This is a genomic window from Pseudomonas sp. JY-Q (genome assembly GCF_001655295.1).
In the GTDB taxonomy this organism is placed as follows: domain Bacteria; phylum Pseudomonadota; class Gammaproteobacteria; order Pseudomonadales; family Pseudomonadaceae; genus Aquipseudomonas; species Aquipseudomonas alloputida.
In genome coordinates this window covers 4908398-4966068 of sequence record NZ_CP011525.1, presented here as the reverse complement: position 1 = coordinate 4966068, position 57671 = coordinate 4908398, and the positions used below count along the sequence as shown (strand labels likewise).

Below are 57671 nucleotides of genomic sequence, written 5' to 3'. Positions count from 1 at the left end.
ACGCCCCGGATGCTGCGCGGCCAGGCGGGCGTCCAGGCGTGCCAGGCGTTCGCGGCGCTGGTTGAGGTTGAGCATGAACGCGCGACGCAGGCGCATGTCCAGGTCGTCCAGGCGTTGAGCCTGCTGGCGCAAACGCTCGCCTGGATGACGCAGGCGGCGGGTGAGTGACTCCAGGCGCAGGCGGTCGTGGGTCAGGCGGTTCTGCATGCGCAGCAGCAGGCGCCGTTGCAGGCCATCCAGGCGTTGCCGAAGGCCGCTGTTGTCAGGGGCCAGCAGCTCGGCGGCAGCCGACGGGGTGGGTGCGCGCACGTCAGCCACGAAGTCGCTGATCGACACGTCGGTTTCATGGCCCACGGCGCTGACAATTGGCGTGACGCAGGCGGCCACGGCACGCGCCACGGCTTCCTCGTTGAAACACCACAGGTCTTCCAGCGAACCACCACCACGCGCCAGAATCAGCGCATCGAAGCCGAGGCTGTCGGCCAGGCGGATGGCGCGTACGATCTGCGCGATGGCTTCGCGGCCCTGTACCGCCGTAGGGATCAGGTTCAGCTCCACCTGCGGGGCACGGCGGCCGAACACACTGATGATGTCGCGGATCACCGCGCCAGTGGGCGAGGTGATGATGCCGATGCGCTGCGGGTGAGCCGGCAGTGGCTTCTTTCGTTCGGTGCTGAACAGTCCCTCGGCACCGAGCTTTTCCTTCAGGGCCTCAAAAGCCAGGCGCAGCGCGCCATCACCGGCGGGTTCGACGGTGTCGAGAATCAGCTGGTAGTCGCCACGTCCCTCGAACAGCGAAACCTTGCCGCGCACCCGCACCGCCAGGCCGTCTCGCAGTGCCTGGCGTACCCGCGTGGCGTTCTGCCGGAACAACGCGCAACGCACCTGGGCGCCGCTGTCCTTGAGGGTGAAGTACATGTGGCCGGACGCCGGGCGGGCGAGGTTGGAGATTTCGCCTTCCACCCACACGCTGCGGAAAACGTCTTCCAGCAGCACGCGGGCGCGGCCGTTGAGTTGGCTGACGGTAAGGACCTCGCGGTCCAGCCCGAGTCGTTCGAAAGGGTCTTTGATCATGGCAGGCATCATAAATGACATCGGCCCCGGTTGTCTGTCTTGCCCCTACTGTCAGCCTTGACCCAATCCTTGTGGGAGCGGCCTTGCGTCGCGAAAGGGCCGCAACGCGGCCCCGGCACTTCATGCGGCGAAGCTGAAAACCTGGGGCCGCATCGCAGCCCTTTCGCGACGCAAGGCCGCTCCCACAAGACCGCAACCGGTGCCTTCAGCCCTGCATCGTCGCCACGAACTGCCGCACCAGTTGCCCCGCATCACGGCGACAGGCCAGTGCCACTGTGCTCTGGCAATCACCCTCCAGCGCTACGAAGCTGACTGAAGCCGGGGCAATCTCGCACATGCACCGCGGCAACAACGCCACCCCAAACCCCGCCTGTATCAGCTGCAACTGCGTAGTCTTGCGCGACAGTACCTGCGCCGCCTGCGGGAAGAACCCTGCCCCCATGCACAACGAGGCAGACAGGTAGCTCAAGCCACCGCGATCCCGGTGCGGGATGGAAATGAAGCGTTCTTCCTTCAATTGCTCCAGTTGCACGTGCCGAGTACCCGCCAAGGGGTGCCCAGCGGCGACCGCCAGCAACAAGGGTTCGTCGAACAGTTCATGCAGCACCACGCCTTCATGCTGGCGCAGCACCGGCAAGCGCAACAGGCCGATATCCAGCCGTCCGGCAGCAATGTCTTCCAGTTGTGCCTCCGACGACTGCTGCGCAATCTCCAGCGAAACCCCTGGGTTGTGCTTCAGGTAGTTCCCCAGGCGAGCCAGAAGCCCGCCGGTCAGCGGCATGGTGCTGGAATGGTTCAGGCGCAAGCTGCCTTGCAACCCTTGGCCAATGTCACGGGTAACCCGCTCCGCCTGTGCCAGGTCAGCCAGCAAGCGTCGCGCCCGTTCAAGAAAGGCCTGACCGGCCAGCGTCAGGCGAGGCAGGCGCGCCGTGCGTTCGAACAGCGGCGTGCCCAGTTGCTGCTCCAGCTCCTTGATCTGCCGGCTAAGGGCCGACTGGGCAACGTACAGTCGCTCGGCTGCACTGCTGAAACTGCCACACTCGGCGATTTCCACGAAGTAACGCAACTGTCGGATCGACGTCATGTCATGCCTTTTTGAGATGGCTCTTGCGATAAAGGCATATTAGTCGGCATGGCTCATGGCTGGCTAACCTTTGCCTGTCTTCCCAGGAACTGCTGCCATGCTTGCCCAACTGTCGTTTTCCGGCCTTGACTGGCTGCCGATCCTGTTCGCCATCGCTGCGGCCTACATCGTCTTCGGCATCGCCGGCTTCGGTACTGCACTCGTGGCGGGGCCGGTGCTGATTCACTTCATGCCGTTGTCACGCATCATCCCGTTGCTGGTGCTGCTGGATTTCGTGGCCGCGTTCGGCAACCTGCTGCCGTCGCGCCGGGATGTGGTACGCAGTGAATTGCTGCGGCTGCTGCCCTTCATGGCCTTGGGTTGTACGTTGGGCGTGGTGTTCCTGCTGCAACTGAAGTCCGACCTGTTGCTGCTGTTGATGGGGGTATTCGTGACTGCCTATGCACTTTACGGGCTGGCAGTGAAAGTGAGGCCAGCCAGCCTGTCCGGCTTCTGGGCGGTGCCGATGGGCACGGCAGGCGGATTGTTCGGGGCTTTGTTCGGCAGCGGCGGGTTTCTCTATGCCCTTTACCTGAGCGCACGGCTGGAGGTGAAGGAACAGGTACGCGCCACCCAGAGCGCGCTGATCAGCTGCAGTACGATAGTGCGTCTGTCGCTGTTCCTGATCGCCGGTGTCTATGCCGACCAAAGCCTGCTGCTGCTCGCCGCCTGCCTGCTGCCTGTCATGTTCATTGGCCTGTGGGTAGGGCGTCGGTTGACCCACCGGTTATCCCGTGAAGCGTTCGTACGGCTGGTCACCTGGCTGGTGCTGGCCAGTGGGCTGGCGTTGATTGGTCGCTACCTGAGCGCCTGAGCGGTAGAATTGCGTCATTACCGGCGTTTCTCAGGCTTGTCCCGTTCATGAACACCCAGAGCATCATCGTTCCAAAGCTGTCTACCGTCCCGGTGCATGAAGCCCGTGCCCGCGCCATCCTGCGCTGGCTGGTGCGCGAAAAGGTCGTCGAGGAGCAGCTGACCACCTGTGGCCGCACCGGTAACCGCATGGGCCATGCCCTGGCGGCAGGGGCGCGCAAAGTGGCCCTGCACCCGGAAAAACTGCCCTTCGGCGAACCGGTCAACGGCCTGGAAGTGATGCTCAAGCGCTGCATCTATACCCCCGCCGAAGGCTTCCTCGAAGAAGCCGGTTGCCCGGAGTGCCGGCGCGAGGTAGGCGAGCCGTTGTTCGAAAGCCTGGAAGAGTGGATGCCGGCAGTGAGCGACAACTTTACCTGCCCACTGTGCGGCTTCGAAGATGACATCAATGGCTTCATTTACCTGCAGCCATGTGCCTTTTCCAACCTGGGGTTCATCTTCAACAACTGGGGCGAGGCCGGGTTCACCCAGGCCTTTCTCGACAGCTTCGCCGACTGGCTCGACCAGCCGGTGGCCGTGGTGCAGGTAAAACTGCCACAAGCCTGACCGAAGGCCCTTATTTTGCATTGAGCGGCGCGCCATGCATGAGTATAATGGCGCGCTTCCATTTTTCCCGCCCGGGAGCCCCCGCGATGCTGCGTATCAGCCAAGAAGCCCTGACCTTCGACGATATCCTCCTTGTACCTGGCTATTCCGAGGTACTGCCCAATGAAGTCAGTCTCAAGACCCGTTTGACCCGTGGCATCGAGCTGAACATTCCGCTGGTTTCCGCTGCCATGGATACCGTGACCGAAGCGCGTCTGGCCATTGCCATGGCTCAGGAAGGCGGTATCGGCATCATCCACAAGAACATGACCATCGAACAACAGGCCGGCGAAGTGCGCAAGGTCAAGAAGTTCGAGGCTGGCGTGGTCAAGGACCCGATCACCATCGACGCCGATGCCACTGTGCGCGACCTGTTCGAGCTGACCCGCCTGAACAACATCTCTGGCGTGCCGGTACTGGCGAACGGCGACCTGGTCGGCATCGTCACCTCCCGTGACGTGCGCTTCGAAAATCGCCTGGACGCCAAGGTTCGCGACGTGATGACGCCGAAAGAGCGCCTGGTCACCGTCCGCGAAGGCGCCGATAAAAACGAAGTTCGCGAGCTGCTGCACAAGCATCGCCTGGAAAAAGTCCTGATCGTTGACGACAAGTTCAACCTCAAGGGCATGATGACCGTCAAGGACATCGAAAAAGCCAAGGCTTACCCGCTGGCCAGCAAGGACGACCAAGGTCGCCTGCGCGTCGGCGCCGCCGTCGGCACCGGCAAGGACACCGGCGAGCGCGTTGCTGCGCTGGTGGCAGCTGGCGTTGATGTCGTCGTCGTCGACACTGCCCACGGCCACTCCAAAGGTGTGATCGACCGCGTACGCTGGGTGAAAGAAACCTACCCGCAAGTGCAGGTGATCGGCGGCAACATCGCCACCGGCGCTGCCGCCAAGGCCCTGGCCGAAGCGGGTGCTGATGCGGTCAAGGTCGGTATCGGCCCTGGCTCTATCTGCACCACCCGTATCGTTGCCGGTGTCGGCGTGCCGCAAATCAGCGCCATCGCCAACGTCGCAGCAGCACTGGAAGGCACTGGCGTGCCACTGATCGCTGACGGCGGTATCCGCTTCTCCGGTGACCTGTCCAAGGCCATCGTTGCCGGTGCGTCCTGCGTGATGATGGGTTCGATGTTCGCCGGTACCGAAGAGGCCCCGGGTGAGGTCGAGCTGTTCCAGGGTCGTTCCTACAAGGCCTACCGCGGCATGGGCTCGCTGGGTGCCATGGCACAGGCGCAAGGCTCGTCCGACCGTTACTTCCAGGACTCCTCGGCCGGCGCCGAGAAGCTGGTACCGGAAGGCATCGAAGGCCGCGTTCCTTACAAAGGCGCCCTGGCCGCGATCATCCACCAGCTGATGGGCGGCCTGCGTTCGTCCATGGGCTATACCGGCAGCGCAACCATCGAAGAAATGCGCACCAAGCCGGAGTTCGTGCGTATCACCGGTGCCGGCATGGCCGAGTCCCACGTGCACGACGTGCAAATCACCAAAGAAGCCCCTAACTACCGCGTAGGCTGAGGCTTCCAGCTACAACATAAAGCGGGGCTGTCATGACAGCCCCGCGTCGTTTCCGATTTCCACTGACGAGATTGAGTCATGGCCCTCGACATTCACGCTCACCGCATCCTGATCCTCGATTTCGGTTCCCAGTACACCCAGCTGATCGCCCGCCGCGTGCGCGAAATCGGCGTGTACTGCGAACTGCACCCGTTCGACATGGACGATGAAGCGATCCGCGAATTCAACCCGCGCGGCATCATCCTTGCCGGCGGCCCCGAGTCGGTCCACGAAGCCAACAGCCCGCGCGCTCCGCAAGCCGTGTTTGACCTGAATGTGCCTGTGCTGGGTATTTGCTACGGCATGCAGACCATGGCCGAGCAGATGGGCGGCAAGGTAGAAGGTTCCGACCTGCGTGAGTTCGGTTATGCCCGCGTGGACGTTGTCGGCAAGAGCCGCCTGCTCGACGGCATCGAAGACCACGTTGACGACGACGGCGTGCTGGGCCTGGACGTGTGGATGAGCCACGGTGACAAGGTCACCCAGATGCCTGGCAACTTCAACATTCTGGCCAGCACCCCAAGCTGCCCGATCGCTGGCATGTACGACGACGTCCGCGGCTACTACGGCGTGCAGTTCCACCCTGAAGTGACCCACACCAAGCAAGGGGGTCGCATCCTGTCCCGCTTCGTGCAGGACATCTGCGGCTGTGAAGCCCTGTGGACGGCGTCCAACATCGTCGAAGACGCCATCGCCCAGGTGCGTGCGCAAGTCGGTTCGGCCAACGTCCTGCTGGGCCTGTCCGGCGGCGTTGACAGCTCGGTGGTTGCCGCGCTGCTGCACCGCGCCATCGGCGACCAGTTGACCTGCGTATTCGTCGACAACGGCCTGCTGCGCCTGCACGAAGGTGACCAGGTGATGGCCATGTTCAAAGAGAACATGGGCGTCAAGGTGATCCGCGCCGACGCTGAAAAGCAGTTCCTGGACAACCTGGCCGGCGAAGCCGACCCTGAGAAGAAGCGCAAGATCATCGGCCGCACCTTCATCGACGTGTTCGATGCCGAAGCCAGCAAGCTGGAGAACATCCAGTTCCTCGCCCAGGGCACCATCTACCCGGACGTGATCGAGTCGGCTGGCGCCAAGAGCGGCAAGGCTCACGTGATCAAGTCGCACCACAACGTTGGTGGCCTGCCGGAGGAGATGAACCTCAAGCTGGTCGAGCCGCTGCGTGAGCTGTTCAAGGACGAAGTGCGCAAGATCGGCCTGGAGCTGGGCCTGCCGTACGACATGGTCTACCGCCACCCGTTCCCGGGCCCGGGCCTGGGCGTGCGTATCCTTGGTGAAGTGAAGAAGGAATACGCCGACATCCTGCGTCGCGCCGACCACATCTTCATCGAAGAGCTGCGCAAGGCCGACTGGTACCACAAGACCAGCCAGGCATTCGTGGTGTTCCAGCCGGTCAAGTCGGTCGGCGTCGTTGGCGACGGCCGTCGCTACGCCTGGGTTGTGGCCCTGCGTGCCGTCGAGACCGTGGACTTCATGACCGCGCGTTGGGCACACCTGCCGTACGAGCTGCTGGAAACCGTCAGCGGTCGTATCATCAACGAAATCGACGGTATCTCGCGCGTTACCTACGACGTGTCGAGCAAGCCGCCTGCCACTATCGAGTGGGAATAAGCTGAACCCCAAGGGCGCCGCAAGGCGCCCTTGTCGTATCTGCGCCTTGCCTGGCTCAAGGGGCGATGTGATGCATGCCGCGTAATCTCAATTGGGCATGAAGCTCGCCCAGGTTTTGAAAGCGACGTTCATGGATGGTTGGCCAATCGGGGCGCTCCAGGTAGTAAAAGCGCCCATCGCGCTGGATCAGCGTGCGTCGCAAGGTCGAGTCCCGGCTGCGGTTGATCAGGTATTCCTCGCCCTGGGTGCGTTCGATCGCGTAATCGCCAGGCCTCACCAGCAGGCTGTCAAAGTCTGGTGATGGCGGGCGGGTGGTCAATACGGCGGCGCGTAGCCGCAGGTCACTTTGCACATGCCTTACGGTGCCACCTTCGTCCAAGGCATCCACACCAGGGTCTGCGCTGTAAGCGTCAGGTTCGCCGATCGGGCGGTCTTCGACACGCAGTCCAATCGCGCCTTCGGTTTCGGCCAGCCCGGTTACGCCATGGAAGGTGTTGGCGTGGGTACTGCCGACCAGCGCAATCCATTTTCCCGAGCCGCGCGCGGCCTGGTCTGCCTCGATGATCAAGTGTGCATGGAAGTTCATCATGCGCTGGCGTGCCACATCGGAAACGGGATTTGCCCACGCCTGGCGGTAACTGGCCATGCAGTCGATGGACTGTATGCGTACGCCGTTTTTCTGTGCGCTGACCAGTACCTGCCGAAATGTGTAGCGGCCCTCGGGGTCGGTGCGGTGGCCGACATCCTGGCTTTCCACGTAGCGATCCAGCTCCTGCGGCATCACGCCGGTGCGGTTGAAGGTATCCAGGTCTGCTTGCTGGAAGTCGGTGGTGAAGTGCTCCATGTACAGCGTCTTTACCTTCAGTTTGCGTAGCTGGCGCATGTTGTCGATCAGCAATCGCTTGCTGCCAAGGCCACTGTGCGCTTCGCCAATGACCAAGCCGTTACTGTTGTTGTAGAGACTTTTCAAAATGTATTTGGAAGAAGCGTTGGCGGGTAATTCTGGTATATGCGGCCGTGCCGGTGTTTGCACTGTGGTCATGAACGTTTGGGCATCGGCGGCCAGTTGATCACGTAGTTGGCGAAATCGGGCGATGGCGGCCTGTCGATCAGGGGCATCGAGGAACGCTCGCGCACCGGTAATCTCATCGTCAGAAACATCCTTCAGTGAGGCGCGCAAATCGGCTGGCACTGCGTAAGGTGTTTCAGCCAAGGGTGGCACGCTTGCTCTTGCTGACGGCCGGCCCCAGATTTTCAGGCTCGACAGCATGCCTCCGTTGAGGCCAAGGCGTTCCACTGGGTGCCACTGGCCTGCGCCATCCAGGCGGATGGGCAAGCTTTTGTAAAATGAGAAAGGGTTTTCAGGATCGACGATGGTCCAGGATTTCAGTTCGGGTACAAAACGTACTTGGTAAGGCATCTCATCGATCAATGCGTAAAACTGCCCATCTTGCAGATGGATACCTTCAAGAAACCCTGTACCAGGTTTGCCGCCAAGCACTACATTCGTTTCGAAAGGGCGCAGTGCAGCCCACCTTTCGCTTGGCTGGAAGGGCTGAGGTACCCAGGTTTCAATCGCCTCTGCCACCTCTGAAGCACTTTCATCAGTGGGTTCCCCGCTGTGTTCATGCGCTGATTCTTCCGCCGGTATCGGGGCTTCCCCTTCCTCAGTCGCAGCGCCTGCTTCAGCCACCTCTGCGAACTCGTCAAGGGGTTTGCCTGGTGCGCTGAGCAGAAAGGTCGCGTTGAACAGTGTCTCGATGGCGGCGAAAATGGCGCCGGTTGTACCTGCCTTGCGTTCACGCGTTGTGTGCCCGTGTACCGCCTGGTAGATGTTCAAACCCATTTCAGCAATGCCTGCCCCCACCAGCGCCAACGCTACCGGCCAACTCACTGCCGCCATGGGGCCGAACACCTGCAGGCCCGCCTTCAGATAACCGATCCACAATTGTCTGCGCAGGTCGGCGTTGGAGCGCAAAGAGAAATGCGCATCATCGATCATCCGCTTGCGAGCCTTGTTGCGCAGCCAGTCGAAGGCATCCTCTTCAATGGTCAGGTCGAGGGTATTGAGGCCGCTGTAATCATGGTTGCCCCAGCCGTGAAAGAGCAGATCGATCAGATGATTCAACCCGACTTTGCCGTCAGCCTCTTCACGATCGTCGAGGGAAAAATGTGCCAGAAAGCGGGTTCGGTTTTCGACATAGGTGCAGTTTGTGAGCACCCACCAGAACAGTGCCTGGTCGTTCTGGAAGTAATGTAAGCCGTCGACATCGCCCGGCATGTAAATCAGCTGGCTGCCATTGGCCAATTGCAGGCGAAGGATGTCCGTCGCCACATACCCGCCAATGTCCAACGCGCATACGCGCGTTGCGCCACCCGGCAAGACCCTTTGTTGCAGTGCTTCCAGCGACGGCGGCCAGGTCGTCTCGCCCACCAGGGCATGAGCGATATCCTGGCCGTGACGGGCTAGCGCGGAGGAGGGCTCTTGCGCGCAGGCTTCCAGTAATTTGCTCATGAAGTTGGCTTTGGCCAGCGTGCGGAAGTGCTCTGAATGTTTTGCCCAGAACGAGGTCATCCGCGTCTTGAAACCCGAGGCAAAATCAATGCGCCAGAAATACTCCAGCACGTCCTTGGGGTCGAGTCGAACTTCATTGCGCTCGTCATACACGTCTTTGCCTGGTCCATCGCTGTAAAAGCCAGCGAGGTAACTGAGCACGTCAGCGTTGTCCCGGGCTTGGGCATCGAAGCGGTGCATCACCAGTTGTGGCAGGGTCAGGGATTCAAAGGGCTGATCCAGGTGCTGCCAGCCGTTGAAGGTTCGAGGGCTGCTGACGGCGGTGTGGAAACGGTGCAGGTAGACATTGTCGGGCTCGAGTGCTTTCAGGTCATGACGCGCAAGGAGCTGTTGTGCGACTTCGCGCGCCATCTCGCGCATGTCAGGGCAGTCTTCAGTGAGTTGTCCGGCGAGGGTCATCAGCATTTGCTGGTCGCTGGGGAGGGTGTCGGCAAGCATCACGGTTGTCCAATAGAGGTGAAAGGCTGCCAGTTTTGAACGGTCGTGAGCCAGGGCGGTGGTGCTTATTGCTTGTCCGGTCGCTTCGTGACGCCGGGTTTTCACTTAATATTTCCCGTTTGCAGGTGTATCGTATTCGCCTTTATCGTCAGTCCTGCTGGCAGTTTGATTGCACCGAAGCGAGGTACCCGCACCGATGTCCTTCACCCGTCGACAAATGCTCAAAGGCCTCACTGGCCTGGTTGTAGTAGGCCTGGGGGCCGGAGGTGCGGCGCGATACTGGTTGGGCAAGGTCGAGGACGAGAACGCCGGGCACGACTACGAGCTGATTGCCGCCCCGCTGGAAGTGGAGCTGGTGCCGGGTTTCAAGACCGAGGCCTGGGCTTTTGGCCCTTCAGCGCCGGGGACGGAGTTGCGAGTACGCCAAGGCACCTGGTTGCGGGTGCGCTTCATCAATCACCTGCCGGTCGAAACCACTATCCATTGGCACGGCATTCGCCTGCCGCTGGAAATGGACGGCGTACCCTATGTGTCGCAGTTGCCGGTCAAGCCGGGTGAGTACTTCGATTACAAATTCCGCGTGCCGGACGCCGGCAGTTACTGGTACCACCCGCACGTCAGCAGCTCCGAGGAGCTAGGCCGCGGTCTGGTCGGGCCGCTGATCGTCGAGGAACGTGAACCCACCGGGTTCCAGCATGAGCGTACGCTGAGCCTGAAGAACTGGCATGTGGACGAGCAGGGCGCATGGCTGCCTTTCAGCATTCCGCGCGAGGCCGCGCGCAACGGCACTGCCGGGCGGTTGATCACCATCAACGGCCAGGCCGACTCGATCACCGAGCTGCCGGCCGGCCAGGTGGTGCGGGTGCGCGTGCTGAACCTGGACAATACCTGGACCTACCGCCTCAACCTCAAGGGCAACTGCGAGGCGAGAATCTATGCCCTCGACGGCAACCCGGTGACCCCGCGTGCGCTGGACGAATACTGGCTAGGCCCTGGCATGCGTATCTGCCTGGCCATCCGCATTCCTGAGGCGGGTGAGGAAATTTCCCTGCGCGACGGTTTCGTGCGCCTGGGCACCCTGCGTTCGGTGGCCAGCAACGACGCGCCGAGTGACTGGCCGCCCGCGCTGCCACCCAATCCGATCGCCGAGCCGGACCTGGAGAATGCCGAAAAGCTGAACTTCAATTTCGAGTGGGCGGCCGGCGTCTCTGTCACCGCTGATCCGGCCAAACCGTCGAGCATGTGGCAGATCAACGGCCAGGCCTGGGATATTACCGACAAGACCTGTGCCGACCGCCCCATCGCCACGTTGCAGAAGGGCAAGAGCTACATCTTCGAGCTTAAGAACATGACCCAGTACCAGCACCCGATCCACTTGCATGGCATGAGCTTCAAGGTGATCGCCTCCAACCGTCACGACATCAAGGAACCGTGGTTCACCGACACCTACTTGCTGGGCAAGAACGAGCGCGCCCAGGTAGCACTGGTGGCGGATAACCCAGGGACCTGGATGTTTCACTGCCACGTCATCGACCACATGGAAACCGGCCTGATGGCCGCGATTGCGGTGGTCTGATGCGCCCGCAGATCATCGATCGCAGTCGCGATCAGGAGTTCATGCGCCTGGCGCTGGCCTTGGCCGCCGAAGGCGCGGTGCTGGGCGAGGTGCCGGTGGGGGCGGTGCTGGTACAGCATGGGCAGGTGATCGGCCAGGGTTTCAATCGGCCGATCATCGACAGCGACCCCAGCGCGCATGCCGAGATGGTGGCGATCAGGGCGGCAGCCAGGTCGGCCAGCAACTACCGGCTACCCGGCAGCACCCTGTATGTGACCCTGGAACCGTGCAGCATGTGTGCGGGGCTGATCGTGCATTCGCGGGTGATGCGCGTGGTGTTTGGCGCGCTGGAGCCCAAGGCGGGGATCGTGCAGAGCCAGGGGCAGTTCTTTGGCCAAGGCTTTCTCAATCACCGGGTGATGGTGGAGGGCGGGGTGCTGGCGCAAGAGTGCGGGCAGATCCTCAGCGACTTCTTCAAGGCCCGCCGGGCCAAGGCTTGAGCTGCACCGGCCTCTTCGCGGGCAAGCCCGCCCCTACAGGTTCTGCGCAAATCTTGTAGGCGCGGGTTTGCCCGCGAAGAGGCCTACTGGCTTACATCGGCGACGACTTATCCGCTGGCTTGTCCTTGTTGACCCCGGGCACATGCAGGTTGCCCTCGGCCACCTGGCCTTCGAGCTGCGGCTGGGTCACCCAGGTGAGGATGTCGTAGTAACGACGGATGTTGGCCACGAAATGCACCGGTTCGCCCCCACGGGCATAGCCGTACTTGGTCTGCCGGTACCACTGCTTCTGAGCCAGCCGCGGCAGCATCTTCTTCACGTCCAGCCACTTGTTCGGGTTGAGCTTCTCGCGCTTGGCCAGGGTGCGGGCGTCTTCCAGGTGGCCGCTGCCGACGTTGTAGGCCGCCAGGGCAAACCAGGTGCGATCCGGTTCCTGAATGCTGTCGTCAAGCTCTTCCTTGATCTTCATGAAGTACTTGGCGCCGCCCTGGATGCTCTGCCTCGGGTCCAGGCGGTTGGACACGCCCATGGCCTGGGCGGTGCGCTGGGTCAGCATCATCAGGCCGCGCACGCCGGTCTTGGAGGTGACTTCCGGCTGCCACATCGATTCCTGGTAGCCGATGGCGGCCAGCAGGCGCCAGTCGACCTGCTCGACCTTGGCGTAGCTCTTGAAGTGCTTCTCGTACTTGGGCAGGCGCTGCTGCAGGTGCTGGGCGAAGGTGTAGGCGCCGACATAGCCAAGCACGTCGACATGGCCGTAGTAGCGGTCCTTCAAGCGTTGAAGGGTGCCGTTTTTCTGTGCCTTGTCGAGAAATTCGTTGATTTCGTTGAGCAGGCTGTTGTCTTCGCCTGCTGCCACTGCCCAGCGCTGGTCGCGGGTGTCGCCCAAATCGAAGGCGACCCGCACGTTGGGGAAATACACCTGGTTCATCGCCAGTTCGTTGGAGTCCACCAGGGTCAAGTCGATCTGACCTTCGTCCACCATGCGCAGCAGGTCGACCACTTCGACGGCGTCGGATTCCTCATATTGCAAGGCAGGGTACTGCTTTTTCAGCTCGGCCAACTGGTCAGCATGGCTGCTGCCCTTGAGCACCATGATCTTCTTGCCGACCAAACCCTGGGCGCCGGTGGGGCGCGGGCGGCCGTTGCGGTAGATGACCTGCGGGGTCACCTCCAGGTAGGGATGGGAGTATTTCACCTGGGTTTTGCGCCGTTCACTGCTGACCAGGCCGGCGGCAGCCAGTACCGGGCCGGAGGGCTTGCCGAGGGAGTCGTAGAGCTCGTCCAGGTTGTCGGCGGTCTCGATCTGCAGCTTTACGCCGAGATCGTCGGCGAAATGCTGGACCAGTTCGTACTCGAAGCCGGTTTCGCCGTTACGGTCCTGGAAGTAGGTTGCAGGGCTGTTGCGTGTGATCACGCGCAGCACGCCATCCTCCTTCACGCGCTCGAGGGTGCTGGGTTTTTCAACGCAGGCACCTAGCAGCAGAAAGAGTCCGGTTGCGAGAAGCCATTTGGCGCAACGCTGGCGCAAAGCAGTGTGGGCGAACATAGGTTGCAGTATACGCAAAGGACTGGCCCAACCATATCTCGACAACGGTTAGCTTGTCTGGTAGCGGGTTGTGTGGTTGGGGAGGGGGAGGGGAGGGGGAGGGGATTGCATCAAGGCTACCAGGTGCCCTTCTTGAGATATTCAGCGCCTATGAGATCGAGCGCCGCCCGCGCGGCGCTTCGCGGGTAAACCCGCTCCTACGTTTGTTTCGGGCCAGTCCATCCTGTGCCTGGCGCGCGCGACCGCCTTGTTGGTACGACGCGATATCGATATAGGCACCAAGGCGTTCGCGCGCAAATCCCACAGGCATAATTGGCCCGAAACAAACGTAGGAGCGGGTTTACCCGCGAAGCGCCGCGCGGGCGGCGCTCGATCTCACAGGCGCAGAATGTCTTAAGGCGGACACCTGCGGCGCTCGATCTCACAGGCGCAGAATGTCTTAAGGCGGACACCTGGCGGCGCTCGATCTCACAGGCGCAGAATGTGTCGAGGCGGACACCTGCGGCGCTCGATCTCCCAGGCGCTGAATGTCTCAAGCCGGACACCCGGCGGCGCTCGATCTCACAGGCGCAGAATGTCTTAAGGCGGACACCTGCGGCGCTCGATCTCCCAGGCGCAGAATGTCTTGAGGCGGACACCTGCGGCGCTCGATCTCACAGGCGCAGAATGTCTCAAACCGGACACCCGGCGCCGCTCGATCTCGTCTCAAGCCGGACACCGCTGAAAACTGACCCCGAAGTCCGGTTCCGCCGCCCGGCAGGCGTGGCTCAGAGCAGGTGCCGAAAGCCATCGAATTAGGCTAGAATGCACGGCCTCTAAGCACACCCCTTCCTGAGGCTGTCCCGACGATGTTGATCCTGCGCGGCGCTCCTGCCCTTTCTGCCTTTCGCCACGGTAAATTACTCGAGCAACTGAGCCAGAAAGTCCCCGCTGTTACTGGTTTGTATGCCGAATTTGCCCACTTCGCCGATGTTGACGGCGAGCTGACCGCCGACCAGCAGCAGGTGCTGGGCCGTCTGCTCAAGTACGGCCCGAGCGTGCCGGTACAGGAGCCGACGGGTCGTCTGTTCCTGGTGGTACCGCGCCTGGGCACCATTTCGCCATGGGCCAGCAAGGCCAGCGACATCGCCCACAACTGCGGCCTGCAGTCGATCCAGCGCCTGGAGCGCGGCATCGCCTACTACGTGGCCGGCACCCTGAGCGACGCTGACGCCGCCCTGATCGCCGCCGAACTGCACGACCGCATGACCCAGCGGGTGCTCAGCCAGCTGGAGCAGGCCGCTGACCTGTTCAGCCACGCCCAGCCCAAGCCTATGACCTCGGTGGACATCCTTTCCGGCGGTCGCGATGCCCTGGCCAAGGCCAACATCGACCTGGGCCTGGCCCTGGCCGAAGACGAGATCGACTACCTGGTCAATGCCTTCCAAGGCCTCAAGCGCAACCCGAACGACATCGAACTGATGATGTTCGCCCAGGCCAACTCCGAGCACTGCCGCCACAAGATCTTCAACGCCAGTTGGGATATCGACGGCCAGGCCCAGGAAAAAAGCCTGTTCGGCATGATCAAGAACACCTACCAGATGCACAACGAAGGTGTGCTGTCGGCGTACAAGGACAACGCCTCGGTGATCGTCGGCAACGTTGCCGGCCGCTTCTTCCCGAACCCTGAAACCCGCCAGTATGGCGCGGTGCAGGAGCCGGTGCACATCCTGATGAAGGTGGAAACGCACAACCACCCGACCGCCATCGCCCCGTTCTCCGGCGCCTCCACCGGCTCCGGTGGCGAAATCCGCGACGAAGGTGCGACCGGCCGTGGCGCCAAGCCCAAGGCCGGCCTGACCGGCTTCACCGTGTCCAACCTGCGCATTCCGGGCTTCGAACAGCCTTGGGAGCAGGCCTATGGCAAGCCCGAGCGTATCGTCGACGCCCTCGACATCATGATCGAAGGCCCTCTTGGCGGCGCTGCGTTCAACAACGAATTCGGCCGCCCGGCCCTGACCGGTTACTTCCGTACCTTCGAGCAAGCCATCAGCACCCCGCACGGTGAAGAAGTGCGCGGCTACCACAAGCCGATCATGCTCGCCGGCGGTATGGGCAACATCCGTGAAGACCACGTGCAGAAGGGTGAAATCACTGTCGGCGCCAAGCTGATCGTGCTCGGTGGCCCGGCCATGCTGATCGGCCTGGGCGGCGGCGCTGCTTCGTCGGTGGCTACCGGTGCCAGTTCGGCTGACCTGGATTTCGCTTCGGTACAGCGTGAAAACCCGGAAATGGAGCGCCGTTGCCAGGAGGTCATCGACCGTTGCTGGCAGCTGGGCGACAACAACCCGATCGCCTTCATCCACGACGTGGGCGCTGGCGGTATTTCCAACGCCTTCCCTGAGCTGGTCAACGACGGTGGCCGCGGTGGCCGCTTCGAGCTGCGCAACGTGCCCAACGACGAGCCGGGCATGGCCCCGCACGAAATCTGGAGCAACGAATCGCAAGAGCGTTACGTGCTGGCCGTCAGCGCGGTCGACTTCGAGCGCTTCAAGGCCATCTGCGAGCGCGAGCGTTGCCCGTTTGCCGTGGTCGGTGAAGCCACTGAGGAACCGCACCTGACCGTCAGCGACAGCCACTTCGGCAATACCCCGGTGGACATGCCGCTGGACGTGCTGCTGGGCAAGCCGCCGCGCATGCACCGTTCGGTTACCCGCGAAGCCGAGCTGGGCGATGACTTCGACCCGAGCGAACTGGACCTGGACAGCGCCGTCCAGCGCGTGCTGAACCACCCGGCCGTGGCCAGCAAGAGCTTCCTGATCACCATTGGCGACCGCACCATCACCGGCCTGGTTGCCCGCGACCAGATGGTCGGCCCGTGGCAGGTTCCGGTGGCTGACTGCGCCGTTACCGCCACCAGCTTCGACGTCTACACCGGTGAAGCCATGGCCATGGGCGAGCGTACGCCGCTGGCGCTGCTGGATGCCCCGGCGTCCGGCCGCATGGCCATCGGCGAAACCCTGACCAACCTGGCGGCTTCGCGCATCGAAAAGCTGTCCGACATCAAACTGTCGGCCAACTGGATGTCCGCTGCTGGTCACCCAGGTGAAGACGCACGTCTGTACGACACCGTGAAGGCTGTCGGCATGGAGCTGTGCCCGGAGCTGGGCATCACCATTCCGGTCGGCAAAGACTCGATGTCGATGAAGACCAAGTGGAGCGACGAGGGCGTCGAGAAGAGCGTCACCTCGCCGATGTCGCTTATCATCACCGGCTTCGCCCCGGTCACCGACATCCGTAAGACCCTGACCCCGCAACTGCGCATGGACAAGGGCGAGACCGACCTGATCCTGATTGACCTGGGCCGCGGCAAGAACCGCATGGGCGCCTCGATCCTGGCCCAGACCTACGGCAAGATCGCTGCCCAGGCACCGGACGTCGACGACGCCGAAGACCTCAAGGCCTTCTTCGCCGTGATCCAGGGCCTGAACGCCGACGGCCACCTGCTGGCCTACCACGACCGTTCCGACGGCGGCCTGGTTACCACCGTGCTGGAAATGGCCTTCGCCGGCCACTGCGGCCTCGACCTGCAACTCGACCCGCTGACCGACAGCAAGGGCGAAGTGCCGGCCATCCTCTTCAACGAAGAGCTGGGTGCGGTGATCCAGGTTCGCCAGGATGCTACCCCGGACGTGCTGGCTCAGTTCAGCGCTGCTGGCCTGGGTGAAGAGTGCGTCGCGGTGATCGGCAAGCCAGTCAACAACGCTGAAGTGACCATCAGCCTGAACGGCGAAGTGCTGTTCGACGATGACCGTCGCATGCTGCAGCGCCAGTGGGCTGAAACCAGCTACCAGATCCAGCGCCTGCGCGACAACGCCGACTGCGCAGACCAGGAGTTCGACCTGCTGCTCGAGGAAGACAACCCGGGCCTGTCGGTGAAGCTGGGCTTCGACGTCAACGACGACATCGCGGCGCCTTACATCAAGAAAGGCGTGCGCCCGCAAGTGGCCATCCTGCGCGAGCAGGGCGTCAACGGCCAGGTCGAGATGGCTGCTGCCTTCGACCGCGCCGGCTTCGCCGCCATCGACGTGCACATGAGCGATATTCTCGCTGGCCGTGTCGACTTCGAAGCCTTCAAGGGCCTGGTCGCCTGTGGCGGCTTCTCGTACGGTGACGTGCTGGGCGCTGGCGAAGGCTGGGCCAAGTCGGCGCTGTTCAACGCCCGTGCCCGTGACGCCTTCCAGGCCTTCTTCGAGCGTACCGACAGCTTCGCCCTGGGCGTGTGCAACGGTTGCCAGATGATGTCCAACCTGCACGAGCTGATCCCGGGCACCGAGTACTGGCCGCACTTCGTGCGCAACCGCTCGGAGCAGTTCGAGGCACGCGTGGCCATGGTCGAAGTGCAGAAGTCCAACTCGATCTTCCTGCAGGGCATGGCCGGTTCGCGCATGCCGATCGCCATCGCCCACGGCGAAGGCCATGCCGAGTTCGCCAGCGAAGAAGCACTGCTGGCCGCTGACGTGTCCGGTTGCGTGGCCCTGCGCTACGTCGACAACCACGGCAAGGTCACCGAAGCCTACCCGGCCAACCCGAACGGCTCGCCGCGTGGTATCACTGGCCTGACCAGCCGCGACGGCCGCGTGACTATCATGATGCCGCACCCGGAGCGTGTGTTCCGCGCTGTGCAAAACTCCTGGCGCCCGGACGAGTGGCAGGAAGATGCCGCGCTGATGCGTATGTTCCGCAACGCGCGGGTGTGGGTGAACTAAGGCGTGTACAAGCTCGCCTTCTTCGTCCCCGCCAGCCATGTCGAAGTGGTCAAGGCCGCTGTGTTCGCTGCTGGCGGCGGGCGCATCGGTGACTATGAGCACTGCGCCTGGCAAACCCTTGGCCAGGGCCAGTTCCGCCCGTTGGACGGCAGCCAGCCGTTCCTCGGGCAAACCGGCCAGGTCGAGGTGGTGGAAGAGTGGAAGGTGGAGCTGGTGGTGGCTGACGAGCTGGTGGCCCAGGTCGTCGCTGCGCTCAAGCAGAGCCACCCGTACGAGACGCCAGCCTATGAAGTCTGGCGGCTCGCCGAGTTCTAAACGCTCGCCGAGTTCTAGAACGCATCACGGCTATTCGCGGGTAAACCCGCTCCTACATGCCTGTGCAGGAGCGGGTTTACCCGCGAAGAGGCCGGATCAATCAGCCACAAGCTCCCGGCACTGGTCGGGCCGCTTCAACATTCCACAAGCCAGCAACCCCACCTCGAACAGCACCCACATCGGCACTGCCAGCATCGTCTGCGAAAACACATCCGGCGGTGTCAGGATCATCCCCACCACAAAGCACCCGACGACCACGTAGGGCCTGCTGCGCCGCAATGTGGCCACATCGGCCAACCCTGCCCAGACCACGATGAACGTCGCCACCGGGATCTCGAACGCCAGCCCGAAGGCCAGAAACAGCGCCAGGATAAAGTCCAGGTACTGGCTGATATCGGTCATCATCGCCACGCCGTCCGGCGTCACGCTGGCAAAGAAACCGAACATCATCGGGAACACCAGAAAGAACGCGAACGCCATGCCGGCATAGAACAAAACGATGCTCGATACCAGCAGCGGCAGGGCAATGCGCCGTTCACGGCGGTACAGCCCCGGCGCCAGAAAGCCCCAAGCCTGATGCAGCAGCAGCGGCATGGCCAGGAACAGGGCGCACATCGCGGTCAGCTTGAACGGTGCCAGAAAGGGCGAGGTGACGCTGGTGGCGATCATGCCCGCGCCTTCCGGCAAAAAGCGCCGTAGCGGCTCGGATATGAGCGTGTACAGCGTCTGGGCAAAGGGGAACAGGCCGGCGAACACCAAGGCCACCAGCGCCAGGCAACGCACCAGGCGTTTGCGCAGGTCGCGCAGGTGTTCGGTCAGGGGCATGCTCGCGGCAGGGTCCATGGCAATACTCATGAAGCATTTTCCTTGGGCAGCACGGCCGTGGCCGCATCATTGGCCGGTTCCGCGTTCAGGCTGATGCCCTGGCGGATCTCCTGTTCCAGGCGTTGCAGAGGTGCCTGGTCGAGGTTGGGCATCTCGATTTCGCGCTCCACCTGCGTGCGCAAGGCGTGCATGGCCCGGCGCGCCTGGCCCAGGCCGCGGCCGAGGGTGCGGGCTGCCACCGGCAGGCGTTCGGGGCCCAGCACCAACAGCGCGACGACGCCGATCAGCAGCAACTCGCTGAAGCCTACCTCGAACATCAGGCCTGGCGGTCCGCTTGAGATTGCTGGGCAACTTGGCCGTTCAGCGGGCACTGTTGCTGCACGTGCGCCTGGTCAGCGGCGCTGGCGTCATTGTCACCACCCATGGACTTGCGAAAACCCTGGATCGCCTCGCCCACATCGCTACCCAGCCCCTTCAGGCGCTTGGTACCAAACAGCAAGAACACGATCAGCAGTACGATCACCAGTTGCCAGATTCCAATGCCACCCATAGCGACCACTCCTGTAAGGTCATGAAAAGGAAGGGCAATCCTGCCTTGCCTAGATGACGAGCACATGACGAACGGGCACTGCCATCTACCTGAAACACCCCGCGTGTTGACTGGCGTTTTTATTCCGCGAGCGAGGCACGCACCGATGGGTGGAAGGCAACAGCGGGGTGCGGCCCTGTTGATGGTGATGGTGGTGCTGGCAATGCTGGCGGCGGGCATGGCCTGGCTGGTGGAAGATGGCCGGCGTCAGGTCGACGAAGTGCGCCTGCTGCACCAGCGAGTGCAGGTGCGGGCCATGGAGCAGGCCGGCCTGGCCTATGCCGGGCAGGCCCTGCGTGATCCCGCCTGGCGGCTCAGTCCGCTGTTCTGGCAAGCCTTGCGCGGGCAGCCGCTTAACTACGATTTTGGCGCTGGCCAGGCGCAGTTGCGGGTACGCGACCAGCACACCTGCTTCAACGTCAATGCGTTGCTGGGGGCCGATGGCGAACGCGCCGAGCGCCAGTTGCGTTATTTGCTGGGCAATGACATGGCGGCCGAACGCCTGGTCGATGCCCTGGCCGACTGGCTCGATGCCGACAGTGATGCCCGCCTGCAGGGCGCCGAGAGCGCCCAGTACCTGCGTCAGCAACCGCCACGGCTGGCGGCTGACCAGCCGATGCTCGACACCAGCGAGCTGAACCTGTTGCTGGAGCCGGACGCCAACCGCCAGGCGCGTTACCCAATGCTGTGCGCCTTGCCCCAGACCACGGGTTGGCGGCTCAACGCCAATGCGCTGGGGTTGGAGCATCTGCCCCTGCTGGAGGCGCTGTATGAAGGGCGTTACTCGCGTTCGTTGCTCAGCCGCATTGTCAGCGGCAGGCCGGCGTCGGGGTATGTGGACGCGGCTGCACTGCGTCAGGCGCTGGGGGCGGTGGATGACGAAACGTTCGAACGGTTGAGCGAAGGGCTGCTGCTCAACAGCGGGCATTTTCTGTTGCAGCTGTCGTTCGAGGAAGAGGGGCGGGTGATGCGCAGCGAGTTCCAGGTGGAGGCGCTGGGGGTGGTGCAATGGCATGCCCGTGTGCCGGCACAGCAGGTGCGGGTGCGTAGTAGAGAGCCTATAGCCTGGTAGGTTACCGCAGATCAGGCAGTGCCGATCTCACCACCATCGCTCCGCGGTAGAGGCCCGCGGCCGCCCTTCTCCTCAACTCGTCGTGCGGCTGATGGTGGTGCGATACACGCTTGGAAAGCGCTGCACAAGCTCACACCGTCTTCCAAACTTTTCCACTATTCCGAGTCATAACGATAACGACTATAAGGATAATGGGGCATTTGATCAGTTCCGGTTCGTAATTGTAATGCCATATCTCTGTACACGTTGCGCTCGAGATAGGCGTAAGTTAATGTACCGGCGGCAAAACCGACAGGTATACTTGCTGCGCCAACGGCGCTGTGACTCGCAAGATATATTCCATAACCGAGCCCACCTGATATGGCACCATTTTCGTAACGGGTCATCATAGTTCCCCAGAATTCGGCTAGATCATTTGACCTCCTGAAAATTTCCCTTGCCCCGTGCGCAATGGTCTCGATTCCATTGATCTCTAGGGTAACGTGGGGCGCGTTGGGTGGCGGGGTTTGTCCTGCCCTATACAAATTGATTCTCGGATCAAGATGTTGAACGGTGCTGTTGCCGTTACTGGTACTTAAAAGTGGTCTGACTACAGAAATGCGTGGAAGCTGACCGACCACCCAGTTCACTGCTCGACTCACTCCTCGCTGCACGCTTCGGCTGAACCACTCCCAAAACTGTCCAGTCGGGTCATTACGATTGATGGGGTCGTTCTGACAATAGCTGTATCCGTTGGTCCCACCTTTACGAAATGGAGACTGAGTGTCAGGTTGGATAAATCGCCTCAACGTGGGGCTGTAGAATCGGTGCCCATTGCCAAGTGGGTAACAGTGCAGCATCTGATCAAGTCGTTGCCCGCTATACGCGACAAGTTGTGAAGCGGGCAGCGTGTGAAGAAAACCATAGGGTGTATAGTTCTGTGGCAAGCCTTCAGGAACGATGCGCAAAGCAGTATTTGCATGGTCAGACTGTAGGATCAGGCCTGCCTGTGTGGGGGCGTCTAACTCTGCTAAAGCGATACCATTGCCCCGTAACAATTGACGTGGGCTGTCACCGACTTCACAAGCCAAATGGTCGACTTGGAAGAAGAAATTTTTCCTGTTTGACAGCCACTTGGTTGAGCGCATATGCGTGATCCGTGGAGTGGTAGGTGGGCTAATGATTTTCTACGCGCATGTTGATGTCTACTGGCAGATTTGTCAGGTCGCTTGGACACGCCACTGTGTATGCGGCTTCCGAGCAAAGTTGAAAGAGAACGTTTGCTGATTGCGGTGCAGCCCATCGCAACATAAGGCCGCTCCACGAAATACGCGATCCCTGGTAGGCGCGGGCTCACCCGCGAAGAGGCCTGCACAGCCAGCACAAGGCTGGCTGTGTTACCGCAGGTCAGGCGGTGCCGATCTCACCGCCATCGATCCGCTGGATCACCACCGTCGAAGCCCGCGGCCGCACGGTAGCCCCAGCCGGCGTCGCATCGGTCGCCTTGTCGGTATACGGCCAGTTGTCCGGGTGTTGAATGTTGACGAACAGCGTCTTGTTATCCGGGGTAAAGGTAATACCGGTCACCTCGCAACCATTTGGCCCGACAAAGAAGCGCCGCAGGTCCACCTGGTTCTGTGCGTTCACCGGCACCTGCTTGCCGCTGGCATCCACCAGGTCGGTAGGGATCACCGCCAGCAACTGGTCGTTGGTGTAGTCGGTCAAGGTGGTTTCGCCGTTGTCGGTCTCAAACCACAGCACGCCGCGGCTATCGAAGCTCATGCCGTCGGGGCTGGCGAACTGGTTCAGTTCGGTCAGGCCGGAGCGGTTGATGTCGGCGGTGCCGGCAGCGTTGGCGCCGAACACGAAGATGTCCCAGGTAAAGCTCAGTTGGTCGTCGCTGTCGTGCCAGCGAATGATGTGGCCGTGTCGGTTCGGGCCGCGTGGGTTCGCTGCATCGACCTTGTCCGGGGTACGTGCACTGTTGTTGGTCAGGGTCAGGTATACGTCGCCGTTCAGCGGGTTGACCGTGGTCCATTCCGGGCGGTCCATCGGCGTTGCGCCCACGGCGTCGCCAGCACCACGGGTGTTGAGGATGATGCCCGGCAGGTCACCATACAGCGCGCCCAGGGTGCTGCCGCCGGTGGTGGCGGTGGCCACGTCCAGCAGCAGCCATACGCCGGTGCCGTCGGCATTGAAGCGGGCCACGTAGAGTTTGCCTTGGTCGAGGTACTTGGCGCCGGTGGCCAGGCGGTCGGCCGGGTTGGCATCAGCGGCGTCCCACACGGCGGTGGACACCCACTTGTACAGGTACTCGTTGTTCGAGTCGTCACCCATGTACCACACCAGCGGCTTGCCGGCGACGGGCAGGCCGGGGGCGCAGCCCTCGTGGCGGAAGCGGCCCAGCGCAGTGCGTTTGGTGGCCAGGGTGCTGTTGTTGTACGGGTCGATCTCGACAATGTAGCCATAGGTGCTGGCTTCGTTGCGGTAGTCGTCGGTGGCGCTGGCGCCTTTGACGGTAACGTCGAAGCGGGCGAATTCGTCGTCCACTTCGCTGGCGTCACCGGCAGCGGTTTCCCACTTGTACTGGCCGCTGGAGGTGCCCACGCCAATGCGGCGCTGGTCCTCGGGGCGGGTGCCCTTGTTGACGAAGATGCCCGGCCAGTTCTCTTCACAGGTCAGGTAGGTGCCCCACGGGGTGTAGCCGTTGCCGCAGTTGTTGTTGGTGCCACGGCAGTGGGTGCCAGCAGTGGAGTATTTGGTCTTGACGTGGTCGGTGCCACGCAGCGGGCCGGTGATTTCCATGCGTGAAGCCGTGGTGAAGCGACGGTTCAGCGGGTCGTTGTCGACCACTTGCCAACGGCCGTTGATCTTCTGCAGGCGTACAACGCCAGCACCGTGAGCGTTGATTTCCTTGCGCACTTCTTCAACCGGGCGCTTGCCGTTGACATCGGTAGTGGGGCCGGCCGGGTGCAGGGCGGCAGTGTCGATGTACTCGAAATTGATTGCCAGCAGGCCGTCTTCCGAGCCGCCGTTGATGGGGAAGAAGTGCATGCCGTCGTGGTGCATGCCCATGGCGTTGGCCTGGTCGGTCGAGGTGTTGCTGCCGTCGGACTTCCACGGGTTGCCGTTGCTGTTCAGTGGCGTCCCCCAGGGCGCCAGCACGTAGGCGCTATAGCCGGCGGCGACTACACAGGCGTCGGTGCGCGAGCCTGGGATGGACTGAAAGCCCAGTGCCAGTTTTGGCACTTCCGGCTCGGTGACTGGCGGTTCGGTCACCGGGGGCTCGGTGACCGGATCATCGTGATCGGAACCACCACCGTCGAAGCAGCCTGTCAGGCCGGTACCGGCGATCATGGCGATGGCGGCGCCCAGGCTGCCGCGCATGACGCTGCGGCGGCTCAGGTAGGCGTCCATGACGTTGGCCATCGGCAGGTTGCCGCTTTGGTTCCGGTCCAGGTTGTCGCCGGTATCTCGACTCATCAGGGTGTCCTTGTGTTGGCTGAGTTGGAGGAAACCGCGACTTTAAGGCGCAAGTGTGATGATTCCTTGGCAGAAATGTTAACGAGCTTTTAAAACTGCCAGTTCTTAGATTTGTGGTCTACAGATCAAATTGGAATTGCTGTCGGATTTCTGCCATCAAACTGTAATGCCAACGCCGCAACATCCGGGTCCCTGAATGGACGTGGATAAGGATGGCGGATGCGATGGCGAGCAGTGTGCACAGGCGCGAAGTGATCGGCTGGATGGGTATCGGTGCCTTGGCACCGCTGCTCGGCGCCTGCACAGCCTTCCCAGGGCAGCAGGGCGGCAACGCCCAGCTCGACTTGCTGTACGTCGCCGATACCCTCGATGCCCGCCAGCCTGGCCAGGCGGTGGTACCGGCTACCCGGTTGGGGCCGGTCAGCCATTTGGGCCGCGCGCCCTGGATGACTGGCCGCAGTGCCAGTATCGCCTACCCGCAACTGGCGCCGCTGCTGGATGCCAGCCAGGCAACGACAGCGCAACTGGGCGGTTATGCGGTGCTCGCGGCGTTGCTGGAACAACTGCGTGGCGAGGCCGGTGCGGGCAACAGCCTGACCCTGGAGAACGGCCAGGGCTGGAATGGCAGTGGCCTGGCGTACCTGACCCAGGGCGAAAGTGGTGTGCAAGGCAGCCAACTGCTGGGCATCGAAGCGCGGGTCAGCAGCGATGAGCGTGTGCTGTGGCCACAACGCAGCACGGGCCTGTATCGCCAGGCCAGCGCCATTACCCTCGGCGCCGGGCTGGCTGACGCACAACGCCAGGCACTGGGTGTGCAAGCCCTGCACGTTTTCGAGCGCGGCGGTGCCCGTATCGCAGTGGTCGGCGTGACCGACCCGTACGCCCAGGATCAGAAAGCCTCACTTAAACAGTGGTACCAGTCTCTGCTGCCGGTATTCGAACAAGCCCGGCACGAGGCTGACCTGGTGGTGGCCATGGCCGATGCAGGCACGGGCCCCGGCCTGTGGCTGGCTGAACGGGTGCCGCAAATCGACGTGCTGTTGTGCGCCCGTGGTCAGGACCTGTGGCCCGCGCCGGTCGAGGTCACCCAGGCCAGCGGTCGCCGCGTACCGGTGCTGTTTGCCGGCTGCCGGGGCAGCGGTGCCTTCCGCCTGCGCTGCCAGCGTGTGGCCGGCCAGTGGCAGTTCGACGGGCGTTTTTTCCCGGCCTTTGAACAGCAACTGGCGCCTGCCGCGCAGCTGCGTGTCGCGCAATTACAGGCGCAACTGCGCCAGCAACGGGCCGGCCACGCGGCCTGGCTCGACCAGCCGCTGGCCCGCGCGCCCCAGGCCTTGTGGCGCCGCGATACCCGTGGCGGCAGCTGGGACCGCCTGCTGCATCAAGCCTTGGCCGACGATAGCAGCATGCCCGTGTTGCTGCCGGGCCTGCGTTATGACTACCCGGTGGCAGCAGGGGCGCCCATTACCCGCGAACACCTGATCAGCCTTACCGGTGGCTACCCGGCGCCAGTGGTCGAGGCACCGGCCAGGCAGGTCGAACAAGTGCTGGAAAACGCCGCTGAACAATTGTTCGGTGACCCGCTGCTGCTGGACAACAGCCAGGACCTGCCGCGCTGGCAGGGCCAGGCCTGGAGCGTCAGCTACAGCCCACAAGGCAAGCGCATCACGGGGCTGGAGCCGGTGCAGGGCCTGTGCCGCACCTTTGGCCTGCAATTCGAAAGCCAGGCCGGCGAGCCACTGTGGCAGCGGGTCGAAGCCTGGCTGGCCCGTCAGCCTGACAACTGGCAACTGGCGCCGCTGCAACTGCCCGAAGTGCGTTACGTGCAGGGGCACCCAGGCTGGCACCCACGGCAGTTGGCCTCGTGATGCTCACCTCGCGTCTGCTCACCGGCGCTGGCCTGACCCTGGCCGGCTGGTTGTCTGCGCAGTGTGTGCTGCAGTTGAGCCGGCAGCCACACCCGGCCACGGCGTCTGCGGTGGCCGACAGCCTGCTGCCCGGGCTGATGGTCGGTCACTGGCAGGCGCCGCCCGACGACGGCGCCATCACCATTACCCGTCTGCCGCTGCAATACCTCGGCGGCCTCAAGGCCCAGCCATTGGCCGCCAGTGTGGTGGTGCTGCGCTACGGCGAGCAAGTGCGCACCCTGGCCCGCGGTCAGCGCCTGGCGCCAGGGATCGTGCTGCAGGACATCGACAGCGATGGCCTGATTTTCAACAACCAGGGGCGGCGTGAGCGCCTGCCCTGGCCGCCACGCCCCGCCGTGACCGGCTTCAAGCGGCAAGGATGAACGATGCCTGTTAGATACTGCATGGCGGCTGCGCTGAGCCTGGCCTTGTCCATGGCCTATGCCCAAGAGCCGGTGTTCGATGACAACGGTACGCCGATGTACGAAGTGAATTTCGTCGATACCGAACTCGGCGAGTTCATCGACAGCGTGTCGCGTATCACCGGCACCACCTTCATCGTCGACCCCCGGGTCAAGGGCAAGGTCACCGTGCGCACTGTCGACCTGCACGACGCCGACGCTATCTACGACATCTTCCTGGCCCAACTGCGCGCCCAGGGCTATGCCACCGTCGACCTGCCCAACGGCAGCGTGAAAATCGTGCCCGACCAGGCCGCGCGCCTGGAGCCGGTGCCGGTAGAGGCGGGCGGGCAGCAGGGCGAGGGCAGCGACAGCGTGGCCACCCGCGTATTCAGCGTGCGCAACGCCGCCAGCGAACAGGTACTGGGCATCCTCAAACCGCTGATCGACCCGCGGGTTGGGGTGATTACACCGTACCCGGCGGCGCACCAGTTGGTGGTGACTGACTGGCGCAGCAACCTCGAACGCATCGCCAGCCTGCTGCGCCAGCTCGACCGCCCTCAAGAGGCACCGGGCAGCGGCAGCACCCAGGTGATCTACCTGCGCCATGCCAATGCTGGTGAAGTGGTCAAGGTGCTGCGAGGGCTTAGCCAGGAAGGGGCGGTGCCGGCTGAAGGCGCGGGCGAGGCAGAGGGCAAGGACCGGCCGGTGATGCCAGCCTCCGGTGGCCCGGGTATCCGCCTGGAATACGAAGAAGGGACCAATGCCGTGGTCATGGTCGGCCCCGACAGCGAGCTGGCAGCGTACCGGGCCATTGTCGAGCAACTGGACATTCGCCGTGCCCAGGTGGTGGTCGAAGCGATCATCGCCGAGGTGTCCGACAGCAGCGCCCAGGAGCTGGGCGTTCAGTGGCTGTTCGCCGACGAGAAGTTCGGCGCCGGTATCGTCAACTTCGGCAGTAACGGGGTGAATATCGCCAGCATTGCCGGGGCCGCCGCGAGTGGCGACAACGAGGCCCTGGGTGACCTGTTGTCCACCACCACCGGTGCCACGGCGGGCATCGGCCATTTCGGCGGGGGCTTCAACTTCGCCATGCTGATCAACGCGCTGAAGGGCAAGAGCGGCTTCAACCTGCTGTCCACGCCCACCTTGCTGACCCTGGACAACGCCGAGGCATCGATCCTGGTTGGCCAGGAAGTGCCCTTCGTCACCGGCTCCGTGACGCAGAACAACGCCAACCCGTACCAGACCATCGAGCGCAAGGAAGTCGGGGTGAAGCTGCGCATCAAGCCGCAGATCAATGTCGACAACAGCGTGCGCCTGGACATCGTTCAGGAGGTGTCGTCGATTGCCGACACCAGCTCGGCCAGCGACGTGATCACCAACAAGCGCGAGATCAAGACCAAGGTCATGGTCGAGGACAACGGCCTGGTGATACTTGGCGGCCTGATCAGCGACGAGTTGAGTACCAGCAACCAGCGTGTGCCGCTGCTCGGCGACATTCCTTATCTTGGCCGGCTGTTCCGCTCCGATGCCACCAGGAACACCAAGCAGAACCTGATGGTGTTCATCCGCCCGCGCATTCTGCGCGACGGCCCGAGCCTGGCGGGCCTCAGTGAAGACAAGTACCGCACCCTGCAGCAGACCACACCGCTGCAATTGCCGGACCTTGCAGAGGGCGCGCGGCTGTTGCAGGTATTCCCCGCCAGCCGCGCACGCCTGGAAGGCGGTGACTGGTGATGCTGCCCTATCGCCAGGCACGGCAGAGCGGAGTGGCCATGGCCCCGGCAGAGCAGGGCTGGCAGCTATGGCTGCGGCCCGACGCCGACAATGCCCAGTTGCAGGAGTTGCTGCGTGTGCATGGCCAGCCAAGCCTGCTCGAATACCTGGAACCTGCGCTGTTCGACGAGCGCCTTGGCCAGCTGTACCAGGCTGGCGATGCCGCCACCGAAGCGCTGATCGAAGGCATTGGCGACCAGGTCGACCTGGATAGCCTGATGAGCGAGATGCCGCGCATCGAAGACCTGCTTGAAAGCGACGACGAAGCCCCGGTGATCCGCCTGATCAACGGCCTGTTCGGCCAGGCGCTGCGGCTGCGCGCCTCGGACATCCATATCGAGACCTTCGAGCAGAGCCTGGTGGTGCGTTTGCGGGTCGATGGCCACCTGCGTGAGGTACTGCGCCCTCCACGTGCGTTGTCGGCCATGCTGGTATCACGGATCAAGGTCATGGCCCGCCTGGACATTGCTGAAAAGCGTCAGCCCCAGGACGGCCGCATCACCTTGCGCGCGGCGGGGCGCGAAGTGGACGTACGGGTCTCGACCTTACCCGGCATCCACGGCGAGCGGGTGGTGATGCGCGTGCTCGACAAGCAGGCCAGCCTGCTGGCGCTGGATAACCTGGGCATGCCGGCAGCGGTATTGCAGGGCCTGCGCAGTTGCCTGGCGCGGCCCAACGGCATCGTGTTGTCCACCGGCCCGACCGGTTCGGGCAAGACCACGACCCTGTACGCCAGCCTGAACAGCCTCAACGATGGCAGCCGCAACATCCTCACCGTCGAGGATCCGGTGGAGTACGCCATCGCCGGCATTGGCCAAACCGCCATCAACCCGCGTGCCGGGCTGACGTTTGCCAGTGGCCTGCGCGCCATCCTGCGTCAGGACCCTGACGTGATCATGCTCGGCGAAATCCGCGATCAGGAGACTGCGCAGATCGCCGTGCAGGCCAGCCTCACCGGCCACCTGGTGCTGTCGACCTTGCACACCAACAGCGCGGTAGGCGCAGTGACCCGCCTGCGCGACATGGGCATCGAGCCCTTCCTGATCGCCTCGTGCCTACGCGGCGTCCTGGCCCAGCGCCTGGTGCGGCGTTTGTGCGGTTGTGCGGTGGCGCACCCGCTACAGGCCGCCGAGCGCGAGCTGTGGCCCGAGCTGGCGGCACTGGACAGCACTTATCACGCCGTGGGCTGCGAGCAGTGCCAGGGCAGCGGTTATATCGGGCGACTGGGGCTGTACGAATTTATCGAACTGGACGCTGGGCTCATCGGCTTGTTGTACGAGGGCGCCAGTGAGCTGGCCATGCAGGATTACCTGGCTGATCGGCGCCAGAGCCTGGTGGCGATGGCCAGCGATTGCCTGGCCCGCGGCGAGACCAGCCTGGCTGAAGTGCTGCGCGTGGTGCAGGGCTAAGGCATGCCGACCTATCGCTACCAGGCCGTTGACCTCGCCGGCAAATCGCACAAGGCCAGCGTGCAGGCTGACAGTGAACGCCACGCCCGCCAGCTGTTGCGCGAGCAGGGCCTGTTCGCCCGCCAGTTGCAGCGTCATGAAGCCGGCAGCCGACAACCCCGTCGCCAGCGCCTGAGCCGCGCCCAGCTGTGTGAGCTGACCCGTCAGCTGGCCACCTTGACCGGGGCCGGCATTCCCTTGGTCGATGCCCTTGCCACCCTTGAACGGCAACTGCGTCAGCCCGCCTTGCACAGTGTGCTGGTGGCCTTGCGCGGCTCGCTGGCCGAAGGCCTGGGCCTGGCCCGCAGCCTGGCCCGGCAGGGTGCACCGTTCACTGGCCTGTACTGCGCGCTGGTCGAGGCCGGCGAACGTTCCGGGCACCTGGCCCAGGTGCTGACCCGCTTGGCCGACCACCTGGAGCAGGTGCAACGCCAGCAACACAAGGCCCGCACAGCGCTGATCTACCCCGCTGTGCTGATGGGTGTGTCGCTGGCCGTGGTGATGGGCCTGATGACGTTCGTCGTGCCCAAACTCACCGAGCAATTCGCCCACGCCGGGCAAAGCCTGCCGCTGATCACCTCGCTGCTGATCGGCCTGAGCCAGGGGCTGGTGCACGCCGGGCCGTGGTTGTTAGGGGTGGCGCTGTTGCTCGGGGGGCTGGCTGGCTGGTTGTTGCGCAAACCGCACTGGTGCCTGCGTCGCGACCAGCTGCTGCTCCGCCTGCCGCGTATTGGCAACCTGCTGCAGGTGCTGGAGAGCGCGCGCCTGGCGCGCAGCCTGGCGATTCTCTGTGGCAGTGGCGTGGCCCTGCTCGAAGCCTTGCAAGTGGCCACCGAAACCATCGGCAACCGGCGTATCCGCCTGGCCATGGAGCAGGTGCGCCAACACGTGCAGGGCGGCACCAGCCTGCACCGTGCGCTGGATGCCAGCCAGCAATTCCCGCCGCTGCTGGTGAACATGGTCGGCAGCGGCGAGGCCAGCGGCACCCTGGCGGACATGCTCGAGCGCGTGGCCGACGACCAGGAGCGCGGCTTTGCCCGCCAGGTCGATACCGCCATGGCGCTGTTCGAACCCCTGATGATCCTGGTGATGGGCGCCGTGGTGCTGTTCATCGTGCTGGCGGTGCTGCTGCCGATTATGCAACTCAACCAGGGCCTGCAATTGTGACGACAAGGAGTATTGCCATGCAGCATCGACGTAACCGCCAACGCGGCTTCACCCTCATGGAGATCATGGTGGTGATCTTCATCATCGGCCTGCTGATCGCCGTGGTCGCGCCCAGCGTGCTGGGCAACCAGGACAAGGCCATGAAGCAGAAGGTGATGGCCGACCTGGCCACTCTGGAGCAGGCGCTGGACATGTACCGGCTGGACAACCTGCGCTTCCCCAGCAGCGAACAGGGCCTGGCCGCGCTGGTGAAAAAGCCGGCTCAGGAGCCAGTGCCTCGGGCCTGGCGCAGTGATGGCTACGTGCGTCGCCTGCCGGAGGACCCGTGGGGCACCCCGTACCAGTACCGCATGCCCGGCGAACATGGCCGGGTCGATGTGTACTCGCTGGGTGCCGATGGCCTGCCGGGTGGCGAAGGCCAGGATGCCGACCTGGGTAACTGGGCGCTGTAACGGTGCGTCATCAGCGCGGCTTCAGCCTGATCGAACTGTTGGTGGTACTGGCCATTGCCGGGCTGATGACCGGGCTGGCGGTGGCCGGCCTTGGCAACGGCCAGGCCAGTGTCGAGCAGGCCCTGCAACGGCTGGCGGTCGAGGTCCGCGGCCAGGCCGCGCTGGCCCGGCATGCGGGGCAACTGCGCGGGTTGCGCTGGAATGGCCAGCGCCCGGAGTTCGTCCGCCGCGAGGGCAATGCCTGGGTGGTCGAAGCGGTCCCGCTCGGCGACTGGCCCAAGGGCCTGCACCCGGACTGGCCGGCCAGCCCGCAACCGCGCGTGCTGTTCACGCCGCATGGCTGGGCGCAGGCGGGTAGTGTGCGCTGGCGCTGGGCCGATGGCAGTCAGCAATGGGCCTGGAGCCGCACCGATGGCATGTGGGTCGTGCCATGAAGCAAGCACAGCGTGGTTTCACTCTGCTGGAGGTGACCGTAGCCCTGGCAATCGCTGCCGTGCTGGCGGTGATCACCAGCCAGGTGCTGCGCCAGCGGCTGGCCGTTCAGGACAACCTGCAACAGCACCGCCTTGGCCTGCTGTGCGCGCGTGAGCTGCAAGCCCGCTTTGCCGTCGAGCAGTACTGGCCTGCCAAAAACCAGGTAGCCGGCGAGCTCGGCCAAGGTGGCCAATTGTGTCACTGGCAACTGCAACTGCGCCGCACTGGCGTGCGAGACCTGCGCCGTGGCGAACTGCAATTGTTCGCCGACCGCGATCAGCGCCTGCCACTGGGCCAGTACACCGTGTTTCTGGAGCGCCCATGAAACACCGCCAAACCGGCCTGACCCTGATCGAACTGATGGTCGCCCTGGCCCTGACAGCCGTGCTCGGCATCATGCTGGCCGCCCTGGTCAACGGCTGGCTGAAGGTGCGCGAACGCCTGCAGGACACCACTCGGCAAACCTCGGTGCTGGACTTTTGCCTGGCCCTGGAGCGGCGCTTCGACAGCCCGGTGTTGCGCCGTGTCTATGACCAGCGTCTGCCGCTGGCCAGCCGTTGGCTGGACTGGCAGCCCGCCAGCAACCAGTTGCTGTGGGTCGCCAGCACCGGCCTGCCGGCAGCCGAAGGTGGCTCGCGCCTGCAACGCCAGCGCCTGCGGTTCGAGGCCCGCGAGCAACGCCTGCTGCTGGAAAGCTCGGCGGACTTGTACGCCGCCGTCGCCCCGCACTGGGTACAGCGCGAACGACTCGACCAGGTCAGTGCCATGAACGTTCTGTACTACCAGGGCGGCCGCTGGCTGGCCTGGCCTTCTGACCAACCGGTGCACCCAGGCCGTGGTGTGCGTCTGGAACTGCTGCGTGATGGAGCCTCCTATGTCTGCACCTTCGCCCTTCCATGGGGGCGCTCATGAAATTTGAATGGCGGCGGCGTATGCCGGCCCAGGCGTGGCTGCTGGTGCGCCCGGGTACTGTCTGGCATTGGGCGCTGGTCCAGGACGGTATTTTGCAAAGCCAGGGGCAGGGCGAGCCACCGGCCAACCCGCAGGCCCATGTTGCGCTGGTCCTGCCTGCCGAGGCGTGCAGCCATTTTCGCGTGCCGGCCCCGCCCGGGCTCAAGCGCGAAGAGTGGCCTTTGCTGCTTGAGGATCGCTTGCTGCAGGCCCCGCATGAGGTGGCCTGTGCCTGCCTGGCCCGTGAACCCGGGTACCTTCGTCTGCTGGTAGTGGCGCGTCAGCAGCTGGATGACTGGCGTGGCCAATGTGCCGAATGGGGCTTGCAGACGGTGCGTTGCTGGGCGGAGCTGCAGCTGCTGCCATCACCCGAGCCAGGATGCGCCTGGCAATGGCAACGCACCCCCGGCCTGTCCCTCTACAAAGGCTTGGCCGAAGACGGACAGGAGCACTGGCTGGCATGGCTTGATGCCTTGGGTGGCGTGCCGCAGCCACCGTGGGCAGGGCTGCACAAGACGTCGCTGAACGGCAATTGGCCAACCGTATTTGCGCCGCTCGCCACATTGCCTGGCCTGTTCGAGCGCGCCCGCAAGGTGCGCTCGTTGCCGGCGGCCTCCCGCCAGCAGCAGCGGCTGCTGGCAGCTTGCCTGGTGCTGGCCACCGTTTGGGGTGGCCTGTGGGTGAGCCAGCAATGGCGTCAGGCGCAACTCTGGCGCAACCAGGTCGTTGCCGTGACCGGCGAGCAGGCCAGCCCTCGGCACGCGGCACAGGCCCTCAAGCGCCTGCGCGAGAGCGTACTGCAGCAGCAACTGCGTACACGTCAGCTAGACGACCTGCAGGCTCGCTTGCAGACCTGGCTGCGTGCCAACCCCGGCTTGCGCCTGCAAGCGGTGCGCTTCGATGGTCAGCGTTGGCACCTGCGCCTGGAGGGCGAGGGCAGTGCGCCGCCATGGCGTGATATGGCGGCTGCCGCTGGCGCCACAGTGCAGGTTCAAGAAGGCCAAGTGATCTTCGACCTGGGAGCAGCCTCATGAACCGGGACTGGCTACAGCGTCATCGCTTCACGTTCGCCTGGGGACTGATCGCCCTGCTGCTGGCCTTCCTGGCCCTGCGAGAAGGCGTTGCGCAATGGCGCGTGCTTGGCCAGTGGCGTGTGCTGGCCGAACAGGCGGCCAGCCTGCAAGGCGGGCCCGGTTTGAACCTGGAGCGGCTACGTCAGTCGGCCCAGGCCCGTGGGGTTGAACTGACCGAAGTCGATACGCAAGGCAAGGCCTGGCAACTGCGCGGGCAGGTGGCCGATGAGCGCATGCTGCAAGGCTGGGTGCAGAGCCTGCGTGCAGAAGGCGCACTGCCGTTGCAATGGGGACTGGAGCAGCAGGGCAAGGGTTTGCGATTTGATCTGGTGGTGCAGCCATGAGCCGCAGTGCAGCAATGGCCTGGGTGTTACTGGTATTCGTGCTCACGCTGTTTATCGAGCTTCCGGCCAATTGGGTGGTGCGTGCGTTCGGCCTGCCGGTACGCGATGTCGGTGGAAACCTCTGGCAAGGGCAGGCACAACAATGGGGGCCGGTCGGGCCTTTGCGCTGGACGCTGCAGCCCTGGCGCTTGCAGGCGAATGCGCAAGTGGGGTTCCAGGGGCAGGCCTGGCAGTTGCGTGCAGAAGGCTGGCCCTGGCGTTGGCGGCTGGAGGCATCAGCCAAGGGGCCTTTGGCGACGGTCTCGACGGATTACCGCCTGGCCGGCCAGTGGCAGGGTGTGTTGAGGATGCAGGGGGCAGGGCGGCAATGCCAGGCCAGTGAAGGCCGCGTGATCGTAACCGACCTTGCCCTGAGCGACCCTTGGTCCCTAGGCCTTGGGCACGGCTGGCTGGAAATGGATTGCCGCAGTGGCTGGCACCTGCGCGGGCAGTTGGCGCAGCAAGGGCAACATCAACTGGCCGTGGATGCCGACCTGCCAGGACGCCAGGCGCAGGTGGTGTTCCAGCTGCAGCCTGAAGCGCAGTTGACGCCATTGTTGCGTGGGGCCCAATGGCTTGGGCCGCAGGCCTTGGCGGGGCAGCGAGACCTTCGTTGGTAAGCAACAACGTGGCGCGGCCTCCTGTAGGTACGCTGCGAGCGGTCGAGCTTTTCTGAGGTGCTCGGGGCTGAAGCGCTTGGTCGTATCGATGGTGCATACCCGCGAAGCAGGCGGCGCGTTGCGTGGCACCGGCTGCGCCGGTGTTCGCGGGTGAACCCGCTCCTACAACGGCCTGTGTCCAACCGCCGATTTGTGCCCAACCGCCGATTTGTGCCCAACCGCCGAGTTGTGTCCATCCCCGATCAGTGTAGGAGCGGGCTTGCCCGCGAAGACGGCAGATCAGGCAATCACGATCACTCGTCGTCGGCAGTCCCGTTGGCCCGCCAGTAGGCTGCAGCCTTTAGCGCGTCTTCCTTTACCCCTTTCTCCAGCAACAACGCCTTGGCCTGGCGAGTCAGGGCTTTTTCCAGCGCTACCCAGGCATACAGCCGGCCTTGCGGCAAGCTCAGGTTCCGCACCAGCTCCAACAAGTCTTCCCCTTGGCGACGTACCCAGATCACTTCCACCTGCGCCTTGCTTGGCAGCGGCTGGCGCTCGTGCTCGTCTTCGATCTGGATGACTGCCAGCACCTGGCGGCCCGCCGGCAACTCCTCCAGCCGACGGCCAATGGCCGGGATGGCAGTTTCATCACCGATCAGCAGGTAGCTGTCGAAAATGTCCGGCACCACCAGCGAGGCCCGTGGCCCTGCGATGTCCAGGGTTTGCCCGGGCGCGGCTTGCGCGGCCCAGGTAGAGGCAGGGCCGTCGCCGTGCAGCACGAAGTCGATGTCCAGCTCATGTGCCACCAGGTCGATGCGCCGTGGTGTGTACTCGCGCATGGTGGGCCGCGCGCCACCGTCCTTGCCCAGGTTGCGGGCCTCGATGGCCTGTTGTTGCTCCGGCGTTTCGGCGAACAGCAGCTTGATATGGTCGTCGCTGCCCACGCTGGTAAAGCCTTGCAGCTCGGCACCCCCCAGGGTGATGCGGCGCATGCGCGGGGTCAGCTCGGTGACCCGCAGCACCTGCAGACGGCGCTGGCGGATCTCGTGGTTTACGCGGTGAATGGTGTCACTCATGGGGCGTCTCCCTGAACGGTTCGGTGGGCCCGGAGGCGATGGCCTTGGCGGTATGGTTGAGCAGGTCACGGACCCGTTCGATTTCTTCCACTGTCCAGCGGCCGCTGTGCATGTGCAGTGCATGGCGCAGGTTGCCGACCGCTTCATGAATCTCTGGCGGGCGGTCGTGGCCGCGCAGGGCGCGTTTGCTGACCTCGATGCGCATGCGCACGCCATCCAGGGCTACTGCCTGATCCGCCAAGGCGCTGCGGCCGGCATCGGTGATGGCGTAGAGGCGTTTGCTGCCTTGTACCTGGCCGCTGATCAGTTCGGCCTCTTCGAGGAAGTTCAGCGTGGGGTAGATCACCCCAGGGCTTGGGCTGTAGCTGCCGTCGAACAGATTTTCGATCTGGCGGATCAGGTCGTAACCGTGGCCGGGCTGCTCGGCCAGCAAGTCCAGCATCAGCAGCTTGAGGTCACCCGGGGCGAAGACACGCGGGCCGCGCTCGCCACGGGCGGGGCGCCGCTCGAAGGGATCATGAGGGGGATGTTCGCGCATAAGGATAGGGCTCCGTCGTTTGCGATATATCTTAAGATATTACTCAAGATATATCTAAAGACAAGTCCTTAAATGCTGATGATTATCATCTACTGCGTCGATGTGTTCCCTGCCGGTGGCGGTGTGTGCAGGGCAACCTGTGGCGGCTTGCACTCATTCGGATTGCCCGGCTGCAGGTATGGCATGAGGATCGGTGCCATGCCCTTGAGCACCTGCACTGGCAGCGCCGAAGTAAATTTGAATGCTTCTGCCGTGCGACCCGGCACAAAGGCGGTCAGCGTGCCGAAATGGTTGTCGCCGAGGAAGAACACGAAGGTGGCGGTGCGGTTTAGCGAGCGCGAGCCGATCAGCCGGCCGCCGGCGCCAAAGCTCTCGATTCGGTTGTCGCCGGTACCGGTCTTGCCGCCCATCACCAGTGGGGTGCCGTCCTGCAGCTTGAAGCTGCCGGAAATACGCCGCGCGGTACCTGCATCGACCACTTGCGACATGGCGCCTTTGAGTGCACGCGCCACTTCGACTGGCAGAATTCGCACGCCCCGGTCCGGGTCTGTGATCAACTTGGTCTCGTAGGGTGTGTTGGCTGCGAAGTGCAGGGTGTCGATGCGCAGGGTCGGCAGGCGAACACCGTCGTTCTGGATGATCCCGACCAGTTCGGAGAGGGCAGCAGGGCGGTCGCCGGAGCTGCCGATGGCGGTGGCCAATGAGGGCACCAGGTGGTCGAATGGATAGCCCACGCGTTTCCAGCGTTGGTGGATGTCGAGGAAGGCTTCGATTTCGACCATGGTGCGGATGCGGCTGTCACGGGCGCCCTGGTAGCGGCTCTTGAACAGCCAGCCGTATACCTCCTGGCGTTCGAAACGACTGGCGTTGATCATCTCGGTCAGTGTCGAGCTTGGGTTCTTCAGCAGGTAGCCAAGCAGCCACAGGTCCAGCGGGTGGACCTTGGCGATGTAACCCTGATCAGGCAGGTCGTACTTGCCGGGGCCGTAAGCTGCGTACATCTCTGACAGACGGCCATCGGTCAGTTTGCCCAACACGGCCTTGTCGCCCTTGAGGTGGGCACGCACGAAGGCGTTGAAGGTTTCCTGGCCCGCCTCGGGGAACAGGTAGCGGTGTACCGCCGCCAACCGCTGCGGGGTCACGCGCATGCTGTCGAGGAAGGTGTCCAGGCGTTGTTGCGAGGTTTTACGCTGGTACTTCTTCCAGAAGCGCATCAGGTAGTTGGTGCCTTCCTTGTCGGCAAAGCGCGCAAGGTATTCCTGGCGGCGCGGGTCGGCATCGTCCTTGAGCAGCGGCACGCGGTTGTACGGCTGCTGGTAAGTCACGTAGCGCACCAGGTCGCGCATCAGGCGGATGAACGGCAGGTTGATCGACTCGCGCAGTGCATCCTTGAGTGTCGGGTTGCGGTTGTTGTCTTCCTTGCGGAAGTTGTTGAATACATGCATCCCGCCACCGGTGAAAAACGCTTCGCCGGTGTTGGCCGAGTACTTGCGCTCGAGCGCGGCGTCGAGCATGGCGTCAAGGCTCTGGTTCTTGCTGTTCAGCGCCAGCCATTCCAGCGACCATTGCGTGATGCGGTCGAGTTCGGCCACTTCGACCTTCTTCAGCTCGGCGGCAGGTTTGCCGGCGTACTTGTCGTGCAGCTCGGCGATAATTTCAAGGTAGGTGGTCAGTACCCGCAGCTTGGCGGTTGAGCCCAGCTCCAGCTTGCTGCCTTCGTTGATGTCGAAGGGCTGGTTGGTGCTGTCGGTCTGCACCCGGACCCGCGAGCCATCGGCGGTGCGTTCGAACAAGGTGAAGCTGTAGCTCACTTGGTCGGTGGTCTTGGCAGTGAGCAGCCGCTCGCCGATCAGGCCGATCTGTGCGGCAAACTCCGGGTCGGCAAGGTTTTTCAGGTACTGGCTGATCTGCAACTGCAGGTCGGCCTGCAAGGTACTGGTGGCTGACAGGTCGAGGCGGTCGAGGTCGTACAGCGGGCGATTGAGCATGGCCGACAGGCGGTTGCGTGCCAGGCTGATGCCCTTGTTGGTAATGATCGGTACGATGGTCGGCTGCGCGACCCAGTCGCGGTACACCGCCTTGCTGGCCAGCGCGGCATCGGCCAGTGGCTGATCGATGACCTTGTTGGCGGCGAGCACGCGGATGTGCGCGTCGGTCAGTTCGGCCAGCTCGACCCGGCCCTTGGACAAGTAATGCGAGGGGCGGCGTTGGGCAATCATCAGCGACAGCACCTGGCGCAGGGCCAGGCCGCGTGCGGCCATGCTCTCGGGGTCGGTGGCGGTGGCGTTCAGGGCCTGGTTGACCTGGTCGAAGTCGGCGCCGTACCACACCCGCAGGCCCTCGGCCATGCCATGTACTTCACCATGCCCAGGCACAGCCGACAGCGGTACGCTGTTGAGGTAGTCACGCACGATGCGCTGGCGTGCCTCGGTGGTGTCGGGGCCGCCCTGGTAGGCACGCACGCTGGCAGAAATCATCTGCCGGATTTTCTCTGCGCCCGACACCGTCAGGCCGTCGGGTGAGTGGCGATATTTCTCCAGCTGCGTGGCCAGGGTGCTGCCGCCGGCAGACTGGCCGGGCAGGGCCAGGTACTTGGCGACCTGGCTGTAGGCGGCCTTGGCAAAGCGCGGCCAGTCCACTGCCGGGTTGTTACGTGGGTCCTGGGTATCCAGCAGGTCGCGGTTTTCGATGAACAGCAAGCTGTTGACCATCACGGGAGGGATCGCTGCAAAGTCCGGGTACAGGTGCTGGGGGTAGTTGTACTGGTACAGCGTGTCGCCGCGGCAGTCGGTGATCGACAGGCCGGCCTGGATTTTCTCGATATAGGGCGCGAACAGCCCATGATCGACGTAGTTCATCAATGCGGGTGAGAACTTCACCTGTTCACTGATGAGGTAGTCGCGCTTGAGCAGGCGTGGCAGGAATTCACCCAGGGCGCTGTAGCCCAGGCGTTTGTCGAACGGCCCATCACCGGGGTAGATGATGGCATCGCTGGGACCGGGTTGCAGTGAATAGGTCAGTGTACCGGCCAGTTTGCTGAACTCGCGCGATTGCAGTTCGGAGGTACGGAATTCGTCATACGCGGCAACACCTATGGCTACCAGTGCCACCAGCAGGATGAGGATGATCAGCCGCCACCATAGCCGACGCTGACGGGGGGACTTGGGTTGTGGCGTCTCGGCCGGAGGTATCTCGGGTGCTTCCGTTCTGCTTGGTTCCGATTGCCACAGTGCGCCCATAGTCTTCTATCCGGCCAAGTATTTTCGTCTTGCTTGTCTGAAGCTTAGACGTTGAGTGGATAGGGTGAAAAATTTGTAAGAAGAAGGAAAGTGGTGAGGGGCTATGCGGCTTTGGTGTGGGTTCCTTCAACGGCCGATGTTGCTATGGTGCCCCGGCGATTTTTGGGGCGGGTAGCGGCCCCAGAGTTCTAGCCAAATTTCTGCATATATACAGTGAAAACTCCTACAACGGTCTTCCTATACTGCTCGCCCCCTTCGCCTTGCCGGGCGCTCTACTCCGGCACACGGGCCGGTCCACAAGGCCAGCCTGGCAAGCCAATGCCACGCCTATCGGCTTGGTCGCGGCGGCACGAAGGTCAAATCCAATAACAAAATGAGGTTGTATTGCTATGCCAGTCGGCAACCACTCTGCCCACGGCCAGGCCACAGAAGGCGGCCCGCTCAAGCGTGAACTGGGCGAACGGCACATCCGCCTGATGGCGCTGGGCGCCTGTATCGGTGTCGGTCTTTTCCTCGGTTCGGCCAAGGCGATCGAAATGGCCGGTCCGGCCATCATGTTGTCCTACATCATCGGCGGCCTGGCCATCCTGGTGATCATGCGCGCCCTTGGTGAAATGGCCGTGCACAACCCCGTCGCCGGCTCGTTCAGCCGTTATGCCCAGGATTACCTTGGCCCATTGGCGGGCTTCCTGACCGGCTGGAACTACTGGTTCCTGTGGCTGGTGACCTGTGTTGCCGAAATCACGGCAGTGGCCATCTACATGGGCATCTGGTTCCCCGACGTTCCGCGCTGGATCTGGGCCCTGGCGGCGCTGGGCAGCATGGGCGCGGTCAACCTGGTGGCGGTGAAGGCTTTTGGTGAGTTCGAGTTCTGGTTCGCGCTGATCAAGATCGTCACCATCATCGCCATGGTGCTTGGCGGCATCGGCATCATTGCCTTCGGCTTTGGCAATGACGGTGTGGCAGTGGGGATCTCCAACCTGTGGAGCAACGGCGGCTTCATGCCCAATGGCGTGACCGGCGTGCTGATGTCGCTGCAGATGGTGATGTTCGCCTATCTGGGTGTGGAAATGATCGGCCTCACCGCCGGTGAAGCACGCAACCCGCAAAAGACCATTCCCCAGGCCATCGGCTCGGTGTTCTGGCGCATCCTGCTGTTCTACGTCGGCGCGTTGTTCGTGATCCTGTCGATTTACCCGTGGAACGAAATCGGCAGCCAGGGCAGCCCGTTCGTCATGACCTTCGAGCGCCTCGGCATCAAGACCGCTGCCGGCATCATCAATTTCGTGGTCATCACGGCGGCGCTTTCGTCGTGCAACGGCGGCATCTTCAGCACCGGGCGCATGCTCTATAGCCTGGCGCAGAACGGCCAGGCGCCGGCGGCCTTCGCCCGCACCTCGAAGAACGGCGTGCCACGCAATGCGCTGCTGCTGTCGATCGGCGCGTTGCTGCTGGGCGTGCTGGCCAACTACCTGGTGCCAGAAAAGGTCTTCGTCTGGGTGACCTCGATCGCCACCTTCGGTGCGATATGGACCTGGGTGATGATCTTGCTGGCACAGCTGAAGTTCCGTGCCGGCCTTACCACGGCCGAGCGCAAGGCACTGAAGTACCGCATGTGGCTGTGGCCGCTGAGCTCGTATCTGGCACTGGCCTTCCTGGTGCTGGTGGTCGGGCTGATGGCGTACTTCGAGGACACGCGTGTGGCCCTGTACATCGGCCCGGCGTTCCTGGTGTTGCTGACAGTGCTGTATTACACGTTCCGCCTGGCGCCGAAAGACGCACAAGGTGTGACGAGTACCGCCTCCTGACCTGACGTGGGGCCGCTTTGCGGCCCCATCGTTCTCTCAGGCCGCCACTTCGCTGTGCGGCTCGAAACTGTCCGCCCGGGCCAGTTGCCACATCCGCGAATAGAACTGCCCGTTCACCTCGCCGGTCAGCAGCTCACCTGGCTTCAAAAACACATGCATCTGCGAGAACAGCTTGATCTCGGTGGCTGAAATGCGCCGCACCAGGTGCTTGGCCTCCAGTTGTGCCGGATGCTCCAGGCCGGCCGCCGCCAGCATTTCTGCCAAGGCACGCAACGTGTTGTGATGGAAGTTCAGCACCCGCTGGGCTTTGTCGGGCACCACCAGCGCACGCTGGCGTAGCGGATCTTGCGTGGCCACACCGGTCGGGCACTTGTTGGTGTGGCAGCTTTGCGACTGGATGCAGCCGATGGCGAACATGAAGCCCCGTGCCGAGTTGGCCCAGTCGGCGCCAATGGCCAGCACGCTGGCGATGTCGAAGGCGCTGACAATCTTGCCGCTGGCGCCCAGCTTGATCTTGTCGCGCAGGTTCAGGCCGACCAGGGTGTTGTGCACGAACAGCAGGCCTTCACGCAGTGGCACGCCGATATGGTCGGTGAACTCCACGGGCGCTGCGCCGGTGCCGCCTTCCTTGCCATCGACGACGATGAAGTCGGGCAGGATGCCGGTTTCCAGCATGGCCTTGGCGATGCCCATGAATTCCCACGGGTGGCCCAGGCAGAACTTGAACCCCACTGGCTTGCCACCGGACAGTTCACGCAACTGGGCGATGAACTGCATCATTTCGATCGGTGTCGAGAAGGCGCTGTGGCGCGACGGTGAGATGCAATCCTCGCCCATCAGCACGCCACGGGTTTCGGCAATTTCCTGGGTGACCTTGTGTTTGGGCAGTATGCCGCCATGGCCAGGCTTGGCACCCTGGCTCATCTTGATCTCGATCATGCGCACCTGAGGGCTGCGCGCCTGGGCCGCAAAACGTTCGGGATCGAAGCGCCCATCTGGCGTGCGGCACCCGAAGTAGCCGCTGCCCAGTTCCCACACCAGGTCACCACCGTGCTCGCGATGGTAGGGGCTGATGCTGCCCTCGCCGGTGTCATGGTGGAAATTGCCCAGTTTGGCGCCCTGGTTGAGCGCACGGATGGCATTGGCGCTGAGTGAGCCGAAACTCATGGCCGAAATGTTGAAGATCGACGCGGAGTACGGCTGGCTGCACTGCGGCCCACCGACGATGACGCGGAAGCTGGCTGGGTCGGCCAGCGGTGCCGGGCGCATGGAGTGGCCGATGAACTCGAAACCGGATTCATATACGTCGATCAGGGTGCCGAAAGGTTTGTCCGAGGCTTCGTTCTTCGCCCGGGCATACACCAGCGAACGCTGGGCGCGAGAGAAGGGCAGGGCATCGCTGTCGGACTCCAGCAGGTATTGGCGGATTTCCGGGCGAATGGCCTCGACCAGATATCGGATGTTGCCAAGAACCGGGTAGTTACGGCGGACGGCGTGGCGCTGCTGCAACAGGTCGAACAGGCCGATCAGGCTGAGAATGCCTGTGGTCAGGGTGAACGGCCACAACCATTCGTGGTGGCTGAAGGGGAGGCTCGCCAGGGTGAACAGCACACAGGCGGCGAAGAAGGCATAACGACTGAGAAGTGACAGGCTCATACAGGGTCCTTGCGATGGCGCGGTCAGGCTCAGGGCCTGGGGGCAAAACCCGACCATAGCCAAGTTGCCGGGCACTGCAAAATAAAATTGGGGTAGCGAAAATCATTCTCGACCCGAGCCAAATTGCCTGGTCGCAGCGCATACCGCTGTAGGAGCGGGTTTACCCGCGAAAGGGCCGGGCCTGCTGGCCAATTTCACCCGCCGCTCACCGTTGCTGCCGCTACCGTATTCGCGGGTAAACCCGCTCCTACACCTATCGGGGGTGGGCACACATTGATGATTGGGCACAGGCCGTCGTGTAGGAGCGGGTTTACCCGCGAAAGGGCCGGGCCTGCTGGCCAATTTCACCCGCCGTTCACCGTTGCCGCCGCCACCGTATTCGCGGGTAAACCCGCTCCTACAGGGGGTCGCGCAGCAGTTTTTGCCGCCAGCTTTCCTGCTCCTGTGCGGACGCCTCGACCAGATACGCGTAACGCCCGGCCATCCGCACCGCCACCGGTATTCCGTCGCGATACAGAAGCCGGTTGCCAATCACTGCCGGCACTTTCGCCCCGGGCAGCAACGAGCCGATCAGGTTCAGCGGGTCACCGGCGCTCACCACCTGCAGCGTTCCGTCCGGTTCACGTCGTCTCACCTGCCGCAGCAATACTACCGCCTCAGGCACGGCGAACTGTTCACCGGCCAGCCCGGCAATGAAGCGCCCGCCCCGGATCTCGCCACGCGCTTCCAATCGGTGATAGCAGCGCAGCAGCTCACGCCAGGGCGGCAGTACATCACTCTCGCGCGCCAACAGCCGCCAGCAGATCACGCCATAGCGGCGCAGCAGCGTGCGGGCAATGTGCTCCAGGCGCTGGTCGTGATCCGGTGGCGCATCGCTGCGGCGCAGCAGGGCCCAACGTCCGGCATGCGCCATGCTGCTGGAAAGCGGCGGGTGGCCTCGGCGGCTGTTACGTGAGCTGCGCTTGGTTGCAGGCGTGATCAGGCTGCGCAAGCCAGTGAAACTGTCCGCCCCGGCCAGGCCCGAGCCCACCAGCTCCTGCAGTGCAGTTTCCAGTTCACTGGGCAGCAGGTGTGCCTCATGTGCCAGTTCATCGAAGAACAGCGCACCCTGGGTTTTCAGCGCTTCGTGCACACGTTGCGCACGTAGGCCAAGGGCGTCGACAGCAGGTGCGGGCGCCAGGCTGCGCCACGTGTTCAACTGGTCCCGCGGCAGCAACACCAGTGGGGTACTGGTCAACGTGCTGCTCGCCACTGTTGCCGCCAGCCGGCTCCAGGCAAACTGGCCGCTTCGGCAGGCTTCGTCGAGCCAGTGCGGACTGTAGTCTTTGATACGCGCCGGCAGCAGCTCCGCCTCCCAGGCCGCTGCGGCGCTGGGGAATCCTTGTAACTGGCCCAGCACTTCGGCCACCGCCTGCGGACCACGCAGGCGCTCGTCAGGCGCCAGGTGCTGCCAATCGAACAGAAAGCGCATGAAGTCTTGCAGGCTGACCGGTTCGATCTCGCGGCGCAGGCGTTTGACCGTGTAGCGGTGGATGCGCGCCAGCAAGTGGCGTTCGCACCATTGCAGGTCAGTGGCACCTGGGCTGAAATGCCCGCGCAGCACATAGCCTTCGGCTTCCAGGCGGGCCAGCGCCTGTTCGATATCGGTTACCGGTTTGCCCAATGGCGCAGCGATTTGCGCCAGGGTCTGTGGGCCATGGCCGCTCAGGCGGGCGCGCAGCAGTTCGCTCAGTGTGTTGTCGGGCTCGATGGGCTGGTCGAAGCCAGCGAGCCGTTCGAGCGCTGGCTCCCTGTGCGCTGTGGGGTACAGTGCCAGCAGCAGGTTCAGGCGTTCGCGGGCCAACCAGAGCTTGTCATCGGGCAGGCGCAAGGCACGCCCGGCCTTGGCCAGCTGCCTTAGCAGCACATCCCAGCAGGGGTTGGCATCTACCTCGACCTGACCGATGGCACCCAGGCTCATCAATGCTTCGTGCATTTCGTCGGGATTGGCCGGCTGTGGCCAGGCCTCGGCCGCTACGGCAGCAATGGCATCAGCGTCCAGCGCGCCCAGGTCGTCGCTACTGTGCACGTCGTTCCAGCGCCGGTTGAGTACCGCCTGGGTACGTCGTTCTTCCAGTGGCGCATCGTCCAGAAAGGCATAAGGCCGGGCATTGAGAATCGCTGAAGCCAGCGGCGAGGGGGCGGGCAAATCCCTGCACAGCAAGCGCACTGCACCGCTTTCCATGCGCCGCAGCAGGGCCAGCCAGCCTTCGCTGTCCATCGCCTCGTGCAGGCAGTCGTCGAGGGTTTGCTCGACCAGCGGATGGTCGGGAATCTGCCGCTCGCCGACGATGTTTTCCAGGCAGGCGATCTGGTCGGGGAACACAGCGGCAACCAGGTCCTCACTCTTCATGCGCTGGATTTGTGGCGCCACCTTGCGTCCGCCCACAAAGCGCGGTAGTGCCATGGCCACGCCTGCATTCCAGCGCCAGCGCACGCCAAACAGCGGTGCATCGAGCAGGGCCTGGATGAGAATCGGCTCGGCGCTGCGGCTGTTCAGGTAACGCCACACTTCGTCCAGCTCGAAACTGTGGCTGGTCGACAGAGACAGCACGATGGCGTCCTCGCTGGCGGCAGCCTGCAGTTCGAAGTTGAAGGTGCGGCAGAAGCGCTTGCGCAGGGCCAGGCCCCAGGCGCGGTTGATGCGGCTACCGTAGGGTGAATGAATGATCAGTTGGGTCCCGCCGGACTCATCGAAAAAACGTTCCATCACCAGCGTATCCTGCGAGGGCAGGGCGCCAAGCACTTCACGGGTGCGGGCCAGGTAGTCGAGCAACTGGCCCGCACAAGCTTCGTCCAGTTCGAAGGTCGCCTGCAACCAGGCCAGTACCTCCACCGTGTCGCCGCCTGCCTGCGCCAGTTGCTGGTCGATTCGCGCCTGCAGCCGGGCCACGGCGGCAGACAGCTCGTCACTGCGCCCCGGCGCTTCACCCAGCCAGAACGGAATGGTCGGTGGCAGGCCATGAGCATCCTCTACCCGCACCCGGCCCGGCTCGACGCGCAGAATGCGATAGGAGGCGTTGCCCAGCTGGAAAATATCGCCGGCAATGCTTTCCACGGCAAAGTCTTCATTGACGCTGCCGATGTTCAGCGCCTGCGGTTCCAGCAACACGGCGTAGTCGGCGTTGTCGGGGATGGTGCCGCCGCTGGTCAGCGCGGTCAGTTGGCTGCCACGTCGGCCACGCAGCGTGCCGCTCACTGCGTCACGGTGCAAGTAGGCACTGCGCACACCCTGGCGGCCGTTGTAGCCCTCGGCGAGCATGCGCAGCAGGGCCTGGTAATGGTGCTGGTCAAGCTCGGCGTAAGGTGTGGCCTGGCGCAGGCAATCCAGCAGATCCTGTTCGTGCCAGGCCTGGTTGCTGGCTTCTGCGACGATCTGCTGGGCCAGCACATCCAGCGGTGCCCGGGGGATGTGCAGTGCGTCCAGTTCGCCCTGTCGAACGCAGTCAAGCAAGGCAACGCATTCGATCAGGTCATCGCGTGAGGTGGGGAACAGGCGCCCCTTCGGCACACCATCGACCTGGTGTCCAGCGCGGCCAACCCGTTGCAGGAAGCCGGCAATCGAGCCCGGCGAGGCGATCTGGCAGACCAGGTCGATATCGCCGATATCAATGCCAAGCTCCAGCGATGCGGTCGCGACCAGCACCTGGAGCTGGCCGCTCTTGAGCCGCTGCTCCGCATCCAGGCGCAGCGCTTTGGACAGGCTGCCATGGTGTGCGGCAACCGCCTCCTTGCCCAGCCGGTCGCTGAGGTGGCGGGTGATACGTTCGGCCAGGCGCCGGGTATTGACGAATACCAGCGTGGTGCGGTGTTCACGGGCAAGGGTGGCCAAGCGGTCATACACCAGGCCCCAGACATCAGTGGCCATCACCGCCCCCAACGGTACCGGCGGCACTTCGATGGCCAGGTCACGCTTGCGGGCATGGCCGATATCGACAATGTCGCAGGGGCGCCCGCTACCCACCAGAAACTGCGCCACCCGTTCGACCGGGCGTTGGGTAGCGGACAGGCCGATCCGCCGCAGTGGCTTTTTGCACAAGGCTTGCAGGCGCTCCAAGGTCAGGGCCAGATGGGCGCCACGCTTGTTACCGGCCAAGGCATGGATTTCGTCGACGATTACCGTGTGCACATAGGCCAGGCCTTCACGGCCAGACGCCGAGCCCATCAGCACGTAAAGCGATTCGGGGGTCGTCACCAGAATGTGCGGGGCCAGCTTGCGCATGGCGGCGCGTTCCTTCTGCGGAGTATCGCCGGTGCGTACCGCCGTGGTGATGCGTGGGGCGTTCAGGCCTTGCTCTGCAATGGCTTGGCTGATGCCTTCGAGCGGGGCCTGCAGGTTCAGACGAATGTCATTGGACAGGGCCTTCAGAGGTGAAACGTAGATCACCAGTGTCTGTGCGGGCAGTTCACCCTGGTGCTTCATGCCTTCACGCAGCAGCTCATCTAGCACGGCCAGAAAAGCGCTCAGGGTCTTGCCTGAGCCGGTCGGCGCGGCCAGCAGCATGGATTGCCCGGCGTGGATCAACGGCCAGGCCTGTGCCTGGGCATCGGTGACCGTGGCGAAGCGGCGGCGGAACCAGGTGCTGACGGCAGGGTGGAACAGCTCGAGCACCGGGTGGTGTTTGGCGGGCAGGTTCATGTGGTGTTTATGGAGGGTGTGCAACAGGTTGGCAAGGGGCCGCTCGTCTGCCAGGCCGACACAGGAATGACCGGCCTTGTCAGGCCAATGACCCCATGGGATCCTCGCGGGTCATTTTATTCAGCGAGCCCACTTCATGCCCAACATCATCCGCATCGCCGCCGCCCTGTTGATCGACCCTCAGGGCCGCACGCTGCTGGTGCGCAAGCGTGGCACCGAGGCTTTCATGCAGCCAGGCGGCAAGATCGATGCCGGTGAAACGCCGGTACAGGCGCTGGTGCGCGAGTTGCAGGAGGAACTGGGCCTGCGCATCGACCCGGCTCAAGCCATGCACCTGGGCCAGTTCAGTGCCCCCGCCGCCAACGAACCAGGCTTCGAAGTGCAAGCTGAACTGTTCCGTGTCGACAGCGCCGCTGCCGTGGTGCCGGCCGCAGAGATCGAGGAGGTGGTCTGGCTGGCTGCAGATCAGGCGCCCGTCATGCCACTGGCTCCCCTGACCCGCGACTTGATCCTGCCGCTGTATCGCCAGGCGCTCAACGCACCGCGCTGACGCCGTCGAGGGTAGCGAACGAGGTGTCCTTGGCCGTCAGCAAAAAGTCGCGCATGTACGGGGCATCGAGCATGTCGGTGCGTACGGCGGCATAAAGCGTGGCAAACAGGCCTTTCTCGCCCAGGCGTTTGCCCTTCACATAGCCGCGCGAGCTGTACTCGTGCAGCGCCCAATGCGGCATGCCGCATACGCCACGGCCGCTGGCCACCAGCTGCATCATCATCACCGTCAGCTCCGAGGTACGCACGGCGGCTGGCTCGATATCGGCCGGCTCCAGGAAGCGCGTGAAGATGTCCAGGCGATCGCGCTCCACCGGGTAGGTGATCAGCGTCTGGTCGAGCAAGTCTTGCGGCACGATGTAAGGCTTGCTGGCCAGCGGGTGCTGGTTGGCCACTGCCAGCATCGCCTCGTAGGTGAACAGCGGCACATAAGTGATGCCTGCCAGGTCCACCGGGTCGGAGGTCACCACCAGGTCAAGGTCGCCGCGGGCCAGGGCCGGTAGCGGGGCGAAGGCAAAGCCCGAGGCCAGGTCCAGTTCCACTTCCGGCCAGGCATCACGGAACTGGTCGATGGTCGGCATCAGCCACTGGAAGCAGCTGTGGCATTCGATAGCCATGTGCAGGCGTCCGGCAGTGCCTCCGGCCAGGCGTGCGATGTCACGTTCGGCACTGCGCAGCAACGGCAGGGTGGCATCAGCCAGTTGCAGCAGACGCAGCCCGGCGCTGGTGAAGCGGATTGGCTTGGTCTTGCGCACGAAAATCGGGAGGCCCAGGCGCTCTTCCAGCTCCTTGAACTGGTGCGACAACGCCGACTGGGTCAGGTGCAGGCGTTCGGCGGCCTCCACCAGGCTGTCGGCTTCGCGCAGGGCATGAAGGGTTTTCAGGTGACGGATCTCCAGCACAGATGACTCCGGGGTGTGGAATTGAAGAAACAGGGAATGAATTGAGTTTCTCTCATGATGCGGCATCTGTCGACTGGGCGATCGTCGCACCGCCTGGCGGGAGTCATGAAACTGTCACCGAACTGTGGCAGCGCGCCCGAACAGAATTCATCAGACTCGCGCTCTACTGGGGATCTGCATTCTGGTGTTTCTTTCATGCGGGCTTTTTGGCTTTTTCTTTTCTTCCTGTTCAGCGTTCCGGCGAGTTTCGCCGAACAGCGCTGTGACGCCCAGGTGCCGGTGCAGCGTGCCGAACTCGGTGCCGTCAGCCTGGTGTACCAGAGCGTCGGTGCGCCACGCGACCCGGCCTTGCTGCTGGTCATGGGCTTGGGCGGGCAGCTGATTCATTGGCCAGATGATGTGGTCGAGGCATTGTGCCGCCAAGGTTTTCGGGTGATCCGCTATGACAACCGCGATGTCGGCCTGTCACGCTGGAACCAGGTACCACCGCACGCCAACCTGACGCTCGAACTGTTGCGTTACAAGTTGGGCCTGCCCGTGTCGGCGCCCTATACGCTGACTGATATGGCCGATGACGGCTTGCGCCTGATGGACGCGTTGGGCGTGCGCCAGTTTCATGTATTGGGGGTGAGCATGGGCGGCATGATTGCCCAGCACCTGGCGGCGATGGCGCCTGAGCGTGTGCGCAGCCTGACGCTGGTCATGTCCAGTTCAGGGGCGGCGGGGCTGCCGGCGCCGGCCCCGGCGTTGGTGCAGTTGCTGGCCCGGCGCAGCGCGCCGAACCGTGAAGTGGCTATCGAGCAGCAGGCCGACCTGCTGGCGGCCCTGGGCAGCCCTGAGGTACGAGACGACCGCGAAGTGTTGCTGCAGCAGGCGGCGCAGGCCTACGACCGGGCGTTCAACCCTGACGGGGCCAAGCGCCAGATCATGGCGATACTGGCCGAGCCGAGCCGCGTCGAGTTGCTCAACCAGTTGCGAGTGCCGACCCTGGTGGTACACGGCACGGCTGATCCGTTATTGCCGGTGATGCATGGCGTGCACCTGGCGGCGCATATCCAGGGCAGCCAGTTACGCTTGATCCCGGGGTTGGCGCACCGTTTTCAGGAGCCGTTCAAGGCGCCGTTACTGGGGGCGGTGTTGCCTTATTTGCAGGCGCACAGGCAAGCGGTCACGCACATCGCAGGGCTCTGAATCTGCGCTGGCTGCTTTCGATCAGTGCATCCGCACCCACACAGTCACCAGCACGGTCGCGGCGATCAGCCAGGCCAGCGTGGCCAGCGCCATCGATGCCTCGAGGCGCAAGCGGTCGACCAGTACATACAGGGTTGCCAGGTACACGAAATACGGAATGATCGACCACATGCCAAACAGGATGGTGGTCTTCAGGTCGGCAATGCTGCGCCCCTTGCCGACGATGTAGTGGGCAATCAGGGCGAAGGTGGGGAACAGCGGCACCAGCCCTGCGATGTAGTAGTTGCGCGTTTTCGACAGCACCGCCAGCAACAGCACCACGCCTGCGCCCAGGGCCGCTTTGAATACCAGGTCCACGTTGTTTTCCAGTTTGGGTTCAAGTCAGCCGAGGCCGTATTTTTTCACTTTGTCGAACAGCGTGGTCTTGGCCATGCCCAGCTCCTGGCTGGCCTGGCTCAGGTTGCCGCCCGTGCGTTGCAGGGCATCAGTGAGCAGGTTGCGTTCGAATGCTTCCACCGCCTCGGCAAAAAGCAGGCCTTGGTTGGCACCTCCGCTGGGGCCTTTCTTGAATGCTGGCAGGCCGAGGGCATAGCGTTCGGCCACGTTGCGCAACTCGCGCACGTTACCCGGCCAGTCATGGGCCATCAGGCGCGACAGGGTCTGACTGTCCAGTGTCGGTGTTTCGCGGTCGAAGCGCAGGGCCGACTGCTGCAGGAAATGTTCGAACAACTGCAGGATGTCTTCACGGCGCTCACGCAGCGGCGGCAGCTCCAGGGTGACCACGTTCAGCCGGTAATACAGGTCGCTGCGGAACTGGCCGCTCTGGCCCAAGGCATCGAGGTCGGCCTTCGTCGCGGCGATCACCCGGCAATCCACCGGGATGCTCTGGTTCGAGCCCAATCGCTCCAGGGTGCGCTCCTGCAGCACGCGCAGCAGCTTGATCTGCAGGTTGATCGGCATGCTCTCCACTTCATCGAGGAACAGCGTGCCGCCATTGGCGTGTTCGATCTTGCCGATGCGGCGTTTGCCGGCTCCGGTGAAGGCGTTGGCCTCGTGGCCGAATATCTCGCTTTCAAACAGGTTTTCCGGCAGGCCGCCACAGTTCAGTGCCACGAACGGGTGGCTCTGGCGACGGCTGAAGTCGTGCAGGCAGCGCGCGACCAGCTCTTTGCCGGTGCCGGTCTCACCTTCGATCAGCACGTTGGCTGAGGTGTCGGCGACGTTGGCGATCAGTTCGCGCAAGTGCTCCATGGCCGGTGAGCGACCAATGATGCGTCCCTCCAGGCTGCTCTGCTCGGCCAGCTGGCGGCGCAGGGCCACCACTTCGCGTGACAGCCCGCGCTGTTCCAACGCGCGGCGCACCACATCGACCAGGCGCTCGGGGGAGAACGGTTTTTCCATGAAGTCGTAGGCGCCGTTACGCATGGCGCCAACGGCCATGTCGATATCGCCATGGCCAGTGATCAGCACCACCGGCAGGCTGCGGTCACGGGCCTTGAGGCGATTGAGCAGCTCCAGGCCATCAATACCCGGCAGGCGGATATCGCTGACGACAATGCCGGCGAAATCGTCGCCGATGCGTTCCAGTGCCTGTTCGGCGCTGCCCACGCCCTCGCAGGCGATATCCTCCAGGGCCAGCGCCTGCTGGCAGCCGAGCAGCACATGCGGGTCGTCTTCGACAATCAGGACGGTAAGAGGCGCTTGGTTCATGGATGCTCTGCCGATTCGCTAGGGGGGGAAACCAGGGGCAAGGCCAGGACGAAGGCTGTGCCGCCGGTGGCGGGATGCTCGACGTTGAGGCTTCCCTTGGCGGCGGCGGCAAGGGAAGCCGACAAGGTCAGGCCCAGGCCCAGGCCATGCTCGCCCGGTTTGGTGGTAAAGAAGGGTTCGAACAGGTGCTTGCGCGCTTCGGCGTCAATGCCGTGGCCGTTGTCGCGCACCTGCAAACGGTACTTGTCGCCCTGCAACTCGCCTTCCAGCCACAGCTCAGGCTGCGGTTGCGCGGCCATCGCGTCAAGGGCGTTGCCGATCAGGTTGACCAGAATCTGCTCCAGGCGGGTCTGGTCGATGGCCAGTTGCTGGTCCTCGAACTGATGGTGCAATTGCAAGTGACAGGCACTGACGCGGTTAGCCAGCACCTGCAGGGTGGCCTCTACCGCCTTGGCCAGTGAAGCCTGGCCGCTGTCATCGCCGCGCCGAGCGAACGAGCGCAGGCTGGCGGTGATGCGGCCCATGCGGTCGATCAGGTCATTCATGGTGCGCAGGTTGGTGCTGGCGGTTTCCAGCGCCCCGCGCTCAAGGAAGCGCACCGTATTGCCAGACAAGGTGCGCAGCGCAGCCAAGGGTTGGTTCAGCTCGTGGGCAATGCTGGTAGACATTTGCCCGATGGCGGCCAGCTTACCTGCTTGCACCAGCTCATCCTGGGCGTGGCGCAAGGTCTGTTCGGCATGCCGGCGCTCGCGAATCTGGCCCTTGAGGCGTTCGTTGCTGGCGCGCAGGTCGGCGGTGCGTTCGGCAATCCGCCGCTCCAGCTGGCTGTTGGCCTCTTCAAGGGCTTCACGGGCCGCCAGGCGGGTGGCGATCACTTTGCGCCGCTCGTTCCAGGCAATGCCGAGGATCGCCAGCAAGGCAAAGGCCACGCCCACCAGAATGCCCTGCACCATGGATTCGCGACGCAGGTCCTGCAGTGGGGTCAGCAGGGTGAAATGCCAGGGCGTGTCGACCAGGCGCCTGGTTTGCGCCAGGTAGGCCACCTCGTGCGGTTTGCCATGAGCGGTTTCGGTGTTGGCCGGGAAGGTCAGTTTTTCCACACCATCGGCCAGGGTTTCCCGGGCCAGGGGCTGCAATTCGTTCAGCGGCCACCAGTAGTACTGCAGGCTTCGCGCCAGGCGCTCCTTGATTTGCGGGGTCAGCGGGCGCACCGACTTAAGGCGCCGGGCCGGGTCGCTGGAGAGAATGATGATGCCATTCTCGTCGCTGACGAACGCCTCCAGGCGGGCACGCTGCCAGCGCTCCTCGAGGGTGTCCAGGCGCACCTTGATCACCGCAACGCCTATGATCTTGCCGTGCTCCTCAAGGCCATGGGCCAGGTAATAGCCAGCCTCGCCAGTGGTACTGCCGATGCCGTAGAACCGCCCTGGCTCGCCGCGCACGGCAGTCTGGAAGTAGGCGCGGAACGACAGGTCTTCACCCAGGAACGAGTCGGCATCGCGCCAGTTGCTGGTGGCCTGTACCCGGCCATTGGTGTCGAGGACGAAGATGGCCCGACTGCGACTGCGACGGTTCAGGCCTTCAAGGTATTCGTTGACCGTCTGGCGTGAGGCGCCGTCCGGGTCGGTGAGCAGGTGCGAGACGCTGTCTTCCAGCTCCAGCAGGCTTGGCAAGTAGGTGTACTTGCTGATTTCGCTTTCGACCGTGCGTGCGTGCAGCTCCAGCTGGCGTTCGCCGTTTTCGCTGAGGGTGCGGATACCATTGCTCTCGCTGAACAGGTAGCCAGCCATTCCCAGGCCGACCATCAGCAGGATGATCAGTGGTGGTAACAGCAATTGACGGATCAGGCGGGAATTCACGGCAGGCTTGGCAGGGCGAAGTAGCGAGGGATCGCATTTCATCACAGTGGCCTTGTTACGACCAGCTTCCGCTGCCTGGTGGGGCCGTGGCAGCGGAAGCTGTGGCCGGGTCAGTGCTGCAGGATCTTGCTGAGGAAGTGCTGGGTGCGCTGGTCGCGGGCGCTCTGGTCACCGAAGAACGCTTCCTTGGTGCAGTCTTCGATGATGCTGCCCTTGTCCATGAAAATGACCCGGTTGGCGACTTTGCGGGCAAAGCCCATCTCGTGGGTTACGCACATCATGGTCATGCCTTCTTGGGCCAGTTGAACCATCACGTCCAGTACCTCGCTGACCATTTCGGGGTCCAGTGCCGAGGTGGGTTCGTCGAACAGCATGACGATCGGGTCCATCGCCAGGGCGCGGGCGATGGCCACGCGCTGCTGCTGGCCACCGGAGAGCTGGCCGGGGTGTTTCTTGGCATGGGCACTGAGGCCTACACGCTCGAGCAGCGCCAGGCCCTTCTTGGTGGCTTCCGCCTCGCTGCGGCCCAGCACCTTGCGCTGGGCAATGGTCAGGTTCTCGGTGATGGTCAGGTGCGGGAACAGCTCGAAGTGCTGGAACACCATGCCTACTCGCGAGCGCAGCTTGGGCAGGTTGGTCTTCGGGTCGGCAATCGAAGTGCCATCGACCACGATGTCGCCCTTCTGGAACGGCTCCAGCGCGTTGACGCACTTGATCAGGGTGGACTTGCCCGAGCCCGACGGGCCACAAACCACCACTACCTCACCTTTCTTGACCTCGGTGCTGCAGTCGGTCAGTACCTGGAAGTCGCCGTACCACTTGTTGACGTTCTTGATGGAAATCATACGGTGATCCTTTTTTGCAGGCGCTTGACCAGCCACGAAGCGGAGAAGCTGATGAGGAAGTAGACGACGCCGGCGAAGATCAGGAACTCATGGGAGCGCCCGATGATGTCGCCGTTGGAGCGTGCCGAGTTGAGGAAGTCGACCAGGCCCACGGTGTATACCAGCGAGGTGTCCTGGAACAGGATGATGCTCTGCTGCAGCAGCAGCGGGGTCATCTTGCGGAAGGCCTGGGGCAGGATGATCAGGCGCATGGTCTGCGCGTAGTTCATGCCCAGCGCTTGCGCGGCGCCCATCTGGCCCTTGGAGATCGACTGCACACCGGCGCGGACGATTTCGCAGAAATACGCGGCCTCGAACATCATGAAGGCGACCACGCAGGAGGTGAAGGCACCCACCGGGGTATCTTCGCCGGTGATCCAGCGCAGCACGAACGGGACCGCCAGGTAGAACCAGGTGATCACCAGCAGCAGCGGGATCGAGCGGAAGTAGTTGACGTAGGCGCCGGCCACGTTCGACAGCAGTTTGCTCGACGACAGGCGCATCAGGGCCAGGATGGTGCCCAGCACGATACCGCCGATGACGCCCATGACCATCAGTTTGAGGGTCATGACCATGCCCTCCCAGAGGGCAGGCAGGGCAGGGATGATTTCGCTGAAATCCATTTCCATTTACTTGCCCCCCACGGAAATCAGGCCAGGCACGGCGACTTTCTTCTCGATCATGCGCATGAGCAACATCAGGCCCATGTTCAGGGTGAAGTAGATCAACGTGGCCAGGGTGAACGCCTCGAACAGGTTGGCGGAAAACTCTGCGGTCTGTTTGGTCTGCGCCAGCAGCTCCATCAGGCCGATCAGCGACGCCACCGAGGAGTTCTTGAACACGTTGAGGAACTCGGAGGTGAGCGGCGGAATGATGATCCGGTAGGCCTGCGGCAGCAGCACATTGTTGTAGATCTGCGGGAGGCTGAAGCCCATGGCGCGGGCGGCAGCTTCCTGGCCTTTGGGCAGCGCCTGAATACCGGTACGCACTTGCTCACAGACGCGTGCGGCGGTGAACAGGCCCAGGCAGACGACCACGCTGATCAGCGCCGAAGTGGTCGGGTTGAGGTCCTGCTTGAACCATTCCTGCAAGCCTTCTGGCAGAAGGTCCGGTACCAGGAAGTACCAGATGAACAGTTGCACCAGCAGTGGCACGTTGCGGAACAGTTCCACGTAGGCGGTGGCGATACCCGATACCAGGCGGTTCGGTACGGTGCGCATGACACCGAGGACTGACCCCAGCAGCAGCGCGATGATCCAGGCGGTGATGGCGATGGCGATGGTCCAGCCCAGGCCGGTGATGTACCAGTCCAGATAGGTTTCGCTGCCCACGCCGGTGGACTTGAAGAACACGCCCCAGTCCCAGTTGTAATTCATCGGGATTTCCCCTCAGACGGTTGTTTCACGGGCACCTTCGAGCATCCGGGGGCGCAAGGCGCCCTCGGATGAAAGGTTAGACACTAATGAGTGGCCTGCAGAATTGATTCGTGCTTGTGAGCACCAGGCCACTATTTGCTGAGGATCAGGACTTCTTCTCGTCCGCAGCCTTGTCGGTCGGCTCGGCGATCAGTTTTTTCAGCTCTTCGCTCATCTGGAAGTTGAGGTTCAGGCCTTTAGGCGGGATCGGCTGCATGAACCACTTGTCGTAGCTCTTGTTGACTTCGCCCGACTTGAAGTAGGCCACGATGGCGTCGTCGACCGCTTTCTTGAACGCAGCGTCTTCCTTGCGCACCATGCAGCCGTAGATTTCGTACGACTGTGGCGTACCGGTGATGACCCAGTCGGATGGCTTGCGCGCCTTGGCCATTTCACCGGCGAGCAGGGCGTCGTCCATCATGAAGGCCACGGCGCGGCCGCTTTCGAGCATGTTGAAGGCTTCACCGTGGTCCTTGGCGGAAATCACGTTCATCTTCATCTGCTTGTCGGCGTTCATCGCCTTGAGGATGCGCTCGGAGGTGGTACCAGCGGTGGTCACCACGTTCTTGCCGGCCAGGTCCGGGAAGTCTTTGTATGCAGGCTGACCGTCCTTGACCTTGGTCAACAGGCGGGTACCGACTTCGAAGATGCCGACCGAGAAGCCGACTTGCTGCTGGCGCTCGACGTTGTTGGTGGTGGAGCCGCACTCCAGGTCGACGGTGCCGTTCTGCACCAGCGGAATACGGGTTTGCGAGGTGACCAGGTTGTAACGGACCTTGATGTCCGTGCCCAGTTGCTTTTTCAGCGCGTCGACGACGGCCAGCTGGATGTCATGCGAGTAACCGACGGGCTCGGGTTTGCCGGCCAGGTAGGAAAATGGAATGGAGGAGTCGCGGTGCCCCAGTGTGATGGTGCCCGATTCCTTGATCTTCTTCAGGGTGCCGGTGAGCTCCTCGGCCATGGCCGGCGAAGCGATGACTGCAGCCGCGATGGCTGCGCCCAGCAATTGACGAACGATACGCATCAAATTTTCCTCGACGTGTTTGTTTTTTTTATGGAGCCGTTGGCGGACTCTTCGT

Annotated in this window: 46 protein-coding genes (1 of these 46 cut by a window edge); 24 read left to right on the top strand and 22 right to left on the bottom strand. The window is 63.4% G+C overall.

Annotated features, from left to right (window positions below; all coding sequences use genetic code 11):
- Both xseA and AA098_RS22285 read right to left on the bottom strand, forming a co-directional pair.
- Nucleotides 1-1074: the 5' portion of an exodeoxyribonuclease VII large subunit gene (gene xseA / locus AA098_RS22290; protein ID WP_060546313.1), read on the bottom strand. It extends 306 nt beyond the left edge of the window; the window shows 1074 of its 1380 coding nt (coding positions 1-1074); its start codon is at nt 1072-1074; its stop codon lies beyond the left edge, outside the window.
- A 205-nt stretch (nt 1075-1279) separates the two neighbouring features.
- A complete protein-coding gene (locus AA098_RS22285; RefSeq protein WP_064615012.1) occupies nt 1280-2158 on the bottom strand; it encodes a LysR family transcriptional regulator in 879 nt (292 codons plus the stop codon).
- Between the two features lie 97 nt (nt 2159-2255).
- Here AA098_RS22285 and AA098_RS22280 point away from each other — a divergent pair, with 97 nt between their 5' ends.
- The 4 genes from AA098_RS22280 to guaA all read left to right on the top strand — a co-directional run bounded on the left by AA098_RS22280 (nt 2256) and on the right by guaA (nt 6828).
- Nucleotides 2256-3011, top strand: a complete 756-nt coding sequence (locus AA098_RS22280; protein WP_003255029.1) for a sulfite exporter TauE/SafE family protein — start codon at nt 2256-2258, stop codon at nt 3009-3011.
- A 47-nt stretch (nt 3012-3058) separates the two neighbouring features.
- The gene (locus AA098_RS22275; RefSeq protein ID WP_064615011.1) at nt 3059-3616 is read left to right on the top strand and encodes a hypothetical protein; all 558 of its coding nucleotides are present in this window, start codon (nt 3059-3061) and stop codon (nt 3614-3616) included.
- A gap of 86 nt (nt 3617-3702) precedes the next feature.
- On the top strand, nt 3703-5172 hold the full coding sequence (gene guaB, locus AA098_RS22270) for an IMP dehydrogenase (protein ID WP_003255025.1): 1470 nt from the start codon (nt 3703-3705) through the stop codon (nt 5170-5172).
- A 78-nt stretch (nt 5173-5250) separates the two neighbouring features.
- On the top strand, nt 5251-6828 hold the full coding sequence (gene guaA / locus AA098_RS22265; RefSeq protein ID WP_003255024.1) for a glutamine-hydrolyzing GMP synthase: 1578 nt from the start codon (nt 5251-5253) through the stop codon (nt 6826-6828).
- A gap of 55 nt (nt 6829-6883) precedes the next feature.
- On the opposite strand, the gene AA098_RS22260 is transcribed toward guaA, so the two are convergent.
- Nucleotides 6884-9841 (bottom strand): membrane-targeted effector domain-containing toxin, encoded by a 2958-nt coding sequence (locus tag AA098_RS22260; protein ID WP_004575638.1) that lies wholly within the window; start codon nt 9839-9841, stop codon nt 6884-6886.
- Nucleotides 9842-10037: 196 nt separating this feature from the next.
- Between AA098_RS22260 and AA098_RS22255 the strand changes: the two genes are divergently transcribed.
- Together AA098_RS22255 and tadA are read left to right on the top strand one after the other, a co-directional pair.
- Nucleotides 10038-11417: a multicopper oxidase family protein gene (locus AA098_RS22255; RefSeq protein WP_003255022.1), complete on the top strand. Its 1380-nt coding sequence runs from the start codon at nt 10038-10040 to the stop codon at nt 11415-11417.
- A complete protein-coding gene (gene tadA / locus AA098_RS22250; protein ID WP_003255021.1) occupies nt 11417-11896 on the top strand; it encodes a tRNA adenosine(34) deaminase TadA in 480 nt (159 codons plus the stop codon). Before AA098_RS22255 ends, tadA begins: the two co-directional genes overlap by 1 nt.
- 91 nt (nt 11897-11987) lie before the next feature.
- Here tadA and mltF read toward each other — a convergent pair whose 3' ends face one another.
- On the bottom strand, nt 11988-13445 hold the full coding sequence (mltF, locus tag AA098_RS22245; RefSeq protein WP_003255019.1) for a membrane-bound lytic murein transglycosylase MltF: 1458 nt from the start codon (nt 13443-13445) through the stop codon (nt 11988-11990).
- A gap of 848 nt (nt 13446-14293) precedes the next feature.
- Here mltF and purL point away from each other — a divergent pair.
- Nucleotides 14294-18193 carry a phosphoribosylformylglycinamidine synthase gene (purL, locus tag AA098_RS22240; RefSeq protein ID WP_004575686.1) on the top strand — a complete coding sequence of 1300 codons (3900 nt, stop codon included), beginning with the start codon at nt 14294-14296 and terminating at the stop codon, nt 18191-18193.
- 3 nt (nt 18194-18196) lie between these two features.
- Complete coding sequence (locus tag AA098_RS22235; RefSeq protein WP_003255016.1) at nt 18197-18508, top strand: NIF3 1; 312 nt, start codon at nt 18197-18199, stop codon at nt 18506-18508.
- 96 nt (nt 18509-18604) lie between these two features.
- Here AA098_RS22235 and tatC read toward each other — a convergent pair whose 3' ends face one another.
- Genes tatC through tatA form a run of 3 tightly spaced genes read right to left on the bottom strand, consistent with a single transcriptional unit; the run spans nt 18605 to nt 19883 of the window.
- Nucleotides 18605-19363, bottom strand: coding sequence for a twin-arginine translocase subunit TatC (tatC, locus tag AA098_RS22230; protein WP_064615010.1), 759 nt, complete (start codon nt 19361-19363; stop codon nt 18605-18607).
- Nucleotides 19360-19650 (bottom strand): Sec-independent protein translocase protein TatB, encoded by a 291-nt coding sequence (gene tatB, locus AA098_RS22225; protein WP_003255013.1) that lies wholly within the window; start codon nt 19648-19650, stop codon nt 19360-19362. Before tatB ends, tatC begins: the two co-directional genes overlap by 4 nt.
- Nucleotides 19650-19883 carry a twin-arginine translocase TatA/TatE family subunit gene (gene tatA, locus AA098_RS22220; protein ID WP_003255011.1) on the bottom strand — a complete coding sequence of 78 codons (234 nt, stop codon included), beginning with the start codon at nt 19881-19883 and terminating at the stop codon, nt 19650-19652. The genes tatB and tatA overlap by 1 nt, the downstream gene beginning before the upstream one ends.
- Before the next feature lie 145 nt (nt 19884-20028).
- Here tatA and gspK point away from each other — a divergent pair, with 145 nt between their 5' ends.
- Nucleotides 20029-20994 (top strand): type II secretion system minor pseudopilin GspK, encoded by a 966-nt coding sequence (gspK, locus tag AA098_RS22215; RefSeq protein WP_064615009.1) that lies wholly within the window; start codon nt 20029-20031, stop codon nt 20992-20994.
- Between the two features lie 155 nt (nt 20995-21149).
- Here the strand turns inward: gspK and AA098_RS28845 are convergent, their stop codons facing one another.
- Both AA098_RS28845 and AA098_RS22210 read right to left on the bottom strand, forming a co-directional pair.
- A complete protein-coding gene (locus AA098_RS28845; protein WP_004575683.1) occupies nt 21150-22121 on the bottom strand; it encodes an RHS repeat-associated core domain-containing protein in 972 nt (323 codons plus the stop codon).
- Between the two features lie 259 nt (nt 22122-22380).
- Nucleotides 22381-24456 (bottom strand): PhoX family phosphatase, encoded by a 2076-nt coding sequence (locus AA098_RS22210; RefSeq protein WP_064615008.1) that lies wholly within the window; start codon nt 24454-24456, stop codon nt 22381-22383.
- Nucleotides 24457-24680: 224 nt separating this feature from the next.
- Between AA098_RS22210 and AA098_RS22205 the strand changes: the two genes are divergently transcribed.
- From AA098_RS22205 to AA098_RS22150, 12 genes are read left to right on the top strand one after another with little or no spacing between them, the layout of a single operon-like run.
- The gene (locus AA098_RS22205) at nt 24681-26321 is read left to right on the top strand and encodes a hypothetical protein (RefSeq protein WP_060546175.1); all 1641 of its coding nucleotides are present in this window, start codon (nt 24681-24683) and stop codon (nt 26319-26321) included.
- Entirely contained in the window at nt 26321-26743 is a 423-nt protein-coding gene (locus tag AA098_RS22200; protein ID WP_003255004.1) for a hypothetical protein, read from the top strand. Before AA098_RS22205 ends, AA098_RS22200 begins: the two co-directional genes overlap by 1 nt.
- Nucleotides 26744-26764: 21 nt before the next feature.
- Complete coding sequence (gspD, locus tag AA098_RS22195) at nt 26765-28501, top strand: type II secretion system secretin GspD (protein WP_064615007.1); 1737 nt, start codon at nt 26765-26767, stop codon at nt 28499-28501.
- Nucleotides 28501-29949, top strand: a complete 1449-nt coding sequence (locus AA098_RS22190; protein ID WP_064615006.1) for a GspE/PulE family protein — start codon at nt 28501-28503, stop codon at nt 29947-29949. The genes gspD and AA098_RS22190 overlap by 1 nt, the downstream gene beginning before the upstream one ends.
- A gap of 3 nt (nt 29950-29952) precedes the next feature.
- Nucleotides 29953-31155, top strand: coding sequence for a type II secretion system inner membrane protein GspF (gspF, locus tag AA098_RS22185; protein WP_004575678.1), 1203 nt, complete (start codon nt 29953-29955; stop codon nt 31153-31155).
- Nucleotides 31156-31172: 17 nt separating this feature from the next.
- A complete protein-coding gene (gene gspG, locus AA098_RS22180; RefSeq protein WP_004575677.1) occupies nt 31173-31607 on the top strand; it encodes a type II secretion system major pseudopilin GspG in 435 nt (144 codons plus the stop codon).
- A 2-nt stretch (nt 31608-31609) separates the two neighbouring features.
- Entirely contained in the window at nt 31610-32041 is a 432-nt protein-coding gene (gene gspH, locus AA098_RS22175) for a type II secretion system minor pseudopilin GspH (RefSeq protein WP_003254996.1), read from the top strand.
- A complete protein-coding gene (locus tag AA098_RS22170; protein ID WP_054889412.1) occupies nt 32038-32406 on the top strand; it encodes a type II secretion system protein GspI in 369 nt (122 codons plus the stop codon). The genes gspH and AA098_RS22170 overlap by 4 nt, the downstream gene beginning before the upstream one ends.
- Nucleotides 32403-32993 carry a type II secretion system protein gene (locus AA098_RS22165; protein WP_004575674.1) on the top strand — a complete coding sequence of 197 codons (591 nt, stop codon included), beginning with the start codon at nt 32403-32405 and terminating at the stop codon, nt 32991-32993. Before AA098_RS22170 ends, AA098_RS22165 begins: the two co-directional genes overlap by 4 nt.
- Nucleotides 32990-34066 carry a type II secretion system protein GspL gene (locus AA098_RS22160; protein ID WP_004575673.1) on the top strand — a complete coding sequence of 359 codons (1077 nt, stop codon included), beginning with the start codon at nt 32990-32992 and terminating at the stop codon, nt 34064-34066. Before AA098_RS22165 ends, AA098_RS22160 begins: the two co-directional genes overlap by 4 nt.
- Nucleotides 34063-34449, top strand: a complete 387-nt coding sequence (gene gspM, locus AA098_RS22155) for a type II secretion system protein GspM (RefSeq protein ID WP_003254992.1) — start codon at nt 34063-34065, stop codon at nt 34447-34449. Before AA098_RS22160 ends, gspM begins: the two co-directional genes overlap by 4 nt.
- Nucleotides 34446-35108: a hypothetical protein gene (locus tag AA098_RS22150; RefSeq protein ID WP_064615005.1), complete on the top strand. Its 663-nt coding sequence runs from the start codon at nt 34446-34448 to the stop codon at nt 35106-35108. Before gspM ends, AA098_RS22150 begins: the two co-directional genes overlap by 4 nt.
- A gap of 293 nt (nt 35109-35401) precedes the next feature.
- Here the strand turns inward: AA098_RS22150 and AA098_RS22145 are convergent, their stop codons facing one another.
- From AA098_RS22145 to AA098_RS22135, 3 genes are all read right to left on the bottom strand, one after another.
- Nucleotides 35402-36163, bottom strand: a complete 762-nt coding sequence (locus AA098_RS22145) for a siderophore-interacting protein (protein ID WP_019750592.1) — start codon at nt 36161-36163, stop codon at nt 35402-35404.
- Nucleotides 36156-36701 (bottom strand): PadR family transcriptional regulator, encoded by a 546-nt coding sequence (locus tag AA098_RS22140; RefSeq protein WP_003254989.1) that lies wholly within the window; start codon nt 36699-36701, stop codon nt 36156-36158. The genes AA098_RS22145 and AA098_RS22140 overlap by 8 nt, the downstream gene beginning before the upstream one ends.
- Nucleotides 36702-36790: 89 nt before the next feature.
- Nucleotides 36791-39940, bottom strand: coding sequence for a transglycosylase domain-containing protein (locus AA098_RS22135; RefSeq protein WP_004575670.1), 3150 nt, complete (start codon nt 39938-39940; stop codon nt 36791-36793).
- Between the two features lie 389 nt (nt 39941-40329).
- Between AA098_RS22135 and AA098_RS22130 the strand changes: the two genes are divergently transcribed.
- A complete protein-coding gene (locus AA098_RS22130) occupies nt 40330-41748 on the top strand; it encodes an amino acid permease (protein WP_003254987.1) in 1419 nt (472 codons plus the stop codon).
- Nucleotides 41749-41784: 36 nt separating this feature from the next.
- On the opposite strand, the gene AA098_RS22125 is transcribed toward AA098_RS22130, so the two are convergent.
- Both AA098_RS22125 and AA098_RS22120 read right to left on the bottom strand, forming a co-directional pair.
- Complete coding sequence (locus AA098_RS22125; protein WP_004575669.1) at nt 41785-43404, bottom strand: FMN-binding glutamate synthase family protein; 1620 nt, start codon at nt 43402-43404, stop codon at nt 41785-41787.
- Nucleotides 43405-43801: 397 nt separating this feature from the next.
- Nucleotides 43802-48082, bottom strand: a complete 4281-nt coding sequence (locus tag AA098_RS22120) for a DEAD/DEAH box helicase (RefSeq protein WP_064615004.1) — start codon at nt 48080-48082, stop codon at nt 43802-43804.
- A gap of 136 nt (nt 48083-48218) precedes the next feature.
- Here AA098_RS22120 and AA098_RS22115 point away from each other — a divergent pair, with 136 nt between their 5' ends.
- On the top strand, nt 48219-48632 hold the full coding sequence (locus tag AA098_RS22115; protein WP_003254983.1) for an NUDIX domain-containing protein: 414 nt from the start codon (nt 48219-48221) through the stop codon (nt 48630-48632).
- Here AA098_RS22115 and metR read toward each other — a convergent pair.
- The gene (gene metR, locus AA098_RS22110) at nt 48616-49533 is read right to left on the bottom strand and encodes a transcriptional regulator MetR (protein ID WP_003254981.1); all 918 of its coding nucleotides are present in this window, start codon (nt 49531-49533) and stop codon (nt 48616-48618) included. The two genes, AA098_RS22115 and metR, sit on opposite strands and share 17 nt — an antisense overlap.
- A gap of 195 nt (nt 49534-49728) precedes the next feature.
- Here metR and AA098_RS22105 point away from each other — a divergent pair, with 195 nt between their 5' ends.
- The gene (locus tag AA098_RS22105; protein WP_003254979.1) at nt 49729-50724 is read left to right on the top strand and encodes an alpha/beta fold hydrolase; all 996 of its coding nucleotides are present in this window, start codon (nt 49729-49731) and stop codon (nt 50722-50724) included.
- Between the two features lie 21 nt (nt 50725-50745).
- Here the strand turns inward: AA098_RS22105 and AA098_RS22100 are convergent, their stop codons facing one another.
- The 7 genes from AA098_RS22100 to AA098_RS22070 form a co-directional block, all read right to left on the bottom strand.
- On the bottom strand, nt 50746-51081 hold the full coding sequence (locus AA098_RS22100) for a GlpM family protein (RefSeq protein WP_003254977.1): 336 nt from the start codon (nt 51079-51081) through the stop codon (nt 50746-50748).
- Between the two features lie 24 nt (nt 51082-51105).
- Entirely contained in the window at nt 51106-52434 is a 1329-nt protein-coding gene (locus AA098_RS22095; RefSeq protein ID WP_003254975.1) for a sigma-54 dependent transcriptional regulator, read from the bottom strand.
- Nucleotides 52431-54335, bottom strand: coding sequence for an ATP-binding protein (locus tag AA098_RS22090; RefSeq protein WP_064615003.1), 1905 nt, complete (start codon nt 54333-54335; stop codon nt 52431-52433). The genes AA098_RS22095 and AA098_RS22090 overlap by 4 nt, the downstream gene beginning before the upstream one ends.
- Nucleotides 54336-54403: 68 nt before the next feature.
- A complete protein-coding gene (locus AA098_RS22085) occupies nt 54404-55138 on the bottom strand; it encodes an amino acid ABC transporter ATP-binding protein (RefSeq protein WP_003254971.1) in 735 nt (244 codons plus the stop codon).
- Nucleotides 55135-55806, bottom strand: coding sequence for an amino acid ABC transporter permease (locus AA098_RS22080; protein ID WP_003254970.1), 672 nt, complete (start codon nt 55804-55806; stop codon nt 55135-55137). Before AA098_RS22080 ends, AA098_RS22085 begins: the two co-directional genes overlap by 4 nt.
- Nucleotides 55807-56553 (bottom strand): amino acid ABC transporter permease, encoded by a 747-nt coding sequence (locus AA098_RS22075; protein WP_003254968.1) that lies wholly within the window; start codon nt 56551-56553, stop codon nt 55807-55809. It lies immediately after the preceding gene.
- Between the two features lie 145 nt (nt 56554-56698).
- Nucleotides 56699-57616 (bottom strand): glutamate/aspartate ABC transporter substrate-binding protein, encoded by a 918-nt coding sequence (locus AA098_RS22070; protein ID WP_003254967.1) that lies wholly within the window; start codon nt 57614-57616, stop codon nt 56699-56701.
- Nucleotides 57617-57671: the final 55 nt, after the last annotated feature.

Bases quoted from the DNA above. Each gene is read 5' to 3' on its own strand.
- AA098_RS22285 (WP_064615012.1), bottom strand. From the start codon at position 2,158: ATGACGTCGATCCGACAGTTGCGTTACTTCGTGGAAATCGCCGAGTGT.
- AA098_RS22280 (WP_003255029.1), top strand. From the start codon at position 2,256: ATGCTTGCCCAACTGTCGTTTTCCGGCCTTGACTGGCTGCCGATCCTG.
- AA098_RS22275 (WP_064615011.1), top strand. From the start codon at position 3,059: ATGAACACCCAGAGCATCATCGTTCCAAAGCTGTCTACCGTCCCGGTG.
- guaB (WP_003255025.1), top strand. From the start codon at position 3,703: ATGCTGCGTATCAGCCAAGAAGCCCTGACCTTCGACGATATCCTCCTT.
- guaA (WP_003255024.1), top strand. From the start codon at position 5,251: ATGGCCCTCGACATTCACGCTCACCGCATCCTGATCCTCGATTTCGGT.
- AA098_RS22260 (WP_004575638.1), bottom strand. From the start codon at position 9,841: ATGCTTGCCGACACCCTCCCCAGCGACCAGCAAATGCTGATGACCCTC.
- AA098_RS22255 (WP_003255022.1), top strand. From the start codon at position 10,038: ATGTCCTTCACCCGTCGACAAATGCTCAAAGGCCTCACTGGCCTGGTT.
- tadA (WP_003255021.1), top strand. From the start codon at position 11,417: ATGCGCCCGCAGATCATCGATCGCAGTCGCGATCAGGAGTTCATGCGC.
- mltF (WP_003255019.1), bottom strand. From the start codon at position 13,445: ATGTTCGCCCACACTGCTTTGCGCCAGCGTTGCGCCAAATGGCTTCTC.
- purL (WP_004575686.1), top strand. From the start codon at position 14,294: ATGTTGATCCTGCGCGGCGCTCCTGCCCTTTCTGCCTTTCGCCACGGT.
- tatC (WP_064615010.1), bottom strand. From the start codon at position 19,363: ATGAGTATTGCCATGGACCCTGCCGCGAGCATGCCCCTGACCGAACAC.
- tatB (WP_003255013.1), bottom strand. From the start codon at position 19,650: ATGTTCGAGGTAGGCTTCAGCGAGTTGCTGCTGATCGGCGTCGTCGCG.
- tatA (WP_003255011.1), bottom strand. From the start codon at position 19,883: ATGGGTGGCATTGGAATCTGGCAACTGGTGATCGTACTGCTGATCGTG.
- gspK (WP_064615009.1), top strand. From the start codon at position 20,029: ATGGGTGGAAGGCAACAGCGGGGTGCGGCCCTGTTGATGGTGATGGTG.
- AA098_RS28845 (WP_004575683.1), bottom strand. From the start codon at position 22,121: ATGCGCTCAACCAAGTGGCTGTCAAACAGGAAAAATTTCTTCTTCCAA.
- AA098_RS22210 (WP_064615008.1), bottom strand. From the start codon at position 24,456: ATGAGTCGAGATACCGGCGACAACCTGGACCGGAACCAAAGCGGCAAC.
- AA098_RS22205 (WP_060546175.1), top strand. From the start codon at position 24,681: ATGGCGAGCAGTGTGCACAGGCGCGAAGTGATCGGCTGGATGGGTATC.
- AA098_RS22200 (WP_003255004.1), top strand. From the start codon at position 26,321: ATGCTCACCTCGCGTCTGCTCACCGGCGCTGGCCTGACCCTGGCCGGC.
- gspD (WP_064615007.1), top strand. From the start codon at position 26,765: ATGGCGGCTGCGCTGAGCCTGGCCTTGTCCATGGCCTATGCCCAAGAG.
- AA098_RS22190 (WP_064615006.1), top strand. From the start codon at position 28,501: ATGCTGCCCTATCGCCAGGCACGGCAGAGCGGAGTGGCCATGGCCCCG.
- gspF (WP_004575678.1), top strand. From the start codon at position 29,953: ATGCCGACCTATCGCTACCAGGCCGTTGACCTCGCCGGCAAATCGCAC.
- gspG (WP_004575677.1), top strand. From the start codon at position 31,173: ATGCAGCATCGACGTAACCGCCAACGCGGCTTCACCCTCATGGAGATC.
- AA098_RS22170 (WP_054889412.1), top strand. From the start codon at position 32,038: ATGAAGCAAGCACAGCGTGGTTTCACTCTGCTGGAGGTGACCGTAGCC.
- AA098_RS22165 (WP_004575674.1), top strand. From the start codon at position 32,403: ATGAAACACCGCCAAACCGGCCTGACCCTGATCGAACTGATGGTCGCC.
- AA098_RS22160 (WP_004575673.1), top strand. From the start codon at position 32,990: ATGAAATTTGAATGGCGGCGGCGTATGCCGGCCCAGGCGTGGCTGCTG.
- gspM (WP_003254992.1), top strand. From the start codon at position 34,063: ATGAACCGGGACTGGCTACAGCGTCATCGCTTCACGTTCGCCTGGGGA.
- AA098_RS22150 (WP_064615005.1), top strand. From the start codon at position 34,446: ATGAGCCGCAGTGCAGCAATGGCCTGGGTGTTACTGGTATTCGTGCTC.
- AA098_RS22145 (WP_019750592.1), bottom strand. From the start codon at position 36,163: ATGAGTGACACCATTCACCGCGTAAACCACGAGATCCGCCAGCGCCGT.
- AA098_RS22140 (WP_003254989.1), bottom strand. From the start codon at position 36,701: ATGCGCGAACATCCCCCTCATGATCCCTTCGAGCGGCGCCCCGCCCGT.
- AA098_RS22135 (WP_004575670.1), bottom strand. From the start codon at position 39,940: ATGGGCGCACTGTGGCAATCGGAACCAAGCAGAACGGAAGCACCCGAG.
- AA098_RS22130 (WP_003254987.1), top strand. From the start codon at position 40,330: ATGCCAGTCGGCAACCACTCTGCCCACGGCCAGGCCACAGAAGGCGGC.
- AA098_RS22125 (WP_004575669.1), bottom strand. From the start codon at position 43,404: ATGAGCCTGTCACTTCTCAGTCGTTATGCCTTCTTCGCCGCCTGTGTG.
- AA098_RS22120 (WP_064615004.1), bottom strand. From the start codon at position 48,082: ATGAACCTGCCCGCCAAACACCACCCGGTGCTCGAGCTGTTCCACCCT.
- AA098_RS22115 (WP_003254983.1), top strand. From the start codon at position 48,219: ATGCCCAACATCATCCGCATCGCCGCCGCCCTGTTGATCGACCCTCAG.
- AA098_RS22105 (WP_003254979.1), top strand. From the start codon at position 49,729: ATGCGGGCTTTTTGGCTTTTTCTTTTCTTCCTGTTCAGCGTTCCGGCG.
- AA098_RS22095 (WP_003254975.1), bottom strand. From the start codon at position 52,434: ATGAACCAAGCGCCTCTTACCGTCCTGATTGTCGAAGACGACCCGCAT.
- AA098_RS22090 (WP_064615003.1), bottom strand. From the start codon at position 54,335: ATGAAATGCGATCCCTCGCTACTTCGCCCTGCCAAGCCTGCCGTGAAT.
- AA098_RS22085 (WP_003254971.1), bottom strand. From the start codon at position 55,138: ATGATTTCCATCAAGAACGTCAACAAGTGGTACGGCGACTTCCAGGTA.
- AA098_RS22080 (WP_003254970.1), bottom strand. From the start codon at position 55,806: ATGGAAATGGATTTCAGCGAAATCATCCCTGCCCTGCCTGCCCTCTGG.
- AA098_RS22075 (WP_003254968.1), bottom strand. From the start codon at position 56,553: ATGAATTACAACTGGGACTGGGGCGTGTTCTTCAAGTCCACCGGCGTG.
- AA098_RS22070 (WP_003254967.1), bottom strand. From the start codon at position 57,616: ATGCGTATCGTTCGTCAATTGCTGGGCGCAGCCATCGCGGCTGCAGTC.